50 protein-coding genes and 3 pseudogenes (2 of these 53 cut by a window edge) are annotated in these 56579 nt (G+C 75.1%); 22 read left to right on the top strand and 31 right to left on the bottom strand.

Annotation, left to right across the window (positions count from 1 at the left end):
- From ACWPWV_RS16045 to ACWPWV_RS16035, 3 genes are all read left to right on the top strand, one after another.
- Positions 1–2169, top strand: the 3' portion of a protein-coding gene (locus ACWPWV_RS16045; protein ID WP_454043935.1) for a pyruvate carboxylase. It extends 1230 nt beyond the left edge of the window; the window shows 2169 of its 3399 coding nt (coding positions 1231–3399); its start codon lies off the left edge, out of view; the stop codon is at positions 2167–2169.
- 23 nt (positions 2170–2192) lie between these two features.
- On the top strand, positions 2193–3035 hold the full coding sequence (locus ACWPWV_RS16040) for an MBL fold metallo-hydrolase (RefSeq protein ID WP_454043934.1): 843 nt from the start codon (positions 2193–2195) through the stop codon (positions 3033–3035).
- 104 nt (positions 3036–3139) lie between these two features.
- Positions 3140–3520, top strand: coding sequence for a VOC family protein (locus tag ACWPWV_RS16035; protein WP_454043933.1), 381 nt, complete (start codon positions 3140–3142; stop codon positions 3518–3520).
- 15 nt (positions 3521–3535) lie between these two features.
- On the opposite strand, the gene ACWPWV_RS16030 is transcribed toward ACWPWV_RS16035, so the two are convergent.
- The 6 genes from ACWPWV_RS16030 to ACWPWV_RS16005 form a co-directional block, all read right to left on the bottom strand.
- On the bottom strand, positions 3536–4789 hold the full coding sequence (locus ACWPWV_RS16030; RefSeq protein ID WP_454043932.1) for a phospholipase D-like domain-containing protein: 1254 nt from the start codon (positions 4787–4789) through the stop codon (positions 3536–3538).
- A 125-nt stretch (positions 4790–4914) separates the two neighbouring features.
- On the bottom strand, positions 4915–6381 hold the full coding sequence (locus tag ACWPWV_RS16025) for a hypothetical protein (protein ID WP_454043931.1): 1467 nt from the start codon (positions 6379–6381) through the stop codon (positions 4915–4917).
- Positions 6382–6391: 10 nt separating this feature from the next.
- The gene (locus ACWPWV_RS16020; RefSeq protein ID WP_454043930.1) at positions 6392–7474 is read right to left on the bottom strand and encodes a tyrosine-type recombinase/integrase; all 1083 of its coding nucleotides are present in this window, start codon (positions 7472–7474) and stop codon (positions 6392–6394) included.
- A gap of 71 nt (positions 7475–7545) precedes the next feature.
- Complete coding sequence (locus ACWPWV_RS16015; protein WP_454043929.1) at positions 7546–8160, bottom strand: histidine phosphatase family protein; 615 nt, start codon at positions 8158–8160, stop codon at positions 7546–7548.
- 347 nt (positions 8161–8507) lie between these two features.
- Positions 8508–8939 (bottom strand): hypothetical protein, encoded by a 432-nt coding sequence (locus ACWPWV_RS16010; RefSeq protein WP_454043928.1) that lies wholly within the window; start codon positions 8937–8939, stop codon positions 8508–8510.
- Positions 8940–9091: 152 nt separating this feature from the next.
- The gene (locus tag ACWPWV_RS16005) at positions 9092–9457 is read right to left on the bottom strand and encodes a nuclear transport factor 2 family protein (protein ID WP_454043927.1); all 366 of its coding nucleotides are present in this window, start codon (positions 9455–9457) and stop codon (positions 9092–9094) included.
- A gap of 414 nt (positions 9458–9871) precedes the next feature.
- Between ACWPWV_RS16005 and ACWPWV_RS16000 the strand changes: the two genes are divergently transcribed.
- From ACWPWV_RS16000 to ACWPWV_RS15990, 3 genes are all read left to right on the top strand, one after another.
- A complete protein-coding gene (locus ACWPWV_RS16000) occupies positions 9872–10441 on the top strand; it encodes a dihydrofolate reductase family protein (protein WP_454043926.1) in 570 nt (189 codons plus the stop codon).
- A gap of 137 nt (positions 10442–10578) precedes the next feature.
- Positions 10579–11136, top strand: coding sequence for a dihydrofolate reductase family protein (locus tag ACWPWV_RS15995; RefSeq protein WP_454043925.1), 558 nt, complete (start codon positions 10579–10581; stop codon positions 11134–11136).
- 121 nt (positions 11137–11257) lie between these two features.
- Positions 11258–12250, top strand: a complete 993-nt coding sequence (locus tag ACWPWV_RS15990) for a phosphotransferase enzyme family protein (protein ID WP_454043924.1) — start codon at positions 11258–11260, stop codon at positions 12248–12250.
- Positions 12251–12300: 50 nt separating this feature from the next.
- Here ACWPWV_RS15990 and ACWPWV_RS15985 read toward each other — a convergent pair whose 3' ends face one another.
- The 5 genes and pseudogenes from ACWPWV_RS15985 to ACWPWV_RS15965 all read right to left on the bottom strand — a co-directional run bounded on the left by ACWPWV_RS15985 (position 12301) and on the right by ACWPWV_RS15965 (position 17052).
- The gene (locus ACWPWV_RS15985; RefSeq protein ID WP_454043923.1) at positions 12301–12822 is read right to left on the bottom strand and encodes a putative immunity protein; all 522 of its coding nucleotides are present in this window, start codon (positions 12820–12822) and stop codon (positions 12301–12303) included.
- A gap of 50 nt (positions 12823–12872) precedes the next feature.
- A pseudogene (locus ACWPWV_RS15980) lies at positions 12873–13607 on the bottom strand (alpha/beta fold hydrolase); the annotation flags it as partial.
- A gap of 60 nt (positions 13608–13667) precedes the next feature.
- The gene (locus ACWPWV_RS15975; protein WP_454043922.1) at positions 13668–16064 is read right to left on the bottom strand and encodes an ATP-binding cassette domain-containing protein; all 2397 of its coding nucleotides are present in this window, start codon (positions 16062–16064) and stop codon (positions 13668–13670) included.
- Positions 16065–16252: 188 nt separating this feature from the next.
- Positions 16253–16663, bottom strand: a complete 411-nt coding sequence (locus tag ACWPWV_RS15970) for a VOC family protein (protein WP_454043921.1) — start codon at positions 16661–16663, stop codon at positions 16253–16255.
- Positions 16664–16668: 5 nt separating this feature from the next.
- Complete coding sequence (locus ACWPWV_RS15965; protein WP_454044564.1) at positions 16669–17052, bottom strand: helix-turn-helix transcriptional regulator; 384 nt, start codon at positions 17050–17052, stop codon at positions 16669–16671.
- Positions 17053–17172: 120 nt separating this feature from the next.
- Between ACWPWV_RS15965 and ACWPWV_RS15960 the strand changes: the two genes are divergently transcribed.
- On the top strand, positions 17173–17595 hold the full coding sequence (locus tag ACWPWV_RS15960) for a pyridoxamine 5'-phosphate oxidase family protein (protein ID WP_454043920.1): 423 nt from the start codon (positions 17173–17175) through the stop codon (positions 17593–17595).
- A 65-nt stretch (positions 17596–17660) separates the two neighbouring features.
- On the opposite strand, the gene putP is transcribed toward ACWPWV_RS15960, so the two are convergent.
- The 4 genes from putP to ACWPWV_RS15940 all read right to left on the bottom strand — a co-directional run bounded on the left by putP (position 17661) and on the right by ACWPWV_RS15940 (position 22106).
- Positions 17661–19160: a sodium/proline symporter PutP gene (gene putP / locus ACWPWV_RS15955; protein WP_454043919.1), complete on the bottom strand. Its 1500-nt coding sequence runs from the start codon at positions 19158–19160 to the stop codon at positions 17661–17663.
- 120 nt (positions 19161–19280) lie between these two features.
- Entirely contained in the window at positions 19281–19931 is a 651-nt protein-coding gene (locus ACWPWV_RS15950; protein WP_454043918.1) for an SHOCT domain-containing protein, read from the bottom strand.
- 161 nt (positions 19932–20092) lie between these two features.
- Entirely contained in the window at positions 20093–20737 is a 645-nt protein-coding gene (locus ACWPWV_RS15945; RefSeq protein WP_454043917.1) for an FMN reductase, read from the bottom strand.
- A gap of 172 nt (positions 20738–20909) precedes the next feature.
- Positions 20910–22106, bottom strand: a complete 1197-nt coding sequence (locus tag ACWPWV_RS15940) for an LLM class flavin-dependent oxidoreductase (RefSeq protein ID WP_454043916.1) — start codon at positions 22104–22106, stop codon at positions 20910–20912.
- Positions 22107–22466: 360 nt separating this feature from the next.
- On the opposite strand from ACWPWV_RS15940, the gene ACWPWV_RS15935 reads away from it, so the two are divergent.
- Positions 22467–22811 carry an RNA polymerase-binding protein RbpA gene (locus ACWPWV_RS15935; RefSeq protein WP_069387551.1) on the top strand — a complete coding sequence of 115 codons (345 nt, stop codon included), beginning with the start codon at positions 22467–22469 and terminating at the stop codon, positions 22809–22811.
- A gap of 198 nt (positions 22812–23009) precedes the next feature.
- Here the strand turns inward: ACWPWV_RS15935 and ACWPWV_RS15930 are convergent, their stop codons facing one another.
- The 10 genes and pseudogenes from ACWPWV_RS15930 to ACWPWV_RS15885 all read right to left on the bottom strand — a co-directional run.
- Entirely contained in the window at positions 23010–23759 is a 750-nt protein-coding gene (locus tag ACWPWV_RS15930; protein ID WP_454044563.1) for a glycosyltransferase, read from the bottom strand.
- Positions 23760–23809: 50 nt separating this feature from the next.
- Entirely contained in the window at positions 23810–25471 is a 1662-nt protein-coding gene (lnt, locus tag ACWPWV_RS15925; protein ID WP_454043915.1) for an apolipoprotein N-acyltransferase, read from the bottom strand.
- A 268-nt stretch (positions 25472–25739) separates the two neighbouring features.
- Positions 25740–27380, bottom strand: a complete 1641-nt coding sequence (locus tag ACWPWV_RS15920; RefSeq protein ID WP_454043914.1) for an amidohydrolase — start codon at positions 27378–27380, stop codon at positions 25740–25742.
- 49 nt (positions 27381–27429) lie between these two features.
- The gene (locus tag ACWPWV_RS15915) at positions 27430–30390 is read right to left on the bottom strand and encodes a DEAD/DEAH box helicase (protein ID WP_454043913.1); all 2961 of its coding nucleotides are present in this window, start codon (positions 30388–30390) and stop codon (positions 27430–27432) included.
- 55 nt (positions 30391–30445) lie between these two features.
- Positions 30446–31543 carry a diacylglycerol/lipid kinase family protein gene (locus tag ACWPWV_RS15910; protein ID WP_454043912.1) on the bottom strand — a complete coding sequence of 366 codons (1098 nt, stop codon included), beginning with the start codon at positions 31541–31543 and terminating at the stop codon, positions 30446–30448.
- 43 nt (positions 31544–31586) lie between these two features.
- Positions 31587–32330 (bottom strand): twin-arginine translocase subunit TatC, encoded by a 744-nt coding sequence (tatC, locus tag ACWPWV_RS15905; protein WP_454044562.1) that lies wholly within the window; start codon positions 32328–32330, stop codon positions 31587–31589.
- 39 nt (positions 32331–32369) lie between these two features.
- Complete coding sequence (tatA, locus tag ACWPWV_RS15900) at positions 32370–32645, bottom strand: Sec-independent protein translocase subunit TatA (protein WP_454043911.1); 276 nt, start codon at positions 32643–32645, stop codon at positions 32370–32372.
- A gap of 43 nt (positions 32646–32688) precedes the next feature.
- Complete coding sequence (locus ACWPWV_RS15895) at positions 32689–33015, bottom strand: hypothetical protein (RefSeq protein WP_454043910.1); 327 nt, start codon at positions 33013–33015, stop codon at positions 32689–32691.
- 10 nt (positions 33016–33025) lie between these two features.
- Positions 33026–34000 carry a helix-turn-helix transcriptional regulator gene (locus tag ACWPWV_RS15890; protein WP_454044561.1) on the bottom strand — a complete coding sequence of 325 codons (975 nt, stop codon included), beginning with the start codon at positions 33998–34000 and terminating at the stop codon, positions 33026–33028.
- Between the two features lie 441 nt (positions 34001–34441).
- Positions 34442–34624 (bottom strand): annotated as a pseudogene (locus tag ACWPWV_RS15885) (WYL domain-containing protein); the annotation flags it as partial.
- Between the two features lie 212 nt (positions 34625–34836).
- Between ACWPWV_RS15885 and ACWPWV_RS15880 the strand changes: the two are divergent.
- From ACWPWV_RS15880 to ACWPWV_RS15830, 11 genes and pseudogenes are all read left to right on the top strand, one after another.
- Positions 34837–35109, top strand: coding sequence for a hypothetical protein (locus tag ACWPWV_RS15880; RefSeq protein ID WP_454043909.1), 273 nt, complete (start codon positions 34837–34839; stop codon positions 35107–35109).
- Positions 35110–35119: 10 nt separating this feature from the next.
- Positions 35120–36299, top strand: a pseudogene (locus ACWPWV_RS15875) (DUF3866 family protein).
- A 520-nt stretch (positions 36300–36819) separates the two neighbouring features.
- A complete protein-coding gene (locus tag ACWPWV_RS15870) occupies positions 36820–37110 on the top strand; it encodes a DUF4129 domain-containing protein (protein ID WP_454043908.1) in 291 nt (96 codons plus the stop codon).
- Positions 37107–37625 carry a hypothetical protein gene (locus ACWPWV_RS15865; protein ID WP_454043907.1) on the top strand — a complete coding sequence of 173 codons (519 nt, stop codon included), beginning with the start codon at positions 37107–37109 and terminating at the stop codon, positions 37623–37625. The genes ACWPWV_RS15870 and ACWPWV_RS15865 overlap by 4 nt, the downstream gene beginning before the upstream one ends.
- A 95-nt stretch (positions 37626–37720) precedes the next feature.
- Positions 37721–38650: an AAA family ATPase gene (locus ACWPWV_RS15860; protein WP_454044560.1), complete on the top strand. Its 930-nt coding sequence runs from the start codon at positions 37721–37723 to the stop codon at positions 38648–38650.
- Positions 38647–40017, top strand: a complete 1371-nt coding sequence (locus ACWPWV_RS15855; RefSeq protein ID WP_454043906.1) for a DUF58 domain-containing protein — start codon at positions 38647–38649, stop codon at positions 40015–40017. Before ACWPWV_RS15860 ends, ACWPWV_RS15855 begins: the two co-directional genes overlap by 4 nt.
- Positions 40014–40565, top strand: coding sequence for a hypothetical protein (locus ACWPWV_RS15850; protein ID WP_454043905.1), 552 nt, complete (start codon positions 40014–40016; stop codon positions 40563–40565). The genes ACWPWV_RS15855 and ACWPWV_RS15850 overlap by 4 nt, the downstream gene beginning before the upstream one ends.
- Positions 40566–40671: 106 nt before the next feature.
- Positions 40672–41250 carry a Dps family protein gene (locus tag ACWPWV_RS15845; protein WP_454043904.1) on the top strand — a complete coding sequence of 193 codons (579 nt, stop codon included), beginning with the start codon at positions 40672–40674 and terminating at the stop codon, positions 41248–41250.
- A gap of 153 nt (positions 41251–41403) precedes the next feature.
- Positions 41404–41886, top strand: a complete 483-nt coding sequence (locus tag ACWPWV_RS15840) for a VOC family protein (RefSeq protein ID WP_454043903.1) — start codon at positions 41404–41406, stop codon at positions 41884–41886.
- Between the two features lie 748 nt (positions 41887–42634).
- Entirely contained in the window at positions 42635–44080 is a 1446-nt protein-coding gene (gene argG, locus ACWPWV_RS15835) for an argininosuccinate synthase (RefSeq protein WP_454043902.1), read from the top strand.
- Positions 44081–44100: 20 nt separating this feature from the next.
- On the top strand, positions 44101–44763 hold the full coding sequence (locus ACWPWV_RS15830) for an IMPACT family protein (RefSeq protein ID WP_454043901.1): 663 nt from the start codon (positions 44101–44103) through the stop codon (positions 44761–44763).
- Between the two features lie 52 nt (positions 44764–44815).
- Here the strand turns inward: ACWPWV_RS15830 and ACWPWV_RS15825 are convergent, their stop codons facing one another.
- Entirely contained in the window at positions 44816–46249 is a 1434-nt protein-coding gene (locus ACWPWV_RS15825; protein ID WP_454043900.1) for a UTP--glucose-1-phosphate uridylyltransferase, read from the bottom strand.
- A gap of 79 nt (positions 46250–46328) precedes the next feature.
- Here ACWPWV_RS15825 and ACWPWV_RS15820 point away from each other — a divergent pair, with 79 nt between their 5' ends.
- On the top strand, positions 46329–47885 hold the full coding sequence (locus ACWPWV_RS15820; protein ID WP_454043899.1) for a lipase maturation factor family protein: 1557 nt from the start codon (positions 46329–46331) through the stop codon (positions 47883–47885).
- 55 nt (positions 47886–47940) lie between these two features.
- Here the strand turns inward: ACWPWV_RS15820 and ACWPWV_RS15815 are convergent, their stop codons facing one another.
- Positions 47941–48561 carry an L-threonylcarbamoyladenylate synthase gene (locus ACWPWV_RS15815; protein ID WP_454043898.1) on the bottom strand — a complete coding sequence of 207 codons (621 nt, stop codon included), beginning with the start codon at positions 48559–48561 and terminating at the stop codon, positions 47941–47943.
- A 10-nt stretch (positions 48562–48571) separates the two neighbouring features.
- On the bottom strand, positions 48572–49591 hold the full coding sequence (locus ACWPWV_RS15810) for a threonine ammonia-lyase (RefSeq protein ID WP_454043897.1): 1020 nt from the start codon (positions 49589–49591) through the stop codon (positions 48572–48574).
- Positions 49592–49730: 139 nt separating this feature from the next.
- Between ACWPWV_RS15810 and ACWPWV_RS15805 the strand changes: the two genes are divergently transcribed.
- Positions 49731–50648: a LysR family transcriptional regulator gene (locus ACWPWV_RS15805; RefSeq protein WP_454043896.1), complete on the top strand. Its 918-nt coding sequence runs from the start codon at positions 49731–49733 to the stop codon at positions 50646–50648.
- Here ACWPWV_RS15805 and ACWPWV_RS15800 read toward each other — a convergent pair.
- The 3 genes from ACWPWV_RS15800 to ACWPWV_RS15790 all read right to left on the bottom strand — a co-directional run bounded on the left by ACWPWV_RS15800 (position 50637) and on the right by ACWPWV_RS15790 (position 55426).
- Positions 50637–52463, bottom strand: coding sequence for an ABC transporter ATP-binding protein (locus ACWPWV_RS15800; RefSeq protein ID WP_454043895.1), 1827 nt, complete (start codon positions 52461–52463; stop codon positions 50637–50639). The genes ACWPWV_RS15805 and ACWPWV_RS15800 overlap by 12 nt on opposite strands.
- Entirely contained in the window at positions 52460–54331 is a 1872-nt protein-coding gene (locus ACWPWV_RS15795; RefSeq protein ID WP_454043894.1) for an ABC transporter ATP-binding protein, read from the bottom strand. The genes ACWPWV_RS15800 and ACWPWV_RS15795 overlap by 4 nt, the downstream gene beginning before the upstream one ends.
- A gap of 204 nt (positions 54332–54535) precedes the next feature.
- Positions 54536–55426, bottom strand: a complete 891-nt coding sequence (locus tag ACWPWV_RS15790; RefSeq protein ID WP_454043893.1) for a UbiA family prenyltransferase — start codon at positions 55424–55426, stop codon at positions 54536–54538.
- 105 nt (positions 55427–55531) lie between these two features.
- Between ACWPWV_RS15790 and ACWPWV_RS15785 the strand changes: the two genes are divergently transcribed.
- Positions 55532–56579: the 5' portion of a type III polyketide synthase gene (locus ACWPWV_RS15785; protein ID WP_454043892.1), read on the top strand. Its footprint extends 167 nt past the window's final position; the window shows 1048 of its 1215 coding nt (coding positions 1–1048); it begins with the start codon at positions 55532–55534; the stop codon falls past the right edge of the window.

Below are 56579 nucleotides of genomic sequence, written 5' to 3'. Positions count from 1 at the left end.
GCCCGGCGCGCGCTCGCCGAGTTCCGCATCCGCGGCATCCGCACGAACATCCCGTTCCTCCAGGCGGTGCTCGCCGACCCGGAGTTCGTCGCCGGGAACGTCGCGACGTCGTTCATCGACGAGCGCCCCGAGCTGCTCTCCGCCCGCGAGAGCGCGGACCGGGGCACGCGGCTCCTGGCCTACGTCGGGGACGTCACCGTCAACCGCCCGCACGGCGAGCCGCGCGCGGCCGCCGACCCCGCGCTCAAGCTGCCGTCCCTCGACCTCGGGATCGCCCCGCCGCCCGGGACGCGCCAGGAGCTCCTCGAGCTCGGCCCGGAGGGCTTCGCCCGCGCGCTGCGGGCCGAGCAGGGCCTGCGCGTCACCGACACGACCTTCCGCGACGCGCACCAGTCGCTGCTCGCCACCCGGGTCCGCACGCACGACCTCGCCGCCGTCGCGCCGTACGTCGCGCGCGCCACCCCCGGGCTGCTGTCGGTCGAGGCGTGGGGAGGGGCGACGTACGACGTCGCGCTGCGGTTCCTCGGCGAGGACCCGTGGGAGCGGCTCGCGACCCTGCGCGAGGCGATGCCGAACCTCGCGATCCAGATGCTGCTGCGCGGTCGCAACACCGTGGGCTACACGCCCTACCCGACGCAGGTCGCGCGTGCGTTCGTGGCCGAGGCGGCGGCGACCGGGATCGACGTGTTCCGCGTCTTCGACGCCCTCAACGACGTCGACCAGATGCGCCCCGCGATCGAGGCGGTCCGCGAGACGGGGACGACCGTCGCCGAGGTGGCGCTGTGCTACACCGGCAACCTCCTGGACCCCGCCGAGGACCTGTACACGCTCGACTACTACCTGCGGCTCGCCGACCGCATCGTCGACGCGGGCGCCCACGTCCTCGCGATCAAGGACATGGCGGGACTCCTGCGGCCCGCCGCCGCCGCGCGGCTCGTGACCGCGCTGCGCGAGCGGTTCGACCTGCCCGTGCACCTGCACACCCACGACACCGCGGGGGGCCAGACGGCGACCCTCCTCGCCGCCGCGGCGGCCGGGGTCGACGCGGTCGACACCGCGAGCGCCGCGCTCGCCGGGACCACGAGCCAGCCGTCGATGTCCGCGCTCGTCGCGGCGCTCGAGCACACGGAGCGCGACACGGGCCTGTCGCTGCGCGCGGTGGCGGACCTCGAGCCGTACTGGGAGGGCGTGCGGCGTGCGTACGCACCCTTCGAGTCGGGCCTGCCCGGTCCGACGGGTCGGGTGTACGAGCACGAGATCCCGGGGGGTCAGCTGTCGAACCTGCGGCAGCAGGCGATCGCGCTGGGGCTGGGGGAGAAGTTCGAGCAGATCGAGGAGATGTACGCGGCCGCGGACCGCATCCTCGGGCGGCTGGTCAAGGTGACCCCGTCGTCGAAGGTCGTGGGCGACCTCGCGCTGCACCTCGTCGCCGTGGGCGCCGACCCGGCGGAGTTCGCGGCGAGCCCGCAAGCGTTCGACATCCCGGACTCGGTCGTCGGGTTCCTGGGCGGAGAGCTGGGCGATCCTCCGGGCGGGTGGCCGGAGCCGTTCCGGTCCCGTGCGCTCGAGGGGCGCTCGGCGCGCGCCGACGTGACCGCGCTGAGCGACGAGGACGAGGCAGAGCTCGCGCAGCCCGGTGCGGTGCGCCGTCGTCGGCTGAACCACCTGCTGTTCCCCGGACCGACGAAGGAGTTCGAGCAGGTGCGCTCGACGTTCGGCGACGTGTCGGTGCTGGACACCCCGACGTACCTGTACGGGCTGGAGCCCGGCCAGGAGGTCGCGGTCGGCCTGGAGAGGGGCGTGCGGCTGCTCGTCGGCCTCGAGGCGATCGGGACGCCGGACGAGCGGGGTATGCGTACGGTGATGTTCACCCTCAACGGTCAGCTGCGACCGATCCAGGTCCGGGACCGCTCGGTGGACGCGGACGTGCGTGCCGCGGAGAAGGCCGACCCGACGCAGCCGGGGCAGGTCGCGGCGCCCTTCGCGGGCGCGGTGACGCCGGTGGTGGTCGCGGGCGACGTCGTGGAGGCCGGGCAGACGGTCGCGACCGTCGAGGCGATGAAGATGGAGGCGGCGATCACCACGTCGGTCGCGGGCACCGTGCAGCGCGTCGCGATCGGCGCGGTGCAGCAGCTCGAGGGCGGCGACCTGGTCCTGGTCGTCGGCTGAGGTCGGACCGGACGGAGGAGCTCATGCAGATCACGTTCCACGGGCACGCGTGCGTCGCGCTGCGTCATGGCGCGACGACCGTCGTGCTCGACCCGGGCACGTTGTCCGACGCCGCCGGCGCGCTGCGCGCCGCGGACGCCGTCCTCGTCACGCACGAGCACGCCGACCACGTCGACACGGCGGCGCTCGGCGCGGCCCTGCGGGACAGCGGCGACCTCGAGGTCTGGGCGCCGGAGGTCGTCGTCGCGGGCCTGCGCACGACCCTTCCCGACGACGCGGCGGGGCGCGTGCACGCCGTCGCACCGGGTGACGGGATCGAGATCGGTGGCGTCGAGGTCGTGGTCGGCGGTGGCCGGCACGCCCTCGTCCACCGCGACGTGCCGCGGGTCGCGAACGTCACCTACCTCCTGTCGGCCGGTGGTGCGTCGATCTACCACCCGGGCGACTCGTTCGACCTGCCAGGCGCACGGGAGGCGAAGGACCCGGTCGACACGCTGGGGGGCACGCGGCTCGACGTGCTGCTCGCGCCCGTCTCCGGACCGTGGCTGAAGCTCGCGGAGACGATCGACTTCGTGCGCGCCGCCGATGCGCGCGTCGTCGTCCCCGTCCACGACGCCCTCCTGTCGGACGCCGGTCACGCGGTCGTCGACCGGCTCCTCGGTCAGGGCCGCACCGGTGGGACCTCCGTGTACCGCCCGCTCCGCACGGGGGAGACGGCCGAGGTCGTCCCCGACCCCTCCGCGGAGTCCGACGCGGTGCTGCGCGAGCACCCGGAGTACGGCGAGGTCGCGCTGCTCGAGGACGACGAGACCGTCCCGCCGCGTCCGGAGGAGGAGGCGGCGGACGCCGCGCGCGAGACCTCCTGAGCGGCGGCGCCCTTCGAGTCCCGGCAGCCGCCGTCGCGCCCGGCGCCGGCGTGTCGACCGGCCCGTCCGGCGTCGCTGTGGGTGGCGTGCGGGAACGTGTCGCCATGACGCAGCACACGCACTCCGTCCCGCTCACGATCGACTACGTCGAGATCTCCGTCACCGACATGCGCGCAGCACAGGACTTCTACGGCACCGCCTTCGGCTGGTCGTTCACCTCGTACGGCGACCAGTACTCGGGCATCCGCACCGCCGCGGAGTCCGGGAGCGAGACGGACGAGGCCGGCGGCCTGCTGCTCGCCGAGTCCGTCACCCGGGGTGGTCCGCTCGTCCTGCTGTACAGCGACGACCTCGACGACACCCTGGCCCGGGTCGAGGCCGCCGGCGGCACCGTCGTCAACGGTCCGTACGAGTTCCCCGGCGGACGCCGCTTCCACTTCCTCGACCCGAGCGGCAACGAGCTCGGCGTGTGGGCCAACGCCTGAACCCCGCTGCGCCCGCTACAGCAGCGGGCGCAGCGGGGTGAGCACGACCTCGCCGAGCTTGGCCGCCAGGGACCGGGTCTCCCACTCGGCGAGCGTGAGCTCGCGCGTGTTCGACAGGTCGACGGCGAAGATCTTCTCCATCTGCTCAGCGACGCCCTCGTCGGTGATCTCGAGGTTGACCTCGTAGTTGCCCGTGAGGGAGAGGCGGTCGATGTTGGCGGTCCCGATCGTGGTCCAGCGGCCGTCGATCGTGGCGGTCTTCGCGTGCACCATCGCGTCCCGGTACAGGTGGATGCGCACGCCGCCCTTGAGCAGGGTCGTGTACAGGCCGCGGGACAGCCAGTCGGCGACGACGTGGTTGGAGCGCTCGGGAACCAGCACGCGGACGTCGACGCCGCGCGCCGCCGCCGTCAGCAGGGTCGCGAGGATCTCCCGGTCCGGGATGAAGTAGGCCTGCGTGATGTAGACGTGCGAGCTCGCCCGGTCGATCGCGTCGAGGTAGATGCCGCGGATCGGGAACACGAGGTGCGCGGGAGCGTTGCGTGCCGCGCGCAGACGCGGCTCCCAGTGCATCGACCCGGGGTCGGCGAGCAGCGGCTGTCCTTCCGCACGGTTCGCGTTCCAGAAGTCGACGAACGCGTTGCGCAGCTCCCAGGTGCTGGGGCCCTCGAGCCGGACGTGCGTGTCGCGCCACTGCGTCGCGTACAGAGCACCGATGTTGTAGCCGCCGACGAAGCCGATCTCGTCGTCGACGACGAGGATCTTGCGGTGGTCACGGCCCGACTTGCGGACGTTGAGCATGAGGACGCCCGGCCGGAAGACGGGGTACCGGATGACGTGGACCGGCTCGGGGAGGTCGTAGAAGTCGCGCGGCACGACGAGGTTGGCGAACCCGTCGTAGATCACGAAGACCTCCACGCCCCGCTCGCTCGCCTCGACGAGCGCCTGCTTGAACTGCTCGCCGACCGCGTCGGCCTTCCAGATGTACGTCTCGAGCAGGATGCAGGTCCGTGCGCCGCGGATGGCGGCGAGCATCTCCCGGTAGAGGTCGTCCCCGAAGGTGTAGACGGTGGCCGTCGTCCCGGCGACCTCCGCCTCGGCGGGCGCGGACCGCGGGAACGACGCCTCGACCGTGTTGCGCCGCTTGCGGATCGCGTCGGCGACGACGAGCGCCCCCGCGACGGTCGCCGGGACGGCGACGGTCAGCACGAGGGCGCGCGCGACGATGCGCCGAGCCAGCTGCCAGGAGGTCGGAGGGAGGATGCGCACGTGCTCACCGTAGCCGCCGCGGACCGCGCCGCGAGCGGCGACGGCGGTGACGCGCGGGTGATCTCGGGGCGGTCACCCCGACGAGCCGACCGGTGCCCCCGGGCGCCGCTGCGCTGCGGCGGCCGTCACCCGTGGACGACGAGCTGACCCAGGGACGGGTCGACGTGGACGAGCCGGCCGCCGACGGCGCAGAACCCGGTCGCGGTGAGTGGCAGCGTCTCGTCCCAGGCCACGTCGCCGGTCTCGAGGTCGAGCGCCACGATGCGGGCACCGCCCGAGCCCTCGAGGGAGCTGACGACCAGCGCCGCGACGTCCCCGTCGGTGAACGCGCCCACGACGGCATCGGTCGTGCCGAGGTCCGCACGCTCCCACGACCACAGCTCGCGGCCCGAGGCGAGGTCGACGCCCAGGACGACGTACCCGAGGTCGAGCACCGCCGTGCCGTCGGCGACGGCGACGACCTGGGACACGGTGCCGCTGAGCGTCCAGCGCTCGTTCCCGGACAGGTCGACCGCCTGGACGCCGCTCGGCACGAGGAGGAGCCGGGTGGGGTCGGCCGTGCCGTCCGAGGCGAGCGGGACGAGGGGCCGACCGGGCACGATGCGCTCGACCGTGCCGTCGGTGCGGACGAGCTGGGTGATCTCGACCGCCCCGGTCGAGGAGCCGCTCGTCGTGCGCAGGTACGTCCCTGCCCGGGAGGCGAGCACCTGCGACGTCACGGGTTCTCCGGCGTCGTCGACGCGCGCCCCGTCCAGGGTGAAGACGGCGCTCAGGCGGCAGCCCCGCAGGACCAGCAGGCCGTGCTCGACGCGAGCCGTCGCGTAGGCCGACACCTGGGGGCGGCACAGGTCCCTGCGCACGAGGTCGTCGGGAGCGACCGTGGAGCGCCAGTCCACCGACGCGTCGGCGGCGTCCTGCACCACGACCTCCAGGACGCCGCCCGTGCGCTGCCAGCGCACGACGTGCCCGTCCGGAGCGGCGAGCGCCCGCCCGTGCTCGTCACCCAGGGCCGTGCGCGAGCGCACCGAACCGCTCGCGTCGAGGACCCATGCGCTCGGGTCGTCCTCCGGGCCGGTGAGGCACACGAGCTCGTCCAGCGGTGCGCTCGTCATGCCCTCCGGCGGAGGTCCGCAGCGCGGTGCGGCGCCCAGGTCGACGGACCAGAGGCGGTCCGCGTCGGCAGGGTCGAGACCGGTGACCTCGTCCGCCTCCACGACGACGAGCGCGTCGCCGAGGGCCCACACGTCGGCGGCGGTCGTGCCGGTGGCCCACCGTGCGACCGGGGGCGTCGCGAGCGACGAGACGCCGCCGTGCGCGTCGAGGAGCGCGACGCGGTCTGCGCGCGACTGCCACAGGCTGCTCGCCGTGAAGGCGAGGGCGACGACGGCGACGGCGACCACCGCCGTCACGATGCGGCGTCGTGCGGACCGGGCGCCCCCGGCGGTCGGCCGCGCACCGGGGGACGCCCGGTCCGCCGGGTCCGGCGCGTGCGCGAGCGGAGGGTCCGGCGGGAAGGCGTCGTCCGGTGCGGGCTCGTCCGTCTCGACGAGCTCGAGCCGCCGGAGCGCGTCCTCGCGCCGGTTCGCGACCATGCAGCGCACACTACTCCGCGCCGCCGCGATGCAGTCCCGCCTCCTGACCGGCGTCGAGCGCCGCGCTCAACGGGTGGGACCGGATCGCCGCGGCGAGCTCGCCCTCGATGCGGTCCAGGTAGACCCCGGTCGTGGCGATCGACGCGTGCCCGAGGAGCTCCGCGACGACCTTGACGTCCCAGCCGTCGGCCGCGAGGAGGGTCGCGGTGGTGTGCCGCAGGGCGTGGGGCGTGGCCTCGCGCCGGTACTGGTCGGGCATGCGGTCGACGCACCGACGCAGCAGGGCGCGCACGGCCTGGGCGTCGACCCGGCGCCCGCGCCACGACAGCAGGAGCGCCCGCTGGGCGTCGGGGTCGCTCGGCCGTCGCGCGCGCAGCACCGGTCGCAGGCGCGCGAGGTACTCCTCGAGCGCGTCGGCGAGGGGCGGGGACAGCTCCACGGTGCGCACGTGCCCGCCCTTGCCGTGGATGCGCCACCGCGTCCGGCCGGGCTCGCGGGCGAAGTCGTCGACGTCCGCGCGCACGAGCTCGGACACGCGGGGCCCCAGCACGAGGAGCAGCGCGACGACGAGGCGGTCGCGCAGCCGCAGGTCGTGGTCCTGACGTGCCGCCTCGGCCGGCGGGTGGTCGGTCGCCACCGTGAGGAGGGCGGCCGCCGACCCTGCGGACAGCGCCGTGCGCGCGACGCGGAGCCCGTCGCGCAGGCGGGCCGGGGGAGCGGCCCACTGCATGGGGTCGGCCTGCACCCATCCCTCGCGGGCCGCGTGGGCGAAGAAGCGGGTGAGCGACTGGCGGAAGCGGTTGACGGTCGCGGGGGAGCGGCCGGTGCCCCCGGGCTTGCGGGTCGGGTCCTGGTACCGCAGGTCCGGAGTGGTCTGGTAGCGCACGAGGACGTCGTCGACGTCGTCGCCGGTGACGTCGTCGAGGACCCGCCCGGGCCCGACGAGCCGCGCGAACTCGCGCACGTCGCGGTCGTAGCTGCGCTGCGTCGTCGCGGAGAGCACGCCGCGCACGGTCTGCGTGGCGACGCTCGCGAGGTACCGGTCGGCGGCCTCCCGCACGGTGACCTGCTCGAGGCGCGGCGGTGCGACCATCCCTCTCGGGCTCCCTTCGACCTGGACTGACCGGACGCGCCGAGCCTAGGCCGACGCACCGACATCGCAGGTCAGGCGGGGTGCGGCACCTCGCCGACGGACACGACCGCCCGGTTGCCGAAGAACGCGTCCTCCCGGAGCGTGGTGATGCTGCCGGACGGCACCGGGAAGGTCACGTGACCCGCGGCCTCGACCGGCATGCCGATCCACGCCGCCACGACGAAGGTCGCGGCGAACCCGTGCGTGACGACGACCAGGTGATCGCCGTCGTGCGCCTCCAGGGCGCGTGCCGTCGCGGCGTAGACGCGGAGCGCGAGGTCGAGACGGGACTCGGCCCCCTCGACGCCCTCGTCGTGCCGCAGCCGGTCACCGACCTTCGGCGGCGGGACGAAACGGGCGTCCAGCCACCCCTGGGGACGTCCCTCGGCAACTCCGTACGACTTCTCGCGCAGACCGCCGTCGTACGTCGGCACGACGTCGAGGGCGCCGCCGATGGCGAGGGCGGTCCGCCGCGTCCGGAGCAGGTCCGAGGCCACGACGCCCGTCCCGGCGGTGCCGGCGGCGATCCGGTCGCGCAGCACGGAGCCGATCCGCTCGGCCCTGCGAGCACCCGCCGGCGTCAGGTCGGAGTCGTGCTGCCCACCGACGAGACCCTCGACGTGGTGCGTCGCCTCGGGGTGGGTCACGACGTGGACCGTCCGCGGCCGGGCCGGCACCACACCGGGCACGGGCGGCGGGGGAGCGGTGCGCGCAGGGGGTCGTCCGAAGGTCACGTGGACCACCCTGGCACACCGAGGAGACAGCGGACCGGACGCGGACCGGACGCGGACCGCCGAGCGGGCGTCCGAGCGGGCGTCGCCGCACCGGGAGATCGCTCGCAGTCACGCTGCGCGGGGAGAGAGGCCTGCTCGTGGGACGCTCGGCGATGGCGGCCGGGGGTCATGCGCGACGGCCGTCCGACGAACGCCGCGCCCTCGTGACCCCACACCAGGGTGTTGACCTAAACACACTGGTTTAGGCTGTATGTCCGATTCTACAGATCATAGCCGAACGTACGATCCCTGGCCAGGGTGAACCGGCCCGGCGTGGCCGTCGGGCCCGACTGCCACGAGAGCTGCGACAGCGCTTCGCCCTGGGGCCGCGGCTCGTCCTGCACGACCGGTTCGTCCTGGGCGAGCGGATCGGACCGGTCGCCGGGCGCAGGGGACACCGTGCGCCAGAGCCAGACGCAGCACGTCGCGACGCCCACGACGGCGGCGACCAGCAGGAACGCGACGAGCGACACCACGACGACCGGGGCGGCCGCCAGCACGCCGAGAATCCTCGACGGTCCCGGCCGCTCGCTGCAGGGTGCGCCTGGCCGGACCTCGCGGACGTCGTGCGTGCGCAGCTCGGCTGCGGGAGACGGGAGCACGGCGAGGTCGCAGACGGGCGCTTGCGCGCGCGGTGCGGTGATCGTCGTCATGCTCGGGGGGAGGCTCCGCGACGGCCCGGTGATGCAGGACGGTGCCGCTCTCGGCAGCGAAATGACATAATGTACATTATCGGCGAACTGCTGGTCCAGGCCTCCTGCGATGCAGATGCTCAGGTCTCACGGCCAGAACGGCGTTCGTGCGCCTAGGCAGGGTCGCCGGCTGGTGCGAGCGTGGCAGCCAGAACCTGCCAGCCCTCGTCCGTGCGCACCCAGAGCCGCGTGTAGACCAACCGCGCGGAGACGGCGGTGCCGCCCTGGACCGCCTCCACGGCGGCGACCAGCCTGGTCGCTCCGCTCGAGGCCCCCTCCCGGACGTCGAGCGATTCCTCGTCCAGGCGGGTGATCTGCAGTGAACCCGAGCGGTAGCTCTCCAGGTCGTCGTCCTTGGAGAAGACAGAGCCGTCGGGGCCGGCGCCGACGCACCGAGGATGCAGCAGCGCCTCCAGGGCGGTGATGTCGCCGGCGCGCTGGGCGGCGTGGAGCGCGTGCTCTGCAGCAAGAAGACTCATCGCCGGAGTCTACGCACCCCGCACCTGTCCCAGGGCGGGCACTGCTGGGTGCGGCTACGACGACGGTGTGTGGCGAGTTGTCATAACTAGCGGGCTGAGCCCTGCCGCGGCGAGCACGGCCATGCGCGCCTCGGCCACCAGGACCGTCCGAGCCCGCACGACGACCCGCAGAGGTGCTGCTGCTGCCGAGGACCGCGTTCGCGCCCGGGCCGACGCAGGTCGGCACGCCCTCGTCGTCGCGGGGAGCTCGAGCAGCACCTGCGGTGGAGCCCCCTCCCCCGCGCGAACGCGCCACATCACACCGGGCCACGACCGGGGCCAGATCGGGACGATCCAGGCCGATGAGAATTGCCGCCGTGAGGAGTCTCAGCACGGTCCGGTGAAACGCGCTGCGCGCACCAAGGGAGCGACCAGATGAGACCACTCCGATACTCGATCAACGTCACGCTCGACGGCTGCTGTCACCACGAGGCAGGGCTTCCCCCCGACGAGGAGTCGATGCGCTACTGGACCGCGGAGATGGGAAAGGCCGATGCCGTGATCTTCGGCCGGGTGACCTACGAGATGATGCAGTCGGCCTGGCGGCGCCCGGCCTCCGGCACGTGGCCCGACTGGATGGACGAGTGGGAGATCCCGTTCGCCGAGACACTCGACCGCGCGAGGAAGCACGTCGTGTCGTCCACGCTCAGCGGGGTCGACTGGAACGCCGAGCTGGTGCAGGGCGACGTGGGCGACGCCGTTCGGCAGCTCAAGCAGGAGCCGGGCGAGGGCCTGTTCGTGGGTGGCGTGGCGCTCCCCGTGGCCCTGGCCGACCTGGGCCTGATCGACGAGTACGTCTTCCTCGTGCACCCCGTCCTCGCCGGGCACGGGCCGACGTTGCTCTCCGGTCTGCGCGATCGCACCCAGCTCGAGCTCGTGGATCGCCAGGAGTTCCGGTCGGGCGTCGTCGCCCAGCGATACCGGCCCTCTCGACCAGCAGCCTGACGTGATCCGCCCTCGTCGCGTCGGCCCGCTGCCCCGGTCGGGCGATCCGAGCAGCCGCCCGATGAGTCCGAGGTCGTGCACGGGTCACAGCCTCCACGACGACGGCAGCGCGACGGGGCCACCCCGAAGGAGACGACATGGGCAAGCTCATCTACTCGATGATCACCTCGCTCGACGGCTACGCCGAGGCGGCGGAGGGCGACCTGGGCGTCGGCGCCGAGGTGCCGGAGGTGCACACGTTCATCGGTGACCTCTTCCGGCCCGTGCGCACGTTCCTCTACGGGCGGCGGATGTACGAGACGATGGTGTTCTGGGAGACGGCGCACGAGGATCCCGACGCTCCCCCGCACATCGTGCAGTACGCCCGCGACTGGCAGGCGGCGGACAAGATCGTGTTCTCGACGACGCTGGAGTCGGTGTCGAGCGAGAGGACCAGGATCGAGCGGACCTTCGACCCGGACGCCGTGCGCCGGCTGAAGGCCGAGACGGATCACGATCTCTCCGTCGACGGCCCGAACCTCGCCGCCCAGGCGATCGCGGCGGGCCTGGTGGACGAGTACCACCTGTTCATCACCTCGAGCGTCGTCGGCGGGGGCAGACGGTTCTTTCCCGAGGGCGTGCGCCTCGACCTCGAGCTCGTGGACCAGCGCACGTTCGACAGCGGGCTCCTCTACGCGCGCTACCGGACCCGCTGAACCGTCGGGGCGTCGCGTGCGTGCACCGCTCCCCCGGCCTACGCCGGGCTCCGGAGCGGGCGACGTCGACACGACCCCTCGCGCGAGGAGCACCGGCGCTCGACGTGCTGAGATGGCGCCCATGGATGATGCGTCCCTGCCCACGCTCGAGATGCTGTGGGAAGCGTGCGATCCTCGCGACGCGCTCACCGACAGGTTCGGTCTCCCGGACGCACGCTCGGCGGCTCGCTGGGTCGCGACGGTCCTCGACGAGCACTGGGGTGTCCGGGTCGATGCGTGCGAACGGGTCGTGATCAGCGATCACAACGCGCTGGCCTGGGTCGCGACACCGTCGGGTCGCATGATCGCCAAGTGGTCGGTCGTGCCCGAGCGGTTCCCGCGCCTGGCGCGCGTCGCCCGGCTCCTGCGTCGGCTCGATCGGGACGGGCTGCCGGTGTCCGCGCCGGTCCCGTCGCTCGACGGCGGCCTCCAGGTCGAGCCCGGTGACGTCTCGGTCGGGCTGCAGCGCGTCGTCGACGGTGACCTGCTCGACGTCGGGGATCCCGACCAGGTCCGGGACGCCGGCGCAGTCCTGGCGCGGCTCCATCTCGCGCTCGCCACCTGTCCCGACGCCGGGCAGGTCGTCGCGCCTGCCGGTCCCCCGGCGCCGCTGACGACCCGTGTCTCCGACTGGCTCGGCTCCTCTCTCGACCACGTGCCGGCGGCGGCTCGCGCCACGCTGCGCGCGATGATCCTCGACGCGCCCGACGAGCGGCTGGCGACGCAGCTCGTCCACGGCGACTTCCGCTCGTCGAACGTCCTGTGCGACGGACCCGCCGTCGCCGCCGTGATCGACTTCGAGGAGGCCCGGCTCGACCACTGCGTCGTCGAGGTGGCACGGTCGGCCCTCATGCTCGGGACCCGCTATCGGGACTGGGGGCCGGTCTCGTCCGAGGTCCGGACGACGTTCCTCTCGGGGTACGAGTCCGTCCGACCGCTGACACCGGTCGAGGCCGGCTGGTGGGACGCGCTGCTGCTGTGGCAGGCCTGCGCGCTCGTGCCGCGCGGCGACGACCCGACGGGATGGGGTTCCGTGGCGCTGGCCATCCTGGAGGAACCGGCCCGTCGGGGATGATCGCCCGGCCCCGGGCGGGCCGTCGTGGTCCGCTGAGGTGCGGCGCTCGTTCAGTCGTCGAACACGTTCCAGCAGATCGCGCTGCGCCGCCGCTGGTCGTCGAGGACGAGCTCGCGGAGCTCCGGGGCGATCCGCTCGCGCTGCCAGTCCCGCTCGGCGACGCGCGCCGCCTCTGCCTCGCCACGCGTCGCCGCCCCGGCTGCCGCGGCCCGGATCGCGTACGCCGCAGCGCCCAGGTCGTGCGCCGCGACGTGCGCGACCGCGACCGCCTGACCCGCCGCGAGCGCCGCGTACCTCGCGGGAGCGGGCTGGTCGCGTCCGGCGGCGTTCGCGGGGAACGCTGCCTGGTGGGCCTGGCGCATGGGCACCTCGCCGCGTACCCAGGCGCGGGCGATGTCGAGGGCGTCGCGGGGGCGGGGGTCGTCGGGCCGGGCCTGTTCGAAGAGCGGCAGGACGTGGTCGGCGCAGAGGATCGCCCACTCGGCGAGGAGGTGGTGGTGCTCGTCGGTGAGGGATCCGCCGCGGCGCACGGTGACGAGTCGGGGGTCGCGCTCGGTGGGCAGGATCGGCATGTGCTGATGCTGCCCGCAGGTGGGCGAGCGGTCCAGCGGTCTTCCGGCGCCTCGACCGGGCTGGCGTGTCCGGGGCCGGTGAGGACGACGAGCTCGGATCCCGGTATCGCGTGGTGCAGCGCCTCGCCGACGGTGACCGGTGCGCGGACGTCGTGGTCGGCGTACAGCAGCAGGGTGGGTACGTCGACCTCGGGCAGCACGTGGCTCTGGTCGGGGTGGCTCGCGCGCGCCATCGCGCGGAAGCCCGCGGGGTGGAACGCCTGGACGCTGCGGAGGAACTGCTCCACGCGCGGGCCGGCGGCGAAGGGCGAGAACAGGGAGGGTGCCAGGGCGGCGGCGAAGGCGTCGGGCGTGAGGTGCGACGCCTCGAGCGAGCGTGTCAACCGGCGGTCGGCCTCCTGCGTGCCGAGCGACCCGGCCCACCCCGCGTACCCGCTGACCAGGGTGAGCGACGACACGACCGGGCGGTGCCGGTGGAGCACCGCGAGCGCCTGGGCTGCGCCGAAGGAGAGGCCGACGAGGTGCGCCCGGTCGACGTGCAGCGCCGCGAGGAGCGCTGCGAGGCAGTCGGCGTAGTCGTCCATGGCGAAGCCGTCGGGCGGGTCGTCCGACTTCCCGGCGCCGGGTGCGTCCCAGGCGATCACGGAGTGCTCGTCGGAGAGGGCTTCGAGCTGCGCGCCCCAGGTGGCGCGGGTGTCGCCCACGACGCCGTGCAGCAGCACCACCGCGGGCCCGGCCCCGGCGCGCTCGTAGGCGATGCTCAGCCCGCCGACCTCGACGCGCATGTCTCGATCCTGCGCCGGTCAGCCCGTCCCGGCAACGGTCCCGGGGGACTCGGGCGGCGCCTAGGCGCCGACGTAGGCCGCGAGGTGCTCCCCCGTGAGCGTCGGTCGCTGCGCCACGAGGTCGGCGGGGGTGCCTTCGAAGACGACGCGTCCGCCGTCGTGCCCGGCGCCGGGACCGAGGTCGATGATCCAGTCGGCGTGCGCCATGACGGCCTGGTGGTGCTCGATGACGATGACGGACTTGCCGGAGTCGACGATGCGGTCGAGCAGGCCGAGGAGGTTCTCGACGTCGGCGAGGTGCAGGCCGGTGGTGGGCTCGTCGAGGACGAGGACCCCGCCCTTCTCGCCGAGGTGGGTCGCGAGCTTGAGGCGCTGGCGCTCTCCGCCGGACAGCGTGGTGAGCGGTTGGCCGAGGCTGACGTAGCCGAGCCCGACGTCCTGCATGCGTGCGAGGATCGCCGCGGCGGCGGGTGTCCTGGCCGGTCCGTCGGCGAAGAACGCGCGGGCCCTCTCCACGGGCAGGTCGAGGACCTGGGCGATGTTGAGGTCGCCGAGGCGGTAGTCGAGGACCTCGGCCTGGAACCGGGTGCCGCCGCAGTCCTCGCAGGGGGTGGAGACGGTCTCCATGAAGCTGAGCTCGGTGTAGATGACGCCGGCGCCCTTGCACGTGGGGCAGGCGCCCTCGGAGTTGGCGCTGAACAGGGCGGGCTTGACGCCGTTGGCCTTGGCGAACGCCTTGCGGACGGGTTCGAGCAGCCCGGTGTAGGTCGCGGGGTTGCTGCGGCGCGAGCCGCGGACGGCGCTCTGGTCGATCGTCACGACGTCCTCGCGGCGCGAGATCGACCCCTCGACGAGCGAGCTCTTGCCGGACCCGGCGACGCCGGTGACGACGACGAGGACGCCGAGCGGCACGTCGACGTCGACGTCCTGCAGGTTGTGCGACGACGCCCCGCGGACCTCGAGCGCGCCGGACGGTTGGCGCACGGTCTGCTTGACGGTGGCGCGGTCGTCGAGGTGGCGCCCGGTGACGGTGCCGCTGGCCCGCAGGCCGTCGACGGTGCCCTCGAACGTGACCTCTCCCCCGGCGGTGCCGGCGCCGGGGCCGAGGTCGACGACGTGGTCGGCGATCGCGATGGCCTCGGGCTTGTGCTCGACGACGAGCACGGTGTTGCCCTTGTCGCGCAGGCGCTGCAGGAGGTCGTTCATGCGGGCGATGTCGTGCGGGTGCAGCCCGATGGTGGGCTCGTCGAAGACGTACGTGACGTCGGTGAGGGACGAGCCGAGGTGGCGCAGCATCTTGATGCGCTGGGCCTCTCCCCCGGACAGCGTGCCCGACGGCCGGTCGAGGCTGAGGTAGCCGAGGCCGAGCTCGACGAAGGAGGCGAGGTTGTCGCCGAGGGCCTTGACGACGGGCGCCATGCCGGGGTCGTCGAGGTCGCGGATCCACGCGGCGAGGTCGGTGATCTGCATCGCGCACAGGTCGGCGATGTTCACGCCCCGGATCGTCGCGGAGCGCGCCGACTCGGACAGGCGGGTGCCGCCGCACTCGGGGCAGGTCGCGAAGGTGGCGGCCCGCTCGACGAACGCGCGCACGTGCGGCTGGAGCGAGTCGACGTCCTTGGCGAACATCGACTTCTGGATCTTGGAGACCAGGCCCTCGTACGTGACGTTGATGCCCATCGCCTTGATCTTCGTCGGCTCCTTGTACAGGAAGTCGGCGAGCTGCTGCTCGGTGAACTCCCGGATCGGGCGGTCGGGCGGGTAGAAGCCCGACTCGGCGAAGGCCCGCACCATCCACCCGTCCGCGGTGTACCCGGGGACCTTGATCGCGCCGTCGAGCAGGGACTTGGAGTCGTCGTAGATCTCGGTGAGGTCGAGGTCGGACACGCTGCCCCGGCCCTCGCACCGCGGGCACATGCCGCCGTGGTAGATCGCCTCACGGACGATCGTCTTCTCCCCCGTGGCCGACGTCATGACGCCGGAGGCCTTGCGCGCGGGGATGTTGAACGAGAACGCGGTGGGCGGGCCGACCTGCGGCTCGGAGAAGCGGCTGAACAGGACGCGCAGGATCGCGTTGGCGTCGGTGACGGTGCCGACGGTGGAGCGCGGGTTCGCCCCGAGCCGTTCCTGGTCGACGACGATCGCGGTCGTGAGCCCCTCGAGCAGGTCGACGTCGGGCCGTTCGAGGGAGGGCATGAACCCCTGCAGGAACGCGCTGTACGTCTCGTTGATCATCCGCTGCGACTCGGCGGCGATCGTGTCGAACACCAGGGAGCTCTTGCCCGACCCGGACACGCCCGTGAACACGGTGAGCCGCCGCTTGGGGATCTCCAGGCTGACGTCCTTGAGGTTGTTCTCGCGCGCGCCCTGGACGCGGATCACGTCGTGGGTGTCGGCGGCGTGCGGCCCGGCGGCCCGCGACGTCGTGGTGGGGCTCGAGGTCTCCGTTGCGGTCACCGGGTTCTCCTTCGGCTGGTGGTGCGAGGTCGTGGGGGCGATGACCGGCGGCGGCCCGAGAACTCATCGTCGCACCGCCGTCGCGGTCGCCGTGCCGCGGCAGCCCGGGGACGCACACAGCGACCGCCCTCAGCGCCGGGAGCCGGCGTCGGGTCGGGCCGCGGTCCGCGGGGTGCGGGGTACCGCGGTCACCGGACCTCGTCGATGCGGACCATGTTGCCCGCGGGGTCGCGGAACGCGCAGTCGCGCACGCCCCACGGCTGCTCGGTCGGCTCGGAGACGACCTCGGCGTCCGCGGCCTGCAACCGTGCGAACGTCGCGTCGAGGTCCTTCGTGGCGAGGATGATCGACTGGTAGGCGCCCTTGGCCATGAGCTCGAGGACGGTGCGGCGCTCGGCGTCGGTGACGCCGGGGTCGGCCGCGGGCGGGGTCAGGACGAGGCGGACGTCGGGCTGGGACGGCGCGACGAACGTGAGCCAGCGCATGGCGCCCTCGCCGACGTCCATCGTCAGCTCGAAGCCGAGGAGGTCGCGGTAGAAGCCCAGGGAGGCCTCGGGGTCGGTGTGCGGGAGGAACGTGGTGTGCAGGGTGATGTCCATGGCTCTCACGCTAGGTGCACGTCCACGGCGGGCGCTTCTCGATTCCTGACGGGTCGCGTGACCTGCTTCGTCACGCACGACGGCAGCTCCCCCGCACCCGCCGTGCGCGCCCGGCGCGCGTACTCGCTCGGCGACATGCCGACGAGCTCCGTGAAGCGCGTGCTGAACGTCCCCAGCGACGAGCCCCCGACGGTGAAGCAGACCTCCGTCACGCTGAGGTCCCCGCGGCGCAGGAGCGTCATGGCCCGCTCGACGCGGCGCGTCATGAGGTAGGAGTACGGCGACTCGCCGAACGCGGCCTTGAACTGGCGGCTGAGGTGGCCGGCCGACATGTGCACGCCGCGCGCGAGCGCCTCCACGTCGAGCGGCTGGGCGTACTCGCGGTCCATCCGGTCCCGGACGCGGCGCAGCAGCACCAGCGTGCGCAGGTGCGCGTCGTCGTCGCTGCCGGTCACGTCCCGATCGTAGTCGCAGCCTCCCGTCGCGGGCAGGGCCCGTACGATGCGCCCGTGGACCTGGACCGGATGGTGGCGTACGTCCGTCGGCACGGCGACGGCGTCGTCTCGACGCTCGGCCCGGACGGCGCGCCGCAGGCGGCGTACCTCGCGCTCACGGCGACGGACCGTGGCGAGCTCGTGCTCGACGCGCGGGCGACGTCGCGCAAGGTGGCGAACGTGCGTCGCGACGCCCGGGTGGCGGTGGTCGTGGGCGGTGCGGACGGCACGACGCTGCAGGCCGAGGGCGTGGCGGACCTCCCGCGCGGCGCGACCCGGGACCGGTGCGCGGCCGCGTACGCTGCCGCCTTCCCGCAGTTCGCGGCCTCGCTCGCCGACGACGGCATCGTCGTGGTGCGGGTCGTGCTCTCGTGGGCGCGGCACGGCGACTTCCGCGGCGCCGTCCCCGTGACGGCGGACGTCGCGCTCCCCGTCTGACGCCACGGGCCTGGCAGACCCGGTGCGTGGCGGCACGCCGACGGCAGCGGGCGGACGGCGGCGGGTCAGCTGCTGGCGACCTCGGCCTCCATCGCGTCGAACTCGGCGTCGACCGCCGCGTCGGGCCGCGCGGTCGCCCGGCTGACGAGGACGGCGACGAGCAGGTTGAGCAGGAACCCGGGCACGATCTCGTACATCGCGTCGCTCAGGGCGTCGACGTTGCCCCACACGAGCACGACGACCGCGCCCGTGACGAGCCCGGCGAGCGCCCCGGCGGGGGTGAGCCTGCGCCAGTACAGGCTGAGCAGCACGATCGGCCCGAAGGCGGCGCCGAACCCGGCCCAGGCGAAGGCGACGAGGTCGAGGATGGCGGAGTCGTCGTCGAGCGCGAGGACGGCCGCGACCACCGCGACGGCGAGCACGGCGCCACGCCCGAGGAGCAGCTCGGTCTTCTCCGAGGAGCGTCGGCCGGCGAGGTTGTAGAGGTCCTCGACGAGCGCCGAGGAGCACACGACGAGCTGGCTCGACATGGTGGACATGATCGCGGCGAGGACGGCGGCGAGGACGAGCCCGGCGACGAACGGGTGGAAGAGGATCTGGCTGAGGACGAGGAACACGGTCTCGGGGTCGTCGAGCGGCAGCGCGGGGTCGTCGGCGAAGTAGGCGATGCCGATGAGGGCGGTCGCGACGGCACCGCCCGTGGTGAGCAGCATCCACGTGAGGCTGACGCGGCGCGCGACGGTCGCCTCCTTGACGGACCGCAGGGCCATGAAGCGCACGATGATGTGGGGCTGGCCGAAGTAGCCCAGGCCCCAGGCGGCGGTGGAGACGATGGCGACGACCCCGAGGAACGCGCCCTCGTTGCTGAGCCCGGAGAACAGGTTGAACGCGTCGGGGTTGACGGCCCGGGCCTCGTCGACGACCGCGGTGATGCCGCCCATCTGGGTCACGGCGACGACGGGGACGGCGATGAGGGCGGCGAGCATGAGCAGGCCCTGGGCGACGTCGGTGAGCGTGGCGCCGAGGAACCCGCCGAAGAGCGTGTACCCCAGCGTGACGACGGCGACGACGACGAGCCCGGTGAGGTAGGGCCAGCCGAACGACGACTCGAAGAACTTCCCGGCGGCCACCATGCCGCTCGAGACGTAGAACGTGAAGAACACGAGGATGACGAGGGCGGCGGCGATGCGCAGCGGCCGGCTGTCGCCCTTGAGGCGCTTCGAGAAGAAGCTCGGGATGGTGATCGCGTTGTCGGAGATCTCGGAGTACGCGCGCAGGCGGGGCGCGACGAACCGCCAGTTGAGCCACGCGCCGATGATGAGGCCGATCGCGATCCACGCCTCGACGAGACCGGCGGCGTAGATCGCGCCGGGCAGGCCGAGCAGGAGCCAGCCGGACATGTCGGAGGCGTTGGCGGACAGCGCGGCGACAGAGGGTCGCAGCCCGCGGTTGGCGAGCATGTAGCCGTCGAGGTTCTGCGTGCGGCGGTAGGCGTAGTACCCGATGCCCAGCATGACGAGCAGGTAGAGCACGATCGCGGCGAGCTGGTAGTCCCGGTCCGACATGGCGGCCTCCTGCGGGCGTCGTCGACGACAGTTCCGTTCCTGGCACGCTACGCCGCCGGTGGCCGCACGGCGTCCGGGGGCGTCGGCGCGCCACCGGTGGACGGGGCGCCGGGTCGGCGCTCAGCCGAGCAGGCGGGCCTTGGCGCGGGCGTACTCGGCGTCGGTGAGGTCGCCGGCGCGGTGCAGGGCGGCGAGGCGCTCGAGCCGGTCCACGAGGTCCGGTGCCGTGCCGCCGGGGGCGCTCGCGGCGCGCGCGTGCCACAGGGTGCGGGCGAAGACGCCGGGACGGCCGTCGGAGCCGCGGGCGGCGGTGTGCAGCCGGGGCGTGCGCGGCGACGGGGCGGTGCGGTCGTCGATCGTGACCGCACCGGGGTGGGCGTCGCGCAGGGCGCGGGCGAACCGGACGAAGCGCTCGGCGGACCGGTCGAGCACCACGGCGCGCGCCGCGCCGGGGGCGCTCGCGGCCGGAGCCCCGGCGGTGGGACGCGCCGGGTGCAGGCGCACGACGACGCCCTCGCCGATCGTGACGGCGACGCGGCCCGCGGGCAGCTCCGCCCGCGCCCGCGCGCCCTCGGGGCCGAGGAGGTGGAGCCGCGTGCCGTCCCAGACGAGGCGCCCGCCGGCGACGTGGAACATCGCCGGGTAGCGCGGGTCGGGAGCGAACCGGCGGGCGGCGGCAGGTCCCGGGTCGACGGCGCGCGCGACGCCGATGCTGCGGCGCGACGGCCGCAGCGTCGGGGCGGTGCCGGGCTCGTCGTGCGGTGCCGTCATCGTCCGCTCCCGTCGGTCGCTCCCCCGGCCCCCGGCCGCGAGGGTGTCCGCGTGGCGGTGCCGGACCGGTCCTACGCGGACCGGTCCGCCGATCGTCCCGGACGCGGCGCCCGGGCGCAAGGCCTGGTCAGCGGCCCGGCGGCCGCCGTCGCAGGCCGCGGTCAGAGGCCGCCGAGGAGGGCGGTGAAGTCGGGCGTGTCGGCGAAGGGGTCCGCGGGCCCGGTGCTGGTGCGCAGCGCGACCTTCTCCGCGAGCTCGCGCCCGGCGCGCGCGATCCGCCGGGGCAGTCCCCCGCCGGAGTCGGACTCGCCCGCGGCCCAGTCGTCGGTCGCGGCGAACACGGACGTCGTCGCGACGTCGGCGCGCAGGTAGGTGAACAGGGGCCGCAGGGAGTACTCGAGCGCGAGCGAGTGGCGGGCCGTGCCGCCGGTCGCGCCGAGCAGGACGGGCGTGCCGGTGAGCGCGTCCTTGTCGAGCACGTCGACGAACGACTTGAGCAGCCCGGAGTACGTCGTGGTGAACAGCGGGGTGGCCACCACGATCCCGTCAGCGGCGTAGAGCCGGTCGAGGACACCGGCCAGCTCGCCCGTGGGGAAGCCCGTGAGCATGGCGTCGACGACGGCGTGGGCGTGGTCGCGCAGCTCGACGGTCTCGACCTCGGCGCTGAGCCCGAGCGCGCCGAGCTCGCGCACGCCCGCCTCGGCGAGGCGGTCGGCGAGCAGGCGCGTCGAGGAGGGCTTGGACAGGCCGGCGGAGACGACGACGAGGCGCCGGTCGGTGCCGCCGGGAGTGGTCTGCTGGGTCATGCGGTGCTCCTGGTGCTGCGAGACGTGCGTGTGCTGTGCTGCGGCGGGGGCCGCGACGGGCTCGGTGGCCCGGGTGGCCCGGGTGGCCCGGGTGGCCCGGCGGCGCCGGTCCCGTGGTGCGCCGTGCGCACCCGGTGACCGTACGCCGTCGGGCGGTTGCTCGCGGGGAGCGTCAGAGGCCGAACGCGGCGCCCGTGCGGGCGGGCTCCTGCGCGGTCGTGTCGTCCTCGGCGGTGCGCCCCGTCCAGCGGTCCTCGGTCCCGCCGACGTGCCCGGCCTGGGTCTCGCCCGCGGCGCGGGCCGCGGCGACGCGCTCGGCGTGGGTCGGCGGACCGGACGGGACGTGCGCGGGGCGTGCGGCCTCCGCCTCGCGGCGCAGGACGGGCACGACCTCGCCCGCGAGGAGGTCGATCTGCTCGAGGACCGTCTTGAGGGGCAGCCCGGCGTGGTCCATGAGGAACAGCTGGCGCTGGTAGTCCCCCACGTGCTCGCGCATCGCCCCGTAGCGGTCGATCACCTGCTGCGGGGAGCCCACGGTCAGCGGGGTCTCGCGCGTGAAGTCCTCCATCGAGGGCCCGTGCCCGTACACGGGCGCGTTGTCGAAGTAGGGGCGGAACTCGTCCCACGCCTTCTGCGAGTCCTTGCGCATGAACACCTGCCCGCCGAGGCCGACGATCGCGGTGTCCGCGGGGCCGTGGCCGTGGTGCTCCCAGCGCTGCCGGTAGAACTGCACCATCTGCTGCGTGTGGCGCATGGGCCAGAAGATGTTGTTGTGGAAGAACCCGTCGCCGTAGTACGCGGCCTGCTCCGCGATCTCGGGGCTGCGGATCGACCCGTGCCACACGAACGGCGGCACGCCGTCGAGCGGGCGCGGCGTCGAGGTGAAGCCCTGCAGCGGGGTGCGGAACTTGCCCTCCCAGTCGACGACGTCCTCGGTCCACAGCCGGCGCAGCAGCGCGTAGTTCTCGATCGCGAGAGGGATGCCGTTGCGGATGTCCTGCCCGAACCACGGGTACACGGGGCCGGTGTTGCCGCGGCCCATCATGAGGTCCATGCGGCCGTCGGTGATGACCTGGAGCATCGCGTACTCCTCCGCGAGGCGCACCGGGTCGTTCGTCGTGATGAGCGTCGTCGAGGTCGACAGGACGATGTCCTTGGTCACACCCGCGAGGTAGCCGAGCATCGTCGTGGGCGACGACGGCACGAACGGCGGGTTGTGGTGCTCGCCCGTCGCGAAGACGTCCAGGCCGGCCTCGTCGGCGTGCTGGGCGATGGTGAGCATCGCGCGCACCCGCTCGGTGTCGTCGGGGGTCCGGCCCGTCGTGGGGTCCGTCGTCACGTCGCCGACGGTGAAGATGCCGAACTGCATGGTGCGCTCCCAGTGTCCTCTGACGATCGATGGTCCATGCGTTTGCATGTACATGCCGCTCAACCGGGCGCCACCCCGGTTTGTTCCCGCCGCCGCGGCCCGGCCGTGGAGCGGCCGATCTCACGCCGCGCGAGTTGCGCGGGGCATCGAAACCCGGGAGCCTGGGACGGCGACGCGCCGTGGCGGACCCGGCCCCGACGTCGCGCGACCCGCCTGGCGGGACGCGACCGCGACGTTCACCGGACCTTCACCCCGCGCCGGAACACCCCACCACGACACGGCGTTGCGTACTCGTAGACCGGGCACGCTCGCACCCCACGGGCCCGCCCGTGCACCCCCGACGATCCTCTGGAGGACACCATGGCCGACCGTTCGCTGCGTGGCATGAGCATCGGTGCGAAGAGCATGGAGTCGGACGAGGGCGTCGACTTCGCGCCCCGGTTCCAGGCGCACTACGACTGCCCCAACGGCCACACCATCATCCTGCCGTTCTCGACCGACGCCGAGGTCCCCCCGGTGTGGGAGTGCCGCTGCGGCGCCGAGGCCCTCCTGCGTGACGCCGAGCGTCCCGAGCCGAAGGCCGGCAAGCCCGCGCGCACCCACTGGGACATGCTGCTCGAGCGCCGCACGATCTCCGAGCTCGAGGAGCTCCTGGACGAGCGCCTCGACCTGCTCCGCGCGGGCAAGCTCCGCCGCTCCGCCTGACGGACCGCCGGCGCCGGGCGCTGCCGGCGCGACGCACCACCTTCCGAAGGCCCGGTCCGCACGGACCGGGCCTTCGTCGTGCCGCGCCCGTGCTGTGCCGTGCTGTGCTGTGCCGTTGCATGCCGGTCCGTGCCGGTCCGTGCCGGTCCGTGCGCGGCCACGACAGACGCGCCCGCCGTGCCCCGGGGCCGCCGGCGGCTAGGACCGCCGGGCGCGGTCGCGCCCGAGGAGCGACGCCAGCTGTTCCGCGCGGCGCCGCGCACCCCAGACGGTCACCTTCCACAGCGCCTCGACCACGATGGACCGGCTCATCTTCGACCGCCCCGCCGTGCGCTCGACGAACGTGATCGGCACCTCCACCACGCGACCCCCCGCACGCGCCACGCGCCAGGCCATGTCGACCTGGAAGCAGTACCCGTGCGACTCCACCGCCGAGAGGTCCATGGCCCGCAGCGCGCGCGCCCGGTAGGCGCGGTACCCCGCGGTCGCGTCCCCCAGCCGCAGGCCGAGCGCGACCCGCACGTAGGCGTTGCCGCCGCGCGAGAGGAGCTCGCGGTGCCAGGGCCAGTTCACCACCTCGCCGCCCGGCACCCAGCGCGACCCGATCACCAGGTCCGCGGGTCGTGCCGCGGGCGCGCCGGGAGCGCGGCCCGGGGCGTCGACCAGGGCCCCGAGGAGGCGCGGCAGCTCCTCGGGGCGGTGCGACCCGTCGGCGTCCATCTCCACCACGACGTCGTAGCCACGCTCGAGCGCCCACCCGAAGCCCGCCACGTACGCGGCGCCCAGCCCGTCCTTGCCCGCACGGTGCAGGACGTGCACCGCCGCGTCGTCCGCCGCAAGGGCGTCCGCGAGGTCACCCGTCCCGTCGGGCGACGCGTCGTCGACCACGAGGACGTCCGCGCCAGGGACCGCCGCGCGCAGGCGCGCGAGCGTCCCCGGCAGGGTCATCGCCTCGTCGTACGTGGGCACGACGACGAGCACGCGCCCGGGTCCGTCGCTCACCGCGGGAGCCCGTCGCCCCGGCGCTCGCGGACCGACCCGACGACGCCGGCCGCGACCAGGGCGGCGGCGAGCAGCCCCACGACGAGGGCGGGCAGGCTGCCGGCGCGCACCGACGGCGTCAGGTCGGTGCGCAGCGGCAGGGATGCGACGAGCTGGTCGGCCGTGAACAGACCGGTGCTCTGCAGCAGGGTGCCGTCGGGCGCGACGACGCCGCTCACCCCGACCGTGGACACCTGGACGGTCGCGCGCCCGGTCGAGATCGCGCGCAGGCGCGACATCGCGAGCTGCTGGGTCGACTCGGCCGTGTACCCGAAGGACGCGTTGTTCGTCGGGACGACGAGGACCTCGGCACCGGACACCACGGCGTCGCGCACGAGCTCGTCGTAGGCGACCTCGAAGCAGATGACGACGCCGAGGGGCACGGTGCGGCCCAGCCGCTCGGACGCGAGGTCGACCACCCCGGTCTCGTCCCCGGGGATCATGTCGATGGTCACGCGGTCGACCTGGTCGGAGAAGACCCGCAGCAGCGGGCGCAGCGGCATGTACTCGCCGAACGGTGCGGGGTGCTGCTTGGCGTACCGGTCGACGACGCCGACGCCCGGCTCCCACAGCAGCGCCACGTTGTACCGCCCGCCCGACTCGGGGAACTCCTGCGCGCCGACGAGGATCGGCGCGTCGACCTCGCGCGCGGCGTCGTCGATCGCGGCGGCGACCTCGGGAACCTCCTGCGGGTCGAGGTCCGAACCGTTCTCCGGCCACAGCACGACGTCGAGGTCGCCCGGGTCCACCTGGTCCAGCAGCGCGACGGTGCCGTCGAGGTGGTTGTTCAGCACCTCGGCCCGGTTCGCGAACGAGCCGAGCCCCGGCTCGCCGACGTCGCCCTGCACGGCCCCGACCTCGAGCGTGCCGGCCTGCGCGCGGGCGTCGAGCGGCACGATCAGCGGCGCGGCGACCAGCGCCGTCGCCGCGAGCACGACCGTGAGCACCGGCACGACGACCCGGACGGTCCCGGGCGCGCCGTCCTCGGCCTGCGGGGCGCGGCGACGCACGAGGACGACCGCGGCGGCGAGGAGCGACCCGACGAGCGCCACGAGCAGGGACACGAGCACCTCGCCCCCGAGCCACGCCGCGCGCCCCAGCGGCGAGTCGACCTGGGAGAACGCGAGCCGGCCCCAGGGGAAACCGCCGAACGGCACCTCGGTGCGGGCCTGCTCGACGCCGACGAACAGCACCGCGAACGCGACCGCCTGGCGTCCCGGGGCGTCCCGCAGCCAGGACCAGCGTCGTGCCCACACCCACGCGGCGCCGAGCACCGCGACGAAGCAGGCCTCCATCACGGACAGCGCGAGCCACGGGACGGTGTCGGTGGCCTCGTTCGCCCACCACAGGTGCGGCAGGAAGAACGACAGCCCCCACGCGAGCCCGACGAGCGCGCCCCACCGGGCGTCGTCGCGCCGCAGCGCCCAGAACAGCAGGCCCACGCCGGCGAACGCGGCGGGCCACCACCCGCGGTCGGGGAACGCGGTGTCCGTGAGCAGGCCGCCGACGATCGCGAGGAGCAGGGTCAGCGGCCGGGAGGCCGGGGCGTGCGCGCCACGTCGAGAGGTCGGGGCGGACCGACCGAGGCTCGGGTCGGTCGCGGACGCAGGGGCTGGCACGGGGTGCAGGATACGCCACGCGCCTGCACGCGCCCCGAGCGGCAGCGGCGGGTGCGGCGGGCCCGCGCGCCCTTCGGCCCGTGCCCCGCCGCCACCGGCGGAGCACGTTTTCTACTGAGCGCGCGGGCCCGGCCAGACACCCGTCACGGAATGCCGAGGGCTCGTCGTCGGTGGCTGATCCCCCTGCGGCCGCGGGGGCCGGAACACCCTGTCGAAACTACTCCCGCTCCTCGCGGTGTCAACCGGAGCCGCACGGCGCGGCGGCCGGTCAGTCGAACGTGTCGAACAGCACGACGCCGTCCCGCACGGTCTGCAGGCACGTGGGCCGCGGCGCGTCCGCGCCGAGCTCGGGCAGCAGCGGTGTGCCCGCGCGGGCGTCCGTGCTCCACGACGACGCGGGACGGCCCAGGGTGCCCTGCACCACGAGGTGCTCCGCGCGCCACACCGCGAGGTGCGCGGGCGCCCCCACGCGCAGCTGCCCCGCGCCCGTGTGGTCCAGCCCCGCGATGCGCCACCCGCCGCGCGTGTGCGCCTGGAACGCGGCCCGCGCCGAGACGCGCTGGTCCAGGTCCACGTGCGACATCGCCGCCAGGACGCCGGCCCACGGGTCGAGCCGGGTCACGGGGGCGTCCGAGCCGAAGGCGACCGGCACGCCCGCCCCGGCGAGGTCCGCGAACGGGCTCAGTCCCTCGGCGCGCGTCGCGCCGACGCGCGCCGCGTACATCCCGCCCGGACCGCCCCACGCGGCGTCGAACGCGGGCTGGATGCTCAGGGACACGCCGAACAGCAGCAGGGTGGCCAGCGCGGTCGCGTCGACGAACAGCGCGTGCTCGACCCGGTGCCGCGCCGCGCGCACCGACCCCGCGCCGTGCACGTCCGCGGCGGCCTTCAGCCCCAGCACGAGCTCGTCCATCGCGCGGTCGCCGATGACGTGGAACCCGCCCTGGGTGCCGGCCGCCGCGACCGCGGACAGGTGGTTCGCGATCTGCTCCGCGGTCAGGTACAGCGCGCCCCGCTCCCCCGGCACGGGCGCGTCGCGGTACGGCTGGCGCATCGCGGCCGTGCGCGACCCGATCGACCCGTCCACGTTGAGGTCCCCCGCGATCCCCGCCAGTCCCGGCACGTCCGCCAGGAGGGCGCGCGCGTCGTCGGCCGTCGTGCACAGCTCGCCCCGGTACCCCACGACGTGCGCCAGGCCGGACGCGGGGTCCCGCGTCAGGTCCAGCACCTCGCGCAGCCCGTCCCGCGTGTCGATGTGCGGGGCGCTCATCTCGTGCACCGAGACGATGCCCTGCTCCGCCGCGGCGCGCAGCGCCGCCCGGTACAGGTCCGTGCGGCGCGACGGCGACACCTCGCGCGCCACGTCGCGCGCCACGTGGTGCGCCTCCCCCGTCACCCAGCCCGACGCGTCCCACCCGGGGCGTCCGTCGAGACCGGCGCGCCGCGCGAGCGCCGTCGAGACGACCGCGGAGTGCACGTCGACGCGCGCCGCGTACACGGCCCGGCCGCCCGCGGCGCCGTCCAGCTCCTCGGCCGTCGGCGGCCGTCCCTCCGGCCACGAGCGCTCGTCCCACCCGAACGCCAGGACGACCTCGTCCTCCCCCGCCGCCGCGGCCGCCTGCGCCACCGCGTCCAGCGCTGACCCGAGCGACGTCACGCCGGCGCTCGTGGACAGGTCGACCCCCGCGAGGGCGAGCCCGACCTCGAACAGGTGGACGTGCGCGTCGACGAACCCAGGGGCGACGAGCGCGCCGTCGAGCTCGACCACGCGGTCCGCACGGGCCGCGAGCCCGTCGGCGGTGTCGTCGGCGCCGATCCAGGCGATCACGCCGTCGTCGACGAGCAAGGCCTCGGCGAACGGGTCGGCCGAGGAGTGGATCACGCCACCGCGGTACAAGGTTGAGGCCACAATCCTTCACCATACCGCCACATTCGCGGTGTTCGTGCAGGTCGACCCGTCACACGCTCGAGTACGCGACGACGCCGCGCCGCAGCCGCTCGATCGCCTGCACCGCGGTGCGCCGCAGCGCGGGGGTCGGGGCGGCGCCCGCGAGCTGGTCCAGGACGTCGATGACCTGCTTGCACCAGCGCACGAAGTCGCCGGCCGCGATCTCCGAGCCGCGCAGGACCGCGTCCAGGCTCCGCCCCACCGCCCACCGGTGCACGGCGGCGACGAGGCCGTCGTCGAGCTGGCCCGTCGCCTCGACCCGGTGCGCGCTCTCGAGGTCCTCGACCTCGGACCACACGCGCACCGTGGCGTCGAGCGCGCGGGCGAGCGGTCCGTGCGGGCCGCCCGGCACGTCCGGGTCCGTGGGCTCGTCGCGGCGGCCGGAGTACACGCACGAGGAGACGACCGCCGCCAGGGCGGGCGCGTCCAGGCCGTCCCACACGCCCCGCCGCAGGCACTCGGCGAGCAGCAGGTCGTTCTCGGCGTACAGGCGCCGCAGCCACCGCCCGTCGGCCGTGACGCGCAGCCCGCCGGCGTGCACCTCGTCGTCCGTCGCGTGCCCGGCGTCGGCGTCACCGGCCGCCTCGCCGTCCGTGCCGCCGGGGCGGGCCTCGGCACGTTCGAGGTACCCGAGCTCGAGCAGGACGTCGCACGTGCGGTCGAACAGCTTGGCGATCGACCCCGTGCGGCCCTCGACGCGGCGCACGAGCTGGTCGTGCTCCTTCTTCAGCCGGGCCCACCGCTCGGCCCAGCGGGCGTGGTCCTCCCGGTCGGGGCACCCGTGGCAGGGGTGGGCGCGCAGCTGGGACCGGAGCCGGGCGAGGTCCGCGTCGTCCGCGGCGCCCGACCGCCCGCGCGGTGCCCTCCCGGGGCGGCGGCCCGGCTCGTCGAGCGCTCCGAGGGCGTTGCGCAGGCTCGACGCGAGGTCGCGCCGCTGCGCGGGGACGCGCGCGTTGAACGCCTTGGGGACCTTGACCCGCGCGACGACCTGGATGCCGCCCGGCGCGTCGGCGACGGTGAGCTTCTTGACCTGCCGGTCCTGCGTGAGCACCGTCGGGCGCGGCCCGTCGAACCCGGCACCCTCCCCGGGGTCGAGCACGACGACGTACCCGGCGCGGCGACCGGACGGCACCTCGACCACGTCGCCGGGCCGCAGCCGTTCGAACGCCGCGATCACCTCGGCGCGCCGGGACCGGCTCGCCGCCCGGGACAGGTCCGTCTCGCGCTGGGCGATGCGGCGCCGCAGGGCCGCGTACTGCGCGAAGTCGCCGCGGTCGCACGTCATGGCCTGCGCGTAACCGTCGAGGGCCTCGGCGTGCGCCTGCGCCTGCTTCGCGAGCCCGACGACGCCGCGGTCGGCCTGGAACTGCGCGAACGACGTCTCCAGCACGTCGCGCGCCCGGTCCCGGCCGACCTGCGCGACGAGGTTGACCGCCATGTTGTACGTGGGCCGGAAGCTCGAGCGCAGGGGGTACAGGCGCTTGGACGCCAGGCCCGCGAGCTGCACCGGGTCCAGGCCGGCGTGGTCCACGACGACGGCGTGCCCCTCGACGTCGATCCCGCGCCGCCCCGCACGGCCCGTGAGCTGGGTGTACTCCCCCGGCGTGACGTCCACGTGCGCGGACCCGTCCCACTTCACGAGCCGCTCGAGCACGACGGAGCGCGCGGGCATGTTGATGCCGAGCGCGAGGGTCTCCGTGGCGAACACGACCTTGATGAGGCCGCGGCTGAACAGGTCCTCCACCGTCTCCTTGAACACGGGCAGCATGCCGGCGTGGTGGGCCGCCACGCCCCGCGCGAGGGACTCGCTCCACGTCCAGTAGCCCAGCACGTCGAGGTCCTCGGTCGGGATCGTCGCGGTGCGCTCCTCCGCGACCCGCCGGATCTCCGCCTCCTCCTCGGCCGAGGTGAGGCGCAGCCCGGCGGTCAGGCACTGCGTGACCGCGCCCTCGCACCCGGCGCGGGAGAAGATGAAGTAGATCGCCGGCAGCAGCGCGTCCTCGTCGAGCGCGTCCACCACCGCGAAGCGTGACGGGGTGCGCCGCGCGAACCCGGACCGCTCCGGGCCGGGCCGCCGGCCGCCCCGGCCCCGGTACCCGCGGTCCCCCGCGCCACCGCGCCCGCCCGGTCCGGACGTGCCCGAGCGCGGCGCCGCGCGGAACGCGGCGAGCAGGTCCGGGTTGATGGGCGGGTTCACCCCGGGGTCGGTCGGGTCGACGTGCCCCGCGTACAGGTCGAGCAGGTCGGCCCCGGACCCGGGGCGGGCGGCGTGCCGGTCCGCGCCCGTGGGGTTGGCCGACGCGACGAGCACGTGCTGCCACAGCGGCACCGGGCGGCGCTCGCTGACGACGACGGTCGTGTCGCCACGCACCATCTCGAGCCAGTCGCCGAACTCCTCAGCGTTGGACACGGTCGCGGACAGGGAGACGAGCTGCACGTCGTCGGACAGGTGGATGATCACCTCTTCCCAGACCGGGCCGCGGAACCGGTCGGCGAGGTAGTGGACCTCGTCCATGACGACGTAGCCGAGGCCGTCGAGCGCCGTGGACCCGGCGTAGAGCATGTTGCGCAGCACCTCGGTCGTCATGACGACGACGGGCGCGTCCCCGTTGATCGTCGTGTCGCCCGTGAGCAGGCCGACGTTGTCGGGGCCGTGGCGGCGCACGAGGTCGGCGTACTTCTGGTTCGACAGCGCCTTGATGGGCGTGGTGTAGAACGCCTTGCGGCCGGTCGCGAGCGCGAGGTGGACGGCGAACTCGCCCACCACCGTCTTGCCCGCCCCGGTGGGGGCCGCGACGAGGACGCCGCGCCCCTCCTCCAGGGCCTCGCACGCGCGCTGCTGGAAGTCGTCGAGCGGGAAGTCCAGGACGCGGCGGAACTCGGCGAGGCGCGTGCGGGACGCGGACTGGCGGGCGCGGGCGGCGGCGTACCGGGCGGCGGGTGAGTCGGCGGACGTGTCAGCTGCCGTCATGGGGCCAGCCTACGGTCCGGTGCCCACCTCGCCGCCCGGCACGAGGCGGCGTGCGTCACCGGTCAGGGGCGGTGAGGAGGCGCACGGCCCCCGGCACGACCTCGACGCGCAGCGGCAGGGGGCCGACGTGCTCGCCGTCGGCGAACGCGTGGGGCGGCGTCGCGCCCGCGGCGGTGGGCTCGATCGTCACGACGCGGGCCCGGAGCACGCCCACGTGCGGGTTCGTCAGGTGCCGCCCGGCGTACATGCCGGGGAACACCGCGGCCGCGCCGCGGCGCGTGAAGGGACCGGCGAGCACGACGTCGAGGAGCCCGTCGTCGAGCACGGCGTCGGGCGCGATGCGGACCCCGCCGCCGACGCGCGGGCCGTTGGCGACGGAGACGAGCGCGCCGGGAGACTCCCAGACGAGCGTGGGGCCGTCGGGGCCGTCGCCGGGCAGCAGGGGCGCGCCGGCGAGGACGTCGGGCAGCGGGCCTGTCACGTGCGGGACGCCCGTCAGGGTGACCCGGTACCCGTAGGGCCGGTAGCGGAGGATCTCCCGCAGGGCGGACCGCGCGTACCGGGCGCGGCCACGTGGCCAGGTCGCCGCGTTGGCGTGGGCGTTGACGGCCGCGTCGACGCCGGCGGACAGCACGCCCCCGTACCAGCGCGGCACGAGAGGGTGCAGGGCGGCGCCGTGCGGGGGCACGGAGGGCGCGGTGGGCGGGACGGGAACGGAGGGCACGGTGGTCGCGGGGAGGGCCGCGGTGACGCGGGCCGCGTCGACGGTGCGGACGGTGCCGTCGACGACGGACCGGACCAGGGCGTCGACGCACGGGTCGACGCGGCCGGTCGGGATCCCGAGGGCGTGCGCGAAGTCGTTGCCGGTCCCGACGGCCACGATGCCGAGCGGGGTCCCCGTGCCGGCGACGGCGTTGACGCCGAGGTGGACCATGCCGTCACCGCCGACGACGACGAGCGCGTCGACCGCACAACGGCCTCCGTGGCCGCGCACCGCGGCGTCCGCGGACTCCTGCGCGAGGGCGAGGCTGGGCGCGCTGAGGTCGACGACGTCGTGGCCGGCGGAGCGCAGCGCCGCCGCGGTGCGCTCGCCGCCGGTGCGGCCGCGGCCGCGGCCGGCGGTGGGGTTGACGACGAGCCCGACCGTGCTCACGGGTGCCCCGCGCGCCGCAGGGTGCGCGGGTGGTGCGCGCTCGTCACAGGGCGAGCCGGGCGGCGTCGCGCTTGTCGACGCGACGGTCGTGCAGATAGCTGATGCCGAGCGCACCGAAGTACAGGGCGCAGATGGGCAGGGCGACGAAGATCATGGTCAGGGCGTCCGGGGTGGGCGTCATGACGGCGGCGAAGACGAACGCGATGAGCACGGCCCAGCGCCAGCCCTGCGCCATCGTGGAGGCGCGCATGAGCCCGGCGGAGTTGAGCGCGACGAGGACGACCGGCATGACGAACGCGAGGCCGAACGCGAGGACGAGGCGCATGACGAAGCTGAGGTAGCCCTGGGCGTCCGCGAGGTTGGTCGCCCCCTCGGGGACGAAGCCCGCGAGGATGTCCACGGCGTGCGGCAGGACCCACCAGGCGAGGAGCGCGCCGCCGAGGAACAGCGGCACCGAGCCCGCGAGGAAGCCGACGGCGTACCGCTTCTCCTTGGACGTCAGCCCGGGGGTGATGAAGGCCCACAGCTGGTAGAGCCACCAGGGGCACGACACGATGACGCCCAGGAAGAGCGAGACCTTGACCTTCATGTCGAGCGCCGACGCGAGGCCGGAGAAGTTCAGGCTGATGACCTTGTTCTGCTCCTCGGCAGCCTGCTGGAGCGGTGCCTGCAGTGCCTCGAGCAGCGGTTCGTAGAGGAACCAGCCGATCAGGGCTCCGGCGACGAGGCCGCAGGCGGCGAGGAAGAGCCTCTTGCGCAGCTCGAGCAGGTGCTCGCGCAGCGCCATGCGCGCCTCGGGGTCACGACGGGTGGTGCGTGACACCGATCACCTCGGGGAGGAGTCGTCCGGGGCGGGCGACGTGGTCCCTCCGGGAACGGTGGACGTGCCGGTCCCGTGGACGCGGTCCGTCGACGTGCCGGGGGCCGGGGGCGCCGCCGGGGTGGTGGGCGTGTCGTCCTCGTTCAGCTCCTTGACCTCCTTCTTGAAGATCTTGAGCGACTGACCGACGCTGCGCGCGAGGTCAGGCAGACGGCGCGCCCCGAAGAGCAGCAGGATCACGACGACGAGCACGATGATGTGCCAGGGCTTCAGCATGCCCATGGTGCGACTCCTCTTCGAGGACCGGATACGACTGGACGTGAGTCTACGCGTTGAACCGGCGCCACCGGGCCCAGACCTGCTCGTCGCGCTGCCGGCGCAGCACGCGCCGCTCGGCCCGGTCGGCGCGCAGGGCGTCGACACGCTGCCGCAGGACGACCGGATCCTCGTCCAGGGTCGGTGCCGTGGACGGCTGCTCGGCCTCGAGGCGCCGCGCGATCTCGTCCGCGCGCGTCCCGAGGTCGCTCGCGACCTGCGAGGCGCGCGACAGCTCGCGGCCCAGGCCCTTCACCGACCGCCACAGGCGCCGCGCGAGGAGGAACGCGCCCACGAGAGTGCCCACGACGAGGAGCGTCCAGACCCAGAACCACATGCCGCCCACCCTATCCAGCGGGGGCGTCGTCGAGGTCCGCGTACGCCGCGAGGGCGGCGCGCGCCGTCTCGCGCACGTCGTCCGCGACGGACGCGGGCTCGACGGAGCGCACGTGCCGCGCGCGCGCCAGGAGCAGCTGACGCAGCCACACGGGGTTGGTGACGCGCAGGCGCACCTCGAACGCGCCGTCGGGCAGGTCCCGCACGGACTCGACGGGCACCTGCTCCGCGACGGTCCGCGCCTGGCTGGCCAGGACCAGGGTCGCCAGCGGCGCGTCCCCGGACGGGGCGAAGTCGACGTCCGGGTCGACGTCGTGCTCCTCCACCGGGGTGGGGAGCTCCACGGCGTCGAGGACCCGGTCGACGCGGAACGTGCGGCGCCCCTGCGCGCGGTGGCACCACGCGAGCAGGTACGCGTGCTCGTCCTGGGTGTGCAGGCTCACGGGGTCGATCTCGCGGTCCGACGCCTCGTCCGCCGCGGTGACGTAGCGGATGCGCAGCCGGTGACCCGCCGCCAGGGCGCTCGCGATCGTCGACACGACCTGCGGGTCGCCCTCGGGCGCGAGCCGCACGTCGAGCGCGGCCGCCGCCTCGCCCGTGGCGTCGGTGAGCTTCGTCAGGACCGACTCGACCACACGCGCGCGCTCCGGGTCGGCCTGCACCGCGCCCGTCTCCCGCATCGCCCGCAGCGCGGCGACGAGCGCCACCGCCTCGCGCGTTCCCAGGCGCAGCGGCCGCGTCATGCCGCGCGCCTCGGTGAGGCGCACGACACCGCGCTCGATCGAGTCCGCGTCGAAGTCGATGAGGTCGTCCGGCCAGTACCCGGGCGTGCCGGACACCCACAGGGCGTCGACGTCCTCCAGCACCTGGCGCTCGCTGACGCCGAAGTGCCGGGCCAGCTCCCCCACCGGCACCGGTCCGGCGCCGTCGAGGTAGGCGACGATGCCGAGCAGCCGCACCAGCCGGTCGTCCGCGCGCTCAGCCACGGTTCCCCTCCCCCGCGTCGCCGCCCCGCCCGCCGCTCGACCCGCCCAGGTCGGCGGCCTCCCGCAGGCGCCGCACGACGACGTCGCGCAGGCTCGGGCGGGTCGAGGACCAGGACCGCGTCGCCGTACCCGACGACCTCGTCCGCCAGCGCCGTGCGCACGTCGAACGGCACCTCCACGACGTCGCGGCCCGGTCCCGGCCCGCCGGCGCCGGGCACCGACCCGACGACCTTGCCGCGCGCGCGCGCGCCGCCGCCCGCTCCGGCACGACCGCGAGGTGCGCCACCCCGCCGGCCCCGGCACCACCGACCGGAACGCGTCCACGTCGACCTGCTCGGGCACGTCGAACGCGTCGCGCGGGCCCGTCGCCCGCACCCGACCCTCCACCCGGCTCAACCGGTACGACCGCGGCGCGTCCCGGTCGACGTCGAACCCGACGACGTACCAGCCGCCGCGCCGCGCCGCGATCCGCCACGGCTGCACCCGGCGCGGCCGCACCTCGCCCGTGCTCGCCGCCCGGTACGTGAACGACACCACCCGGCGCTGCGAGATCGCGTCCAGCAGCGTCGTGTACGCGTCGCCCACCGCCCGCACGCGCGGCACGAGGCCCGCGACCGCGTCCATCGCCGTCTCCCCCGCACCGGCCGCCCGCGGCTTCGTCAGCGCGCGCGAGATGTCCGTCCGCAACGACTTGTCCTGCCAGAACTGCGCCGCCAGCGCCAGGACCCCCAGGCTCCGCCGGCGTCAGGTCCACCGCGGGCAGCGCGTACGCGTCCTGGTCGATGCGGTACCCCACCTCGTCGGCGTGACCGCCCGCGTCCACCGTGACGATCGGGATGCCCAGGTCCCGCAGCGTGTCCTTGTCGCGCTCGAACATGCGCTCGAACGCGTCCGGGGACGGCGCGTCGCCGTACCCCGCGACGCTCGTGCGGATCTGCTGCTTCGTCATCGACGCGTTCGTGTTCACGAGCGCGATGACGAGGTTCAGCAGACGAGCGGCAGGGTTCGACGGCGCGCCCGACGGCACGACCGACGCGGACGACGTCGCGGCACGGGAGGCAGGGGGCACGATGGGCTCGGGCATCGGGCACCACGCTACTGGTCGATAGGGTGAGCGACGTGATCACGTGGCGAACCGGGACCGTGGTGTCGCGCGGACGGGCCTGGCCCGGCGCGCAAGAGCTCGACGTCGAGAGCCTCCACGACCCCCTCCCCGACGCCCCCCACGCCCCGGACCGCACCACCGTCCGCGCCCTCGCCTACACCGAGGCTCGTCGGCACCCCCCGCACCGGGGACGGGCTCCTCCTCAACGTCTCCGCCCTCGCCCGCGGCCTCGGCACCGGCGGGTACGCCCTCGTCGTCGGCCCCGCCGCACCCGGCACCCCCGTCCCGCCCGACCCCGCCCCCGGACCCGGCCACCTCGTCAAGGCCCGGTACACCCCCCTGCAGGCCCTCGTCCTCGGCGTCGACGAGCAGGAGTCCCCCCACCACGACACCCTGCGCGACGCCGACGACGACCTCCACGCGACACCCGTCGTCGTCGCCGACCTCCACTCCGCCCTGCCCGCCGTCGTCGCCGGCGCCCGGCACGCCGCGGCGCTCGCGGGCCGCCCCGCACCCCGCGTCGCGTACGTCATGACCGACGGCGGCGCACTGCCCGCCGCGTTCTCCCGCACCGTCGCGACCCTGCGCGAGACCGGCTGGCTCGAGGCCTGCGTCACCGTCGGGCAGGCGTTCGGCGGCGACCTCGAGGCCGTGACCGTCCACACCGGCCTCCTCGCCGCCCGCCACGTCGTCGGCGCCGACCTCGTCGTCGTCGCCCAGGGCCCCGGCAACCTCGGCACCGGCACCCGCTGGGGCTACTCCGGGGTCGCCGCCGGCGAGACCCTCAACGCCGTCGCGACCCTCCGCGGGCGAGCCGTCGCGTCCCTGCGCGTCTCCGGCGCCGACCCCCGCGACCGCCACCTCGGGATCTCCCACCACTCCCTCACCGCGTACGGCCGCGTCGCCCTCGCGACGTGCGACGTCGTCACCCCCGTCCCCACGCCCGACGTCGAAGCCCTCCCCGGGTGGGGACCGCACCTCACCGCACGGGTCGCCCAGCAGGCCGCCGCCCTGGTCGCCCCCACGGGCCGCCACCGCCGCGTCGACGTCACCGCCGACGCCCCGCTCCTCGACGCCCTGCACGACGCACCCGTCCGCCTGTCCACCATGGGACGCGGCCTCGACCAGGACCCCGCCGCGTTCCTCACCGCCGCCGTCGCCGGCGTCCACGCCGAGGAGATCGCCCGGACATGACCGCACCGCAGGGGGCACCGTCGACACCGGGCACCACGCCCGGCACCCAGGACCGGCCCGCCCGGCAGGGACCGCCCGGCCTGCCCGGCCGTCCGGGTCCGCGGCACGTCCTCCTCGTCACCACGCTCGCCACCGCCGTGCTCCTCGCCGCCGCCACCGGCGCGCCCTGGGCCTGGACCGTCCCCGGCTGGCTCTCGGCCCTCTCCGGGAGCGAGGAGCCACCCCCGGAGCACCCCCCGCCCCGAGCACACCACCCGCCGAACCACCACCCCGACCACCCCTCGACGACGGCGGCCTCGGCCTCGGCGACTACCTCCTCGCCCTCGCCGGCCTCGCCCTGCTCCTCGTCGCCCTCCTCGTCCTGCGGAACGTCCTCGCACGGATCCGCCGCGGCGGCACCCCCGCCCCCTCGTCGCCTCCACCCCCGGGCACACCGTCCTCGGCACCCCCGAGGACGACGCCGTCCCCCACCTGCGCCGAGGCCTGCGCCTGCGCGCCGCCCAGGAGCACCGCCCCCGCCGTGCCCCCGCGCGACGCCGTCATCGCGGCCTGGGTGTCGCTGGAGGACGCCGCGGCGCTCGCGGGCGCGCACCGCGACCCCGCGCAGACGCCGACAGAGTTCACCGTCGCCGTGCTCGACCGCACGCCCGCCGACCCCGGTGCCGTCGCCACGCTGCGAGGCCTGTACCACCGCGCCCGGTTCCGCGGCGCGGACATCGACGCCGGCGACGTCCGGGCCGCCCGCGCCGCCCTGCGGCGCCTCGCCGACGACCTCGCCATCGACACCGCGACCGGCCCCACGGACGCATGAACCGGCTCCCCACGATCCTGCGCCGCGCGGCACCGCCCGCGACCCTCGTCGTCGTCGCCGCGGTCGGACTCGTCGTCCTCGGCTCCTCCGTCGCCCACGCCCTCATGCTCGCCGCGGCCGCCCTCAGCGCCCTCCTGCTGTGGCACAGCGCCGAGTACACCGGGGACGGGACCTGGCCCCGGCTGCCCCCCACGGACCGCGACGGCGCGCGGCGCGACGTCTCCGACCTCGGCTGGGCCATCCTCGGCAAGGACGGACGCGTCACCGACCGCGCCGCCCGGCGCGTCCGTGCCCTCGCCGACCACCAGCTCGCCCGCCACGGCGTGCACGGCGACCTCGCCGACCCCCACGTCGTCGCGCGCGCCGCACCGCTCCTCGGAGCGCCGACCGCGCACGCCCTCCACGACCACGCCACGCGTGGCACGCTCCCCAGCCCTCGAGCGCTCCAGACCTGGCTCGACGCCGTCGAACGCCTCGCCACCACGCCGCCACCCGACGAAGGGACACCCCGTTGACCTCCTGGACCCCCCGGCCCGACGACCGACGCGTCGAGAACGCCCACGACGTCGCGGCACTCTCCGTCACCGACGTCGCCGCGCACGCCCAGGCGATCCTCGACGAGGTGGCCACCGCCGTCGTCGGCATGCGCGAGACGCTCACGCTCGCCCTCGCCACCGTCCTGGCCGGCGGGCACGTGCTCTTCGAGGACGTCCCCGGCCTCGGCAAGACGCTCGCCGCACGCAGCCTCGCCCGCGCCCTCGGCCTCGACTTCGCGCGGCTCCAGTGCACCCCGGACCTCCTGCCCTCCGACATCACCGGGTCGCCCGTCTACGACCCCGCCACCCGCACCTTCGAGTTCCGGCCCGGCCCCGTCTTCACCGGCCTCTTCCTCGCCGACGAGATCAACCGCACCGCTCCCAAGACCCAGTCCGCGCTGCTCGAGGCCATGGCCGAGCGGCAGGTCACGGTCGACGGCACCACCCACCCCCTGCCCCGGCCGTTCCACGTCGTCGCCACCTCCAACCCCGTCGAGTACGAGGGCACCTACCCGCTCCCCGAGGCCCAGCTCGACCGCTTCATGGTCCGCCTCGCCGTCGGCTACCCCGCGCGCGACGAGGAGCGCGAGGTCCTCGCCCGCCGCGTCGCGCGCCGCCACGACGACCCCACGGTCAGCCAGGTCGTGGACCACCGCACCGTCCTCGCCATGCAGGCCGGCGTCGAGAGCGTGGACGTCGACCCGGACGTCATCGGCTACTGCGTGGACCTCGCGGCCGCCACCCGCACGCACGAGGCGCTCGAGGTCGGCGCCTCACCCCGCGGCTCCCAGAACCTCGCGCTCCTCGCCCGCAGCGTCGCGGTGCTGGACGGTCGCGACTTCGTCCTGCCCGAGGACGTCAAGCGCGTCGCCGTCCCCGTCCTCGCCCACCGCCTCACCCTCACCCCCGCGGCCTGGGCCGCCGACCGGCACCCCGAGACGCTGGTGCGTTCGCTGCTCGCCACGGTCCCGGGCCCCAGCACCGTCGCCGGCGGGCGCGGGTGAGCACGCGCGACCGCCCGGCGACCACGCCCGTGTGGCGCACCACGACGGTGCTCGTGGCGGGGACGAGCGTCGGGGTCGTCCTGCTCGCCATCGGGCTCGTGGCACGCCGCGCCGACGTCGCGCTCCTGGGGCTGCCGGCTCTGCTCAGCGCGACGTGGGGGCAGTCGCGCCGCCCGGAGGGCTTCGTGACGGTCGACGTCGTGCCCGACACCGACGCCCCCGCCGGCACCCTCGGTGCCCGGCTGCGGGTCACGTCCCCGCCGGGCGTGGAGGCCGTGAGCGTCCGCGTGGTCGGTCCGGCGAACCTCACCGCCGAGCGCACCCTCGCCGTCAGGGGCGTGGCGGAGCGGGACATCGCCGTGCGCACGCGCTCCGCGCGCACCGGACCGCAGCCGTCCTACCGGGTGGACCACGCGGCGTACGGGCCCGAGGGGGTCGAGGAGCAGGTCCCGACGACGACGGTCGGGCCGCCGCTCCTCGTCCTGCCGCGACCGGTGGCGCTGGGCCGGGTGCCGCTCGCCTCCCGCCTCCGGGGACTCGCCGGTCCGCACACGTCACGGCGGCCCGGCGAGGGCTCGGAGCTGCGCGACGTCGACGCCTTCCGTCCCGGGGACTCCGTGCGACGCGTCGACTGGCGTGCGACCGCGCGACGCTCCCCGGCGCTGGACACGCTGTACGTGCGCCGCACGTTCGGCACCGCGGAGGCCACCGTGGTGCTCGTCCTCGACTCGCGCGACGAGGTCGGGCCCGACCTCACGACGTGGGGCGGGGTGGGCTTCCGGCGTCCGGACGAGGCGACGTCTCTCGACCTCGCGCGCCACGCCGCGGCGTCCGTCGCGCAGGTCGTCCTCGACGCCGGGGACCGCATCGCGCTCGACGACCTCGGGCAGGTCCGGCGGCCCGTGCGCCCCGGCGGCGGCCGACGTCACCTGCGCCGCGTCCTGCACGGGCTCGCGCTCGCGCGACCGGTCGGCGACCCCTCGACGCGCCTGCGGCCCCCGCAGGTCCCCGCCGGCGCGGCCGTGTACCTCTTCTCGACCCTGCTCGACGACGAGGCGCCGCGCCTCGCGCGGCAGTGGCACGACGCCGGTCACGTCGTCGTGGTCGTCGACACGCTCCCACCGGTCTCCGTGGCGGACGCGGACCGCCGGGTGCTCCTCGCCTGGCAGATCACGCGACGCGAGCGCGAGGACCGCGTCGCCTCCCTGCGCGGGGCCGGCGTCGACGTCGTGCCGTGGGTGCCGGACACCCGCACGGACGCAGGACGGACGGAGCCCGACGCCCGCGCCGCGCTCGAGACGGCCGCGCGCCAGCACGAGCGTCGCCTCGCGCGCGCCCCGCGAGCCGGCCGCGGCGGTGCCCGATGAGCGGGCCCCTCGTGTCGCGCGACACCGCGGGGGCGGCGGCACCGCCCCGCGTCGACGTCGACACCGGCACGACCGTCGGCGGGCTCGCGCTGCGCGTCGCGCTCCTGCTCGTCGCCGCCGCGTACACGGGGATCGCGCTGCAGCCCGTCGTGGGCGACCCGGCCCTGCGGTGGAGCCTCGCCGTGCTCGTGGGGGCGGTCGTCGCAGGGCTGTGCCGTCCACCGGTCCCCCACGTCCTCGTGGTCCTCGGCGGGCTCGCGCTCGCCGGCGGTCCCGGGCCCTTCGACGCGGTCGTCCTCGCGCTGCTGCCGCTCGCGCACCTCGTCCTCCGGCTCTCGTGGTGGTGCGCGCACGTCCCGCCGACGGCGCGGGTCGAGGTGCGCGCGCTCCTGCCGGACCTGCGCCGCCTCGTCGTGATCCAGGTCGGGCTCCAGCTCGTCGGGCTCGTGCTCCTGCTCGTCGCCGGGGCGTCCGTCGTGCCGGCCGGTGTCGCGCTCGGCGGGCTCGCACTCCTCGCCCTGACCGTGCTCGTCCTGCCGCGGGACTGACGCTCGACCTGCGTGCGGCTCGCTCCCGCACCAGGATGGAGGCGACGGAGCCGTCCGCCCGTCCGCCGCGACCCGCGGCGTGCGCACCGACACGAGGAGGCGCCACATGGCTGCTCGTCCCGACCTGCCGAAGTACACCGTCCCGTCGCTCACCCCCGAGGAGGGAGGGAAGGCCGCCGAGATCCTGCAGCAGCGTCTGCACGCGCTGAACGACCTCCAGCTCACCCTCAAGCACATCCACTGGAACGTCGTCGGACCGCACTTCATCGCGGTCCACGAGATGATCGACCCGCAGGTCGACGCCGTCCGCGCGATGGTGGACGCCATCGCCGAGCGCATCGCCACCCTCGGCGTCTCGCCCCAGGGCACGCCCGGTGCCCTCGTCGCCGCACGGACGTGGGAGGACTACTCCCTCGGGCGCGACTCGACCATCGCGCACCTCGGCGCGCTCGACGAGGTGTACGTCGGGGTCATCACCGACCACCGCGAGGCCGCGACCGCGACCGAGGGCCTCGACGACGTGACGAACGACCTGCTCATCGGGCACCTGCACGAGCTCGAGCTGTTCCACTGGTTCGTCCGGGCGCACCTGGAGTCCACCGGTGGCGACCTCTCCACCGCCGGCGCCGACACCGAGAAGGGCGCCGCAGCACAGGCGGCGAAGGGCGCCGTCGGCGAGCCCTGACCGAACGCCGTCGAAGGGCGCGTCTCCCCCTGGGAGGCGCGCCCTTCGCGCTGCCCGCTTGTCAGTGCTCGGTGGTGACGTGCTCGCTCGCCTGGGCGGCGTTGTCGTGCGCTTGGCACACTATTAATTTCGACGGTGACGTAGCGTGGGGACGTGCCCGCCTCCGAACCGCCCGTCCGCCAGCTCCGTCTCGTCGTCGAGGCCGAGGACTACGACACCGCCCTCGCCTTCTACCGTGACGTGCTGGGCCTCCCCGAGCTGGTCGCCTACGCCGACGGCGACGACGAGCGGGTCGCCATCCTCGACGTCGGCCGTGCGACGCTCGAGATCGCCAACCCTGCGCACAAGCGCGCGATCGACGACCTCGAGGTGGGGCGGCAGGTGGCCGGGCACCTGCGCGTCGCGTTCGAGGTGGCCGACGCCGGGACGACGACCGCGCGCCTCGTCGACGCCGGGGCGCAGCTCGTCGCTCCCCCGACGCGCACACCCTGGAACTCCCTCAACTCACGGCTCGACGCCCCCGCCGGGCTCCACGTGACGATCTTCCAGGAGCTCGGCGGCGAGGAGGGCGTCCCGCCCGGCGTCCGCACCGAGCCCGGGCCCGACGAGGACGCCGTCCGCCCCGACGGGGCCTGACGCCTCGACCCACGCGCGGCGCACCTGCTCGAACCGGGTGGGCAGCGGCGCACGGACCCCGCCGTACCGGGCGTTCGTCCGATGGACGAAGCGCCGCCACGAGAGCACGAGGCCCTGCTTCGTGATCGGCAGCCCGCTCGAGATCGTCACCCCGTTGTCGTGCGTGTGGTGCACCGTGAGGAGCAGCGCGCGCGGCACCGAGCCCTCGAGCCCCGCCGCGAGCTCCTCGCGGACCGCCATCCACCGACGCAGCACCACGACGACGCTCGCGCTGAGCACGTGCTCGCGCACGGTGCGGTGCTTGCCGTGCGTGAGCACGACGCGCCCCTCCCCCGCGTGCGGCGACGCCGGCCCGAGGTCGATCGCGTCGGCGGTGCACCGCAGCAGGTCGGAGTAGCGCGCGCCCGTCGCGCGCGTCAGCCCGGTGATGACGGCGAGCCGCACGGTCTCGGGCTTCGCCGCCTCGACCATCGCCTCGGTCGCGAGCAGGCGCCACACCCACTCCGCCTCGGCGAGCGAGACGGTCGGCCGCGGATAGCGACCCGCCGGCGTCCCGGGCGGCTCCTCCGGTCCGGGCGAGGCGTGGCGGTCCAGGTCTGCGTCCATGCGGTGACCGTAGATGCTTGGCACACTTTTACTGTGGAGCGACACGCCCCGGACGGACCACCGCGCGCAGACCGCGAGGCGCCGCAGTGCGCACCCGCAGTCGTCTTTGCATACCTATGCGCAATGCCGCATACTCTTCTCCATGTCCAAGGTCCTCACCTCCCTGCCCGTCGGCGAGCGCGTCGGCATCGCGTTCTCCGGCGGTCTCGACACGTCCGTCGCCGTCGCCTGGATGCGCGACAAGGGCGCCGTGCCCTGCACCTACACCGCCGACATCGGCCAGTACGACGAGCCGGACATCGCGTCGGTGCCGGGCCGTGCGACGGCGTACGGCGCGGAGGTGGCTCGGCTGGTCGACTGCCGCTCCGCGCTGGTCGAGGAGGGCCTCGCCGCGCTCGCGTGCGGCGCGTTCCACATCCGCTCGGGCGGGCGCGCGTACTTCAACACCACTCCCCTGGGCCGTGCCGTCACCGGCACCCTCCTCGTGCGCGCCATGCACGAGGACGACGTGCAGATCTGGGGTGACGGGTCGACGTTCAAGGGCAACGACATCGAGCGCTTCTACCGCTACGGCCTGCTCGCGAACCCGCACCTGCGCATCTACAAGCCGTGGCTCGACGCCGACTTCGTCACCGAGCTGGGCGGCCGCACCGAGATGTCGCAGTGGCTGCTCGCGCACGGGCTGCCCTACCGCGACAGCACCGAGAAGGCGTACTCCACCGACGCCAACATCTGGGGGGCCACGCACGAGGCGAAGACGCTCGAGCACCTCGACACGGGCGTCGAGACCGTCGAGCCGATCATGGGCGTGCGCTTCTGGGACCCTGAGGTCGAGATCGCCACGGAGGACGTGACGATCGGCTTCCACGAGGGCCGTCCCGTGACGATCGACGGACAGGAGTTCGACTCCGCCGTCGACCTGGTGACGGCCGCGAACGCGGTCGGTGGCCGGCACGGCCTCGGCATGTCCGACCAGATCGAGAACCGGATCATCGAGGCCAAGAGCCGCGGCATCTACGAGGCCCCCGGGATGGCGCTGCTGCACGCCGCCTACGAGCGGCTCGTCAACGCGATCCACAACGAGGACACGCTCGCGCAGTACCACAACGAGGGCCGGCGCCTCGGGCGCCTCATGTACGAGGGCCGCTGGCTCGACCCCCAGGCCCTCATGATCCGCGAGTCCCTGCAGCGCTGGGTCAGCACGGCCGTGACGGGCGAGGTGACGCTCCGGCTGCGCCGCGGCGAGGACTACTCCGTGATGGACACGTCCGGCCCGGCGTTCAGCTACCACCCGGACAAGCTGTCGATGGAGCGCACGGAGGACTCGGCGTTCGGACCGATGGACCGCATCGGCCAGCTCACCATGCGCAACCTCGACATCGCCGACTCGCGCGCCAAGCTCGAGCAGTACGCGGGGCTCGGGATCGTCGGCAGCGCGCACGCGACGCTCGTCGGTGCCGACCAGGGCTCCACCGCGCTCATCGGCGCGATGGCCGAGGGCGGCGCCGAGGTGATCGCGTCCCGCGGGACGGTGGACGCCGACGACGAGCTGCTCGACCGCGCCGCGATGGAGAGCGGCACCGACTGACCGGCCGCGAGGGTCGGAACGTGGCCACGAGCGCAGGTCCCGGGGAGCTGCCGAGCACGATCGCGGTCCCCGTCGACCACGAGCTGGTCGTCAAGCGGTCGCGGTTCCTCGCCCACCTCGCACCGGTGACGAGCGTCGCTGCGGCGGACGCGGTGGTCGCGCGGGTGCGCAAGGAGCACTGGGACGCCCGCCACCACTGCGTCGCGCTCGTCGTCGGCCCGCACGCGGACCGGCAGCGCTCGACGGACGACGGCGAGCCCTCCGGCACCGCCGGCGCACCCATGCTCGAGGTGCTTCGGCACCGCGGGCTCACCGACGTCGTCGCGGTCGTCACGCGGTACTTCGGCGGGGTGCTGCTCGGTGCCGGCGGGCTGGTCCGTGCCTACTCGTCGGCGGTGAGCGAGGCCCTGGACGTCGCGCGTGTCGTGCGCCGCGCGGTGCGCACCGTCGTCACGGTCGACGTCCCCCACGCCGACGCCGGACGCCTGCACGGCGTCCTCCGCGACTGGGCCGGCGCGCACGACGCCGTCCTCGCCGGCGTCGTGTACGGCGAGGTCGCGCGCTTCACGCTGCTCGTCGCCCCGGCCGACCTCGCCCGGTTCGACGCCGACCTCGCGGCCGTCTCGGCCGGCACGCTGCGGTCGCTCCGCGGCGAGGACCGCGTCGTCGACCTGGACCGCTGAGCCCCGCGCCGGGCACGGGCACGGCAGAGCGGCCCCGCCCGGACGCGGCCCGTCAGGCGCTCACGCCGTCCGGGCCGACGACCGCGCCGTCGGGCACGCGCGCGGCGCCGCCCTCGTCGTCGAGCCGGGCGTCGCCGACGACCCGCACGCCCCCGCCGAACGACCAGTCCCCCCGCACCGTGAGCGACCGGGCGGCCCGCAGCGACGGCGTGCCCTCGTCGAAGCGCGCGTCGAACCCCGCGATGGTCTTGAAGTGCGCCGTGTCGAGGTCGACGAACGGCGCGTCGGTCTGCGCGACGAAGCGGTAGGCGTCGTCGAGGTCGTACACGTCCGAGCGCAGCACCAGCAGGTCGTTCGTCGTCTTCACGGGCAGGAACCGGTCGCGGCCCACCTCGATCGCCACGGCGCCGTCGAACACCTCGACGGCCGCGCCCATGGCGGACTCGATCTGCACGACCTCGGGGGACGACGCGTCGGTCGGGTCCACCGTCTTGGTGTTGCGGATGAGCGGCAGCTCGAGCACGCCGCCGGTCCGCTCGAGCTCGGCCGCGAGCGCCTCGAGGTCGAACCAGAGGTTGTTGGTGTTGAAGTACCGGTGGCGGGTGATGTCGGCGGCGGCGTCCGCGTCGGCGTCGGGTGTCTGGGCGGTCTCGCGCAGGACGATGCGGCCGTCGGCGCGGCGGACGACGAGGTGGCCGCCCTTGCGGTCGGCGGGGGTGCGCAGGGCGACCTCGGCGGCGAAGGGTGCGCCGGAGGCGGCGAACCAGCCGGCCATGGCGGCGTCGGGGGCGGCGCCGAGGTTGTCGGAGTTGGAGACGCTGGCGTAGCGGTAGCCGGCGTCGAGGAGCGCGCGGAGCGCCCCGGACGCGTAGAGGGCGGTGTAGAGGTCGCCGTGCCCGGGCGGGCACCACTCGAGCTCGGGCTCGGCGGGCCAGTCGACGGGGGTGAGGTCGGCGGCGCGCAGCTTGGGCTCGCGGTTCTGGAGGAAGTCGAGCGGGAGCCCGTCGACGGGGAGGTCGTCGTGGGGGGCGAGCGCGGCGAGGGTGTCGGCCTGGGTGCGGAAGCTGTTCATGAGGAGCAGCGGGAGGGTGGCGCCGGTGGCGCGCCGGGCGGCGCGGACCTGGGCGACGATGACGTCGAGGAACGTCAGGGGTCCGGAGCCCGCGTGCTGCGGGTCGGTGTCGCGGACGGTCAGCAGCGACTTGGCGCGGTCCATGCCCATGGAGGTGCCGAGGCCGCCGTTGAGCTTGATGATCGCGGTGCGGTCGAGGGCGGTGCGCGCGTCGTCGTCGGTGACGTCGATCGCGTCGCGACGGGCGACGTCGGTGAGGGGTTCGACGTCCGCCTCGGGGATCATCCCGGTCTCGCCGGACTCGAGGAGGCGGTAGAAGCGCGTGAAGACGTCGATGGCGGCGGGTGCGACGCCGGCCTCGCGCATGCGCTGCTGGGACTGGTCCAGGCCGGTGCCGCTCGTCTGGCTGCTCATGTCCCGATGCTAGGGGCGGGTGCGGGCCGCGGGCTCGGCCGGGCGGGTGAGACGCGGGTCACATGCCTACCGTGGGGTGATGGACGACGCGTCGGTGGTCGCAGCGGCCGACTGGCTGGGCTCGTGGTTCTGGGCCGGGGACTACGACGTCGCGCGCGAGGTGCTGCAGCGCGGCACGGCGGCGGTGCTCGTGGTGGCGTTCTGGGCGGTGGTGCGCCAGTGGCGGCCGTTGCTGGGCGTGCGGGGACTGACGCCGGCGGTGCGGGTGCTGGACCGGACGCGGTGGCGGGACGCTCCGAGCGTGCTGCGGTGGCGCTGCTCCGACGGGTTCGTCGTCGGCCTCGGGTGGGGTGGTGCGACGCTCGCGGCCCTGCTCGTGGTGGGCGTGCCGCAGCGCGGGCCGTGGTGGGTCACGACGCTCGCCTTCCTGCTCCTGTGGGCGGTCTACCTGTCGGTGGTGAACGCCGGGGGGCGGTTCTACGGGTTCGGGTGGGAGTCGTTGCTGTGCGAGGTGACGTTCCTCGTGGCGTGGCTGGGCTCGTCGGGCGAGCAGGTGGCGCCTCCACTGCTGGTGGTCCTGCTGGTGCGGTGGTGCCTGTTCCGGGTCGAGCTCGGCGCGGGGCTCATCAAGGTCCGCGGGGACAGGGCGTGGCGCGACCTGACGGCGCTGGACTACCACCACGAGACGCAGCCGCTGCCCGGACCGTTCTCCTGGCACGCGCACCACGCGCCGCGGTGGTGGCACCGGGTGGAGGTGGCGGGGAACCACGTGACGCAGCTCGTGGTCCCGTTCCTGTTCTTCGCGCCGCAGCCGGTGGCGTCGTGGGCGGGCGCGGCCGTCGTGCTCACGCAGCTGTGGCTCGTGGTGACGGGGAACTTCGCGTGGCTGAACTGGTTGACCGTGGTGCTGGGGCTGTCGCTCGTGAGCGACGGGTCGTGGGCGGCCGTGGGCGGCTGGCTCGGCGTCGGGGGCTCGTCCCCGTCGGTGGATACGGGTGCTGGTGCGGTGCCCGACGGCGCGGGCGGCCTCGGCGGCCCGGCAGGCCTGGTCGTGGTGGTCGTCGCGGTGAGCGCGCTGCTGCTCGTGCTGGGCTACCGCCCGGCGCGCAACCTCGTGGCGCGGCGCCAGCTCATGAACGCGAGCTTCGACCCGTTCCGGCTCGTCAACGCCTACGGCGCGTTCGGGTCGGTGACGCGACGACGCGACGAGGTGGTGCTGGAGGGCTCGACGGCGCGCTCCCCCGGGCCGGACGACTGGGTCGAGTATGCGTTCCGCGGCAAGCCGGGAGACGTGCGTCGCCGTCCGCCGCAGGTCGCGCCGTACCACCTGCGCCTCGACTGGCAGATGTGGTTCCTCGCCCTGGGCTCGCCGGAGGTCCGGTGGTTCGAGGTGCTGCTCCTGCGGCTCCTCGAGGCCGATCCGGCGACGCTGCGCCTGCTGCGCGCCGACCCGTTCGCGCGCGACCCGTCCGGGCCGGCGCCGCGCTGGGTCCGCGCGCGGCTCTTCCGGTACCGGTTCTCGACGCGCGACGAACGCCGCCGCACGGGCGCCTGGTGGGTCCGGCACGAGCTCGCGGTGCTCGTCGACCCGGTGGACCTTCCCCGGATGCGGCGGCTCCTCGGCCCGGCCGCCTGATCCCGCCGGCGCGACGGCGCGACGGCGTGGTCGTTCGACGGCGCGTCGGGCCGGGCTACTCGAAGCGCGACGGGTCGCCGGCCCCGACGCGCACGACCTCGGGCACGCCGTCGGACACGTCGACGACCGTGGTGGGCGCGCTGCCCCGCTCGCCGCCGTCGACGACGGCGTCGATCACGTGGTCGAGCTCCTCCTTGATGGCCCACCCGTCGGTGAGCGCCTCGGCCGAGCCCGGGAGGATGAGGGAGCTCGACAGGATGGGCTCGCCCAGCGCGGCGACGATCGCCTGGGCGACGGTGTCGTCCGGGATGCGCACGCCCACGGTCCTCTTCCGCGGGTGCGCGAGGCGGCGCGGCACCTCCGACGTCGCGCGGAGGATGAACGTGTACGGGCCGGGGGTGGCGGCCTTGATCGCGCGGAACGCCGAGTTGTCGACCATGACGAAGTGGCCGAGCTGGGCGAAGTCCGCGCACACGAGCGTGAAGTGGTGCTTGTCGTCGAGGTGGCGGATGCGCCGGATGCGCTCCGTGCCCTCGCGGTCGTCCATGCGGCACCCGAGCGCGTAGCCGGAGTCGGTGGGGTACGCGACGAGCCCGCCGTCGCCGAGCAGCGCGACGACCTGCGCGATCGCGCGCGGCTGCGGGTTGTCCGGGTGCACGTCGAGGTAGCGGGCCATGCGGCAGAGCCTAGGCCGCGACCGCGGCGAGCACACGGCGCAGCTCGGCCGGGCTCGCGTTGCCTCCTGTGCACACCACGCCGACGCGACGGCCGGCGAACCGGCCCCGGTCGGCGAGGACTGCGGCGAGCCCGGCCGCGCCGGCGCTCTCCGCGACGGTGCGCGCCCCGGTGAGGAGGAGACCGGCCGCACGGTCCAGCGCGTCGTCGTCCACGAGGACGAAGTCGTCGAGGTTCTCGCGCAGGACCGCCTGCGTGAGCGCGAACCCGCACCCGGTCGCGAGGCCCTCCGCGCGGCTCCTGCTGCGCACCGTCCGCAGCGCGCCCGCGCGCCACGAGTCGTGGGCCGCCGGCGACGCCGAGGACTGCACGGCGACGACCTCGAGGTCGGGCGCCAGCGCACGCGCGACGAGGCACGCGGCCGCGGCCCCGCTGCCCCCGCCCACCGGGACGACGACCACGTCGAGGTCCGGCACCTGCTCCAGCAGCTCGAGGTACGCCGTCGCGACACCGGCGACGAGCAGCGGCTCGTTCGCGGCGCTCACCAGGCGCGCGCCGTTCTCGCCCGCGAGCGCCGTCGCGTGCTCCCGGGCGTCGTCGAACGTGGCGCCGTGCAGGACGAGCCGCGCGCCGAGGGCGCGCACCGCGTGGGCCTTGGTGGGGTTCGGGTCCGTGGGCATGACGATCGTGCAGGGCGTGCCCGTGGACCGTGCGGCGTACGCGACGGCCTGCGCGTGGTTGCCCGTGGAGAACGCGACGACGCCGCGGGCACGGTCCTCGGGGGCGGAGCGCAGCAGGAGGTTCAGGGCTCCGCGGACCTTGAACGCCCCGGTGGGCTGGAGGCTCTCGTGCTTGACGACGCCGCGCGCCGCGGTCGCGGTGTCGAGCGGCTCGTACGTGCGCACGGGGGTGGGCTCGAGGTGGGTGGCGAGGGTGCGGCGCGCGTCGAGGACGTCGCGCACCGTGGGCGGGGCGAGGGGCGAGCGCTCGAGGTGCGGCGGCGTGGCCGGGGTGGCGGGGGTGGCGGTCATGGTTCCACGGTGGCCCGGCGCGACGCATAGGTCCAATGCCGGACTTCGCTGCATCCATCGATGTCGTCGATGGGTCGGTCTACGCTCGTCCCGTGGACGGGACGGGGTTCGACGGGCACGAGGGGTCGGGGGTCGCGCCGTGGACCTGACGAGGCTGCGGGTGCTGGCCGCGGTGGCGCGCGAGGGGTCGGTGACGGGCGCGGCGCGCGCGCTGCACTACGCGCAGCCGTCGGTGAGCCACCACCTGGCGCGCCTCGAGGCGGAGGTGGGGGTGCCGCTCGTGGAGCGGGTCGGGCGAGGCATCCGTCTGACGGACGCGGGCCGTCTGCTGGCGGCGCGCGCGGAGGAGATCCTGGGCCGTGTCGGTGCGGCGCGCGAGGAGGTGGAGGCTCTCGCGGGGCTCGCGGCGGGACGGGTCCGGCTGGCGGCCTTCCCGTCGGCGCTCGCGACGCTCGTGCCCGACGTCGTCGCGCGCCTCGCCGTGGACCATCCCGGGCTCGCCGTCGGGCTCGTGGAGGCGGAGCCGCCCGAGGCGCTGGCGGCGCTGCGCCGCGGTGCCGTGGACGTGGCGCTGGTGTTCGAGCACGACCGCTCGCCCGCCGACCTGGACGGGCTGGTGGCGGCACGGGTGCTCGACGAGGAGCTGTCGGTCGTGACGTCCGGGACGACGCCGGCCGGACCGGCACCGGGCACGGGCACGCGCACGAGGAGCGCGTGCGACCTCGCGCGGTTCGCCGACGCGCCCTGGATCGCCGGGTGCGAGCGGTGCCGCGCCGACCTGGTGGGCCGGTGCGAGCTCGCGGGGTTCACGCCGCGCGTGGCGTTCGAGACGGACGACTACGTCGCGGTGCAGGCTCTCGTCGCGGCCGGGGTGGGCGTCTCGCTGCTCCCCGCGCTCGCGCTGCGCGCCCACCGCGACCCGCGCGTCGTGACGCACGTGCTGCCGGGCGCGTCGCGGCGCGTGCTCGCGGTGACGTACGGCGACCGCCCGCCCCCGGGTGCGCGCGCCGTCGTGGACGGGCTCGTGGGTGCGTCGGCTCGCCGGTCACACGAGTGAGGCCCGCCACGCGGCGTCGAGCGCGGCGAAGCGCCCGCCCTGCGTCGCGACGAGCTCGGCGGGCGTCCCGTCCTCCACCACGCGGCCGTCGGCCAGGACGAGGACGCGGTCGGCGACGGCGACCGTCGACAGGCGGTGGGCGATGATGATCGCCGTCCGGTCGGCGAGCAGCGTCCGCAGGCCCTCCTGCACGAGCCGCTCCCCCGGCAGGTCGAGCGAGCTCGTCGCCTCGTCGAGCACGAGCACGGCCGGGTCCGCGAGGAACGCGCGCGCGAACGACAGGAGCTGACGCTGGCCGGCGGAGACGCGGCCGCCGCGCTTGTTCACGTCGGTGTCGTACCCCTCGGGCAGGCGCAGGACGAACTCGTGGGCGCCGACGGCCCGGGCCGCGGCCTCGACCTCGGCCTGCGTCGCGTCCGGGCGCCCGAGCGCGATGTTCTCCCGGACCGACCCGCTGAACAGGTACGCCTCCTGCGTGACCATGACGACGGCGCGCCGCAGGTCGCGCGAGGACAGGTCCCGCACGTCGACGCCGTCCAGCCGGACGGTCCCGTCCGTGGCGTCGTAGAAGCGGGTCACGAGCTTGGCGACGGTCGACTTGCCGGCTCCCGTCGTCCCGACGAGCGCGACCGTCTGGCCGGCCGGGATCGTCAGGTCGAGGTCCGGCAGGACGGTCCTCCCGGCGCCGTAGCCGAACCGGACGTGCTCGAGACGCAGCTCGCCGCGCGCGGCCGGGAGCGGGACGGGGTGCCGCGGCTCGGCGACGGTCGGCTCCTCCTCGAGCAGGCCGGAGATCTTCTCCAGCGCCGCGGAGGCCGACTGGAACGCGTTGTAGAACATCCCGAGCTGCTGGATCGGGCCGAAGAACCGCTTCGTGTACAGCAGGACGGCGGCCAGGACGCCGACGTCCATCGTGCCGTCGAGCACGCGCCACCCGCCGACCGCGAGCGCCACGACGACCGTCACGTTGCCGATGACGACGAGCCCGGGGTCGTAGCGGCCGTTGAGCCCGAAGGACCGGGCGTTGGCGGCGCGGTAGTCCTCGGCGAGGGCGGCGTAGGTGCGCGCGTCGGCCGCCTCGCGACGGAACGCCTGCACGGCGCGGATCCCGGTCATGGTCTCGACGAAGTGGACGATGAGGCGCGCGGACGCGACGCGCGAGGCGCGGTAGAACCGCTGCGAGCGCTTCTGGAACCACCGGGTGAGCAGCGCGGCGGGCACGACGGCGACGGCGAGCACGAGGCCGCTGAGCGGGTCGAGCAGGAAGAGGCCGATCGCGGTGAAGAGCATGAACAGGACGCTCGACACGACGCCGGTGAGGCCGCCGTCGAGGAGCTCGCGCAGCGCCTCGAGGTCGGACGTCTGGCGGGAGATGATCCGCCCGGACGTGTACGACTCGTGGAACTCGAGCGACAGGCGCTGGGTCTGGCGGAACACGCGCCGGCGCAGGTCGAGCAGCACGGCCTGCGCGACGCGGGCGGCAGCGCGCACGTAGGCGCCGATCGCGAGGCCGGCGGTGAGCGCCGCGAGCACGTAGACGACGCCGACGGCCACGAGGGGCCGGGGGTCGCCGTCGCGCAGCGCGGGGAGCGCGCGGTCGATCCCGACGGCGATGAGCGCCGGCCCGGCGACCTGACAAGCGGTCGCGACGACGACGAGCACGGCCGCGCCGGCGAGCGCGCGGCGGCGCGCGCGCAGCAGGTCGGCGAGGAGCGCCCGGGAGCGTGCGCTCACCGCGCGGCTGCGCGCCCGGTCGAGCTGGGAGTCCTCCTCGCCCGCGACGCCGCGCGGCGCGGCCGCGGTCCCCGTGCTCATGCGTGCTCCCTGCGTCCGGTGCCGGGTTCGTGCTCGTCGTCGTGGTCGCCGATGCCGTGCGCGGCGGCGTCGGTCTCGAGGCTGGAGACGACGTGCCGGTAGTGCGCGTCGTGGGCGAGGAGGTCGGCGTGGGTGCCGACGGCGGTGATGCGCCCGTCCTGAAGCACGGCGACGCGGTCCGCGAGCGCCACGGTCGACGGGCGGTGAGCCACGACCAGCGTCGTGGTGCCCGCGAGGACCGTCCGCAGGCGTGTCTCGACGGCCTCCTCGGTCGCGACGTCGAGCGCCGAGAGCGGGTCGTCGAGGACGAGCACGCGCGGGCGGGCGGCGATGGCGCGTGCGAGCGCGAGGCGCTGCCGCTGCCCGCCGGACAGGCTCAGGCCCTCCTCCCCGATCGTCGTGCCGACACCGCGCGGCAGGTCGTGCACGAACCCGGCCTGCGCGACGTCGAGCGCCTCGGCGAGCAGAGCGTCGCGGGCGGCGTCGTCGAGGTCGGCCGGCGCACCGAGCAGGACGTTGTCGCGCACGGACGCGGAGAACAGCGTCGAGTCCTCGAACGCGACGGCCACGTGCGTGCGCAGCGCCGTGCGGGTCAGGTCGCGCACGTCGATGCCGTCGAGGCGCACGGAGCCCTCGGTGACGTCGTACAGGCGGGGCACGAGCATCGCGAGGGTGCTCTTGCCGGCCCCGGTGAGCCCGACCAGGGCGGTGGTCGTCCCGGCGGGCAGCTCGAGGTCGACGTCGCGCAGGACGGGCTCGGCCGCGTCGTCGTAGCGGAACGTCACGCCGCGCAGCGCGACGTCCCCGCGCGGGTCGGGCAGGTCGACCGGGTGCTCCGGGTCGGTGAGGGGGCTCTCGGTGTCGAGGACCTCGAAGTAGCGGTCCACGGCGGTGCGGGCGTTGAGCGTCATCGACAGCGTCGTGCCGAGGTCGACCACGGGCGTGCTGACGACGGCGGCCGTCGCGAAGAACGCGACGAGCGCGCCCACGCTGATCTGCCCGTCCGCCGCCTGGAGCACCCCGACGACCAGGGCGACGCCGAGCGTCAGCTCCGGGATCGCGGTGAGGGCCGCGGTGACGGTCGACTGCGTGGACGCCTTCGCCATCTCGGTGCGCCGCAGCCGGTCGGCCTGGTCGGTGAACGCGTCGAGCGCGTCCCGGCCGCGCCCGAACGCCTTGAGGACGCGGATGCCGTGGACCGACTCCTCGACGGTCGTGGCGAGGTCCCCGGACTGGTCCTGGGACAGACGGGAGATCGCGCGGTACCGGCGCGAGAAGCGGAAGGCCAGGACGGTCACGGGGACGGCGCCCGCGAGGTACACGAGCCCGAGCACCCCGCCGGTCACGATGAGGATCGTCACCCCGACGACGATGGTGGTCGCCGAGACCACGAGCGTCGGCATCCCGAAGACCAGCCACCGGCGCAGGAGCCCGAGGTCGCTCATCGACCGCGAGAGGAGCTGCCCGCCCGCCCAGCGGTCGTGGAACGCCACCGGCAGGTCCTGCAGGTGCCGGTACAGGGCCACGCGCATGCGCGCCTCGACGTGCGTGCCCGGCAGCATGACGAAGCTGCGCCGCGCGAGGATGAACGCCGCCTCCAGCAGGCCGAGGCCGGCGACGAGCGCGACCGCGCCGGCGAGGGCGCCCGTGTCGTGCTCGCGCGCCCCGGCGGCGAGCGGTCCGTTGACCACGCGCTCGAGCACGCGCGGGATCGCGAGCGCCGCGAGGCTCGCGCCGAGCGCGGCGAGCACCCCGCCCACGAGGCGGGGCAGCGCCGGGCGGACGAACGGGTACAGGCGCCGCAGCGACGCGGCGGTCGACGTGGCAGGGGCCGGCGGGCGGTCCCTGGGGCGACGCGGGTCGCGCACCGGGCACGCCTCCGGGCCCGCGTGCCGGGACGGTGGGGGCGTGAGCGGCTCGAGCGGCAGGCACGGAGGTGGGCGTGGGCGGTGCGGGCACGGGTCGGCAGCGACCTCTCGGAGCGCGGGGAAGGGAGCCCGCCCATCCTGCCACCGCGCGCCGACACGCCCCGGCCGGACGACGCGGCGTCTCGGCTGCCGGACGCCGCGCCCTCAGCGCACGACCGCGACGTCGGGCGCCGCGAGGACGAGCAGCACGACGCACACGGCGGCGACGGCCATCGAGAGGGCGAACGGCGCCCGGGAGGACGGACGGACCGCACCGACGACCCCGGCGGTGCCGGCCCCGGCGAGCGCGAGCGCGCCGCCCGCCCAGGCCGCCGGTCCCGGCGGGCCGGACGGCGCGAGGACCACGACGGCGACCGCCGCGCCCAGCAGGACCGGCGCCAGGACGCTCGCGCCGCGCCGTCCCAGCCGGTGGGGCAGCCCCCGCACGCCCGTGGCGGCGTCGTCGTCGAGATCGGGCAGCGTGTTGGCGACGTGCGCGCCGGTGCCCAGCAGCGCCGCGGCCACGAGCGCCCAGGGCGCCGGCACGGCGTCGCCCGGGGCCGCGAGGACGACGAACACGGCGAGGAGCGCGAACGAGACCGCGTAGGGCGCCCACGACCAGACCGTCGCCTTGAGCCCCGCGTTGTAGGCCCACGCGCCGCCGACGGCGACGAGGTGCACCAGCCCGGGCACGAGGCCGGTCGCGAGCGAGAGCGCGACGCACGCCGCGAGGGCGGCGAGCGCGGCGGCGCGCAGCCCCGCGGCGGTGACGAGGCCCGCGACCACGGGCTTCGCGACCCGGCCCACGGCGAGGTCCCGCGGCGCGTCGATCCAGTCGTTCGACCACCCGACGGAGAGCTGCCCCGCGAGCACGGCCGCCGTGACGAGCGTCGCGGTCCGCGGGCCCGAGCCGATGCCGAGCGACAACGCGCACGCGAGCGCGGTGACGAGCGCGGCGGGGGCGGCGTGCGCGGCGACGACGAGCCCGCGCAGCGTGACCGCGGGCTGCCGCGGCGGCCCCGGACGGGCGCCGTCCTGGGCGGTCGGGAACGACATGCGGGAACGCTAGCAGCGGCCGGTCCGGCACGACCCGCGGGGGCCGCCCTCCGGCGGGGCCGCGCTCACCGCGCGAAGCCGCGCCCCCGGTGGGACGATGCGGACATGTCGCGCGTCGCCGCGGTATGGACCGCGCTGCCGGACCGCCGCCACACCCAGTCCGAGATCTCCGACGTCATCGCCCCCCTCCTGACGGACGACCCCGTCCGGGCGGCCGTGGCGCGTCGCCTGCACGCCCACGCGGGCGTCGACACGCGGCACCTCGCGGTGCCGCTCGACGCGTACGCGGGTCTGCGCACGTTCGGGGCCTCCAACGACGTGTTCCTCGACGTGGCGACGGACCTGGCGGCCGAGGCGGCGCTGCGCGCGCTCGAGGAGGCCGGGCTCGGGGCGCACGACGTCGACCACCTGGTGGTCACGTCCGTCACGGGGATCGGGGCCCCGTCGGTCGACGTGCTCGTCGCCGATCGCCTCGGGCTGCGCAGCGACGTGCGCCGCACCCCGTCGTTCGGGTGGGGGTGCGCGGGCGGGGCGGCCGGCCTCGCGCGCACCGACGACCTGCTGCGCGGGCGCCCGCGCGACGTCGCCCTCCTCATCGCCGTCGAGCTGTGCTCCCTGACGCTGCAGCACGGCGACGACTCCACGGCCAACCTCGCGGCGTCCGGGCTGTTCGGCGACGGCGCGGCGGCGGTCGTGCTCGTCGGCGACGAGCACCCGCTCGCGCGCCCGCGGCTCCCCGCCGGGTCCGCCGGGCGCGAGAGCGACGCGCACCGGACCGCGCGGGTCGTCGACTCCCGCTCGACCCTGCACGCCGGCACGACCGGCGACCTCGGGTGGCGCGTGCGCGACACGGGGTTCCAGGTGGTGCTGTCAGCCCGTCTGCCCGAGCTCGTCGGGGCCCACCTCCTCGGGGACGTCAAGGCGCTCCTCGTCGAGCACGACCTCGAGCCCTCCCAGGTGCCGACGTGGATCGTGCACGCCGGTGGTCCGCGCATCCTCGACGCGGTGCGCGACACGCTCGGCCTCGACGAGCAGGACCTGCGGCACAGCCGCGCGAGCCTGCGCGAGGCGGGCAACCTGTCGTCCGCGTCGGTGCTGCACGTGCTCGACGCGACGCTCGCGTCGTCGACCGCCCCCGCGGGCTCCCCCGCGG

It is taken from the genome of Cellulosimicrobium sp. Marseille-Q8652 (genome assembly GCF_965112045.1).
This window is presented reverse-complemented; position numbering and strand designations above follow the sequence as displayed.

What these genes read in the sequence shown, in the direction of transcription:
- ACWPWV_RS16000 (WP_454043926.1), top strand. Translation starts at nt 9,872, where the DNA reads ATGAGACCACTCCGATACTCGATCAACGTCACGCTCGACGGCTGCTGT.
- ACWPWV_RS15930 (WP_454044563.1), bottom strand. Translation starts at nt 23,759, where the DNA reads ATGACCCTGCCGGGGACGCTCGCGCGCCTGCGCGCGGCGGTCCCTGGC.
- ACWPWV_RS15880 (WP_454043909.1), top strand. Translation starts at nt 34,837, where the DNA reads ATGCCCAGGTCCCGCAGCGTGTCCTTGTCGCGCTCGAACATGCGCTCG.
- ACWPWV_RS15790 (WP_454043893.1), bottom strand. Translation starts at nt 55,426, where the DNA reads ATGTCGTTCCCGACCGCCCAGGACGGCGCCCGTCCGGGGCCGCCGCGG.
- ACWPWV_RS15985 (WP_454043923.1), bottom strand. Translation starts at nt 12,822, where the DNA reads ATGCCGATCCTGCCCACCGAGCGCGACCCCCGACTCGTCACCGTGCGC.
- ACWPWV_RS16025 (WP_454043931.1), bottom strand. Translation starts at nt 6,381, where the DNA reads ATGGTCGCGAACCGGCGCGAGGACGCGCTCCGGCGGCTCGAGCTCGTC.
- tatA (WP_454043911.1), bottom strand. Translation starts at nt 32,645, where the DNA reads ATGGGCATGCTGAAGCCCTGGCACATCATCGTGCTCGTCGTCGTGATC.
- ACWPWV_RS15965 (WP_454044564.1), bottom strand. Translation starts at nt 17,052, where the DNA reads ATGGACCGCGAGTACGCCCAGCCGCTCGACGTGGAGGCGCTCGCGCGC.
- argG (WP_454043902.1), top strand. Translation starts at nt 42,635, where the DNA reads ATGTCCAAGGTCCTCACCTCCCTGCCCGTCGGCGAGCGCGTCGGCATC.
- ACWPWV_RS15825 (WP_454043900.1), bottom strand. Translation starts at nt 46,249, where the DNA reads ATGAGCAGCCAGACGAGCGGCACCGGCCTGGACCAGTCCCAGCAGCGC.
- ACWPWV_RS15800 (WP_454043895.1), bottom strand. Translation starts at nt 52,463, where the DNA reads ATGAGCACGGGGACCGCGGCCGCGCCGCGCGGCGTCGCGGGCGAGGAG.
- ACWPWV_RS15915 (WP_454043913.1), bottom strand. Translation starts at nt 30,390, where the DNA reads ATGACGGCAGCTGACACGTCCGCCGACTCACCCGCCGCCCGGTACGCC.
- ACWPWV_RS15935 (WP_069387551.1), top strand. Translation starts at nt 22,467, where the DNA reads ATGGCCGACCGTTCGCTGCGTGGCATGAGCATCGGTGCGAAGAGCATG.
- putP (WP_454043919.1), bottom strand. Translation starts at nt 19,160, where the DNA reads ATGTCGGACCGGGACTACCAGCTCGCCGCGATCGTGCTCTACCTGCTC.
- ACWPWV_RS16005 (WP_454043927.1), bottom strand. Translation starts at nt 9,457, where the DNA reads ATGAGTCTTCTTGCTGCAGAGCACGCGCTCCACGCCGCCCAGCGCGCC.
- ACWPWV_RS16040 (WP_454043934.1), top strand. Translation starts at nt 2,193, where the DNA reads ATGCAGATCACGTTCCACGGGCACGCGTGCGTCGCGCTGCGTCATGGC.
- ACWPWV_RS15945 (WP_454043917.1), bottom strand. Translation starts at nt 20,737, where the DNA reads ATGACCCAGCAGACCACTCCCGGCGGCACCGACCGGCGCCTCGTCGTC.
- ACWPWV_RS15995 (WP_454043925.1), top strand. Translation starts at nt 10,579, where the DNA reads ATGGGCAAGCTCATCTACTCGATGATCACCTCGCTCGACGGCTACGCC.
- tatC (WP_454044562.1), bottom strand. Translation starts at nt 32,330, where the DNA reads ATGGCGCTGCGCGAGCACCTGCTCGAGCTGCGCAAGAGGCTCTTCCTC.
- ACWPWV_RS15950 (WP_454043918.1), bottom strand. Translation starts at nt 19,931, where the DNA reads ATGACGGCACCGCACGACGAGCCCGGCACCGCCCCGACGCTGCGGCCG.
- ACWPWV_RS15845 (WP_454043904.1), top strand. Translation starts at nt 40,672, where the DNA reads ATGGCTGCTCGTCCCGACCTGCCGAAGTACACCGTCCCGTCGCTCACC.
- ACWPWV_RS15990 (WP_454043924.1), top strand. Translation starts at nt 11,258, where the DNA reads ATGGATGATGCGTCCCTGCCCACGCTCGAGATGCTGTGGGAAGCGTGC.
- ACWPWV_RS16020 (WP_454043930.1), bottom strand. Translation starts at nt 7,474, where the DNA reads ATGGTCGCACCGCCGCGCCTCGAGCAGGTCACCGTGCGGGAGGCCGCC.
- ACWPWV_RS15810 (WP_454043897.1), bottom strand. Translation starts at nt 49,591, where the DNA reads ATGACCGCCACCCCCGCCACCCCGGCCACGCCGCCGCACCTCGAGCGC.
- ACWPWV_RS15865 (WP_454043907.1), top strand. Translation starts at nt 37,107, where the DNA reads ATGAACCGGCTCCCCACGATCCTGCGCCGCGCGGCACCGCCCGCGACC.
- ACWPWV_RS16035 (WP_454043933.1), top strand. Translation starts at nt 3,140, where the DNA reads ATGACGCAGCACACGCACTCCGTCCCGCTCACGATCGACTACGTCGAG.
- ACWPWV_RS15815 (WP_454043898.1), bottom strand. Translation starts at nt 48,561, where the DNA reads ATGGCCCGCTACCTCGACGTGCACCCGGACAACCCGCAGCCGCGCGCG.
- ACWPWV_RS16010 (WP_454043928.1), bottom strand. Translation starts at nt 8,939, where the DNA reads ATGACGACGATCACCGCACCGCGCGCGCAAGCGCCCGTCTGCGACCTC.
- ACWPWV_RS15850 (WP_454043905.1), top strand. Translation starts at nt 40,014, where the DNA reads ATGAGCGGGCCCCTCGTGTCGCGCGACACCGCGGGGGCGGCGGCACCG.
- ACWPWV_RS15970 (WP_454043921.1), bottom strand. Translation starts at nt 16,663, where the DNA reads ATGGACATCACCCTGCACACCACGTTCCTCCCGCACACCGACCCCGAG.
- ACWPWV_RS15940 (WP_454043916.1), bottom strand. Translation starts at nt 22,106, where the DNA reads ATGCAGTTCGGCATCTTCACCGTCGGCGACGTGACGACGGACCCCACG.
- ACWPWV_RS15820 (WP_454043899.1), top strand. Translation starts at nt 46,329, where the DNA reads ATGGACGACGCGTCGGTGGTCGCAGCGGCCGACTGGCTGGGCTCGTGG.
- ACWPWV_RS15895 (WP_454043910.1), bottom strand. Translation starts at nt 33,015, where the DNA reads ATGTGGTTCTGGGTCTGGACGCTCCTCGTCGTGGGCACTCTCGTGGGC.